The organism is Streptomyces sp. NPDC102462 (assembly GCF_044765425.1).
Classification (GTDB): Bacteria; Actinomycetota; Actinomycetes; order Streptomycetales; family Streptomycetaceae; genus Streptomyces.
In genome coordinates this window covers 1-54,193 of the sequence record NZ_JBIWKB010000028.1, presented here as the reverse complement: position 1 = coordinate 54,193, position 54,193 = coordinate 1, and the positions used below count along the sequence as shown (strand labels likewise).

Below are 54,193 nucleotides of genomic sequence, written 5' to 3'. Positions count from 1 at the left end.
GTGCAGCCACAGCGCCATCCCCTGGCCGGGCTGTGCGATCGCGTCCAGGTCGCCGCCCGCGACGACGTCGCGGACGGCGAACGCGATCGGCTTGGTGTCGAACACGACAGCGTGCGGCGGTCCCGCGGCAGAGCGCTTCAGCCCCAGGTACTGCTCGTAGAAAACGGCAGAGCGCTCCAGGTCGCGCACCTGCAGTGAAATGAAGTCGGGTCCGGTGACGGCCATGATTCCTCCTCCTAGCATGTCAGCCTTCTGACACGCCTCACCGTATGTCAGACTACTGACATGAGTCAAGGTGAGCCCGGAATCGAGCTGGACACATCGCTGGGGTACATGCTGAAGGCGGCCGCGAGCGCTCTGCACTCCGCCATGGAGGCCGTGCTGAGTCCGCTGGGCATGACGATCACCCACTACTCCTGCCTGGAGCTGCTTGCCCAGCGACCGGGCCTGTCGAACTCCGAGCTTGCCCGCGGCGCCTTCGTCACCCGGCAGTCGATGAATGTGCTCCTGCAGTCCCTCGAACGCCAGGGACTCGTCATCCGCCCGGCACGCGCCCCCGTGGGCAGGGCCCTGCCCACCGAGCTGACCGACCGCGGGCGCCGCCAGCTTGAGACGGCCAGCGCCGCGGTTCGCCGCGTCGAGCAGAACATGCTGGCCAGTCTGGATGCCGGCGAACAAGATCAGATGCGGCGCCTGCTCACTACGTGCATCGCCTCACTGACCGAACCGCCCGCATCGGCGACGTAACCGCTCCGCTCGGCAGGCGGTCCTGGGCGCTTCGGCTGGTCGCTCCCGTGAAGACGACCAGCGGCATCCGCCGCCGTGTCCTGGAGCCGCGTCTGCCCGGCAACCAAGCGGCAGGCCGCGTCGTTCTGGCGGGCCAGTGACACGGCGGGCGAACGCAAGGCCGCGCACATCGGGAAGATCTGGCTCGACGCCAAGGTGCGGGTCGAACTGGCCGACTCGGTACCGCAGATCGGCGCGCCCGAGGTGTGGAAGAGCGGATACGACGGCAAGGGCGTGAAGGTCGCCGTCCTCGACACCGGAGTCGACGCCACCCCCCACAAGTGCCCCCGGTACCGGCCTCGTTACCGGGGGCACTTGTCCCCACCACCGTCCATTTCAAGGTGACGGTCCTGAGGGAGACCGGCCGGCACCGTCAGCTCAGCTGGCCTGGAGCACAGCGCGGCAAAGGTGAGCTACGCACACATCTTGCGACGGCGGATGAAAGAGACGGTGGTCCCGGCCGTGAGAACGGCAGCCGCGGCGGCCGCGCCGACCGCGGGATCGACCAGCGGGGAGTCCCCGATGGGCACGGATGCGGCTCCGTTGTTGTCAGGGTTGCTGTCGGGCTCGTTCCCCGTGACGGTCGCATAATTGACGCGCGCGTCCGCGGAGGTGACTTCGATGACGGTGCTGGAGCCTGCGGCCAGCGGACCGCCCTTGCATTCCAGGTACCGTTGAGGGATACCCGCGTGAAGGGGACCGTCGACGACGGCGCAGCGCGGGTCGGAGGACCTGATGTCGTTCGGGGCCCCGGGGAAGGCGTGGCCCCCATGATGTCACGAACGGTCCAGCCGGAGGACGTGTCAGGCCCGTTGTTCTTGACGGCGATCTGGTAGTTGTACCTCCCATCCGGAGCAGGGGCCGGTCCGACCTTGGTGATGGACAGGTCAGCAGTCGCTTCTGCGGCAACGGCGTGCGGGGCTCCCAGCAACCCGAGCACTCCTGCAGCAGCACCCGCGGCCAGCACGAAGGTCAGCGGCCGATGCGAGCGGACACATGTCATGTTCTGCAACCCTTTCCATGCCTGAGGACCTCTCCATCCGCAGAAGAGGAATCACCCCTAGGAGTCCCGGAGTTCGTTCCCATGACGATCAGGTCGACCAAGCGGGCGAAACATGGCAAGGGCCTTGTGGAAGCCGCGTGGCACGCAGCCTGTGCGGACAACCAAGTGTTGGTCCTGACTGTCCTGATCGTTGTTTGATCCGGGCGTGCTCGCATCGCTTTGATGGCTCCGGTCAGCCTCCGGTTGATCGCCGTGTCCGACGGGTGTCATCCGACGGCTACGGTCCGAACGCCCCTCCTGAGGAAGCCTGATGCCTGATCAAGACCGTCTCTACGTCCGTACTCCCGAGTTCGCGCGGGTGGCCGAGCGGATCGAGCACGTGACCACGCTGACGTCACGGCTCAACGTCCTGCCCTTCGACGACAAGGCCGCCCGCGCGGCCCTGCTGTCCGAGATCGTCGGCAAGCCGGTCCCCGACTCCGTCACCGTCTATCCGCCCTTCTACACCGACCACGGGCTCGGCATCGACTTCGGCAAGCACGTCTTCGTCAACCAGGGCTGCACCTTCCTGGACCAGGGCGGCATCCACCTGGGCGACGGCGTCCTGATCGGTCCGAAGACCAATCTCATCTCGTCCGACCACCCCCTCCCGGCCTCCGAGCGAAGCGAATTCATCACCCGGGCAGCCATCACCATCGAAGCCGACGCATGGCTCGGCGCGGCAGTGACGGTCCTTCCCGGTGTCACGATCGGACGCGGTGCCGTGGTCGGCGCCGGAGCCGTCGTCACGAAGGACGTTCCGCCCAACACCCTGGTGACCGGATCGGCCGCGTTCGCACGCAAACAGTGGAACGACTGAGCCCGAAGGCCGACAGGCCCAGGGCTGATCGAATGTTCCAGGGCTCGTGGAGCCAACTCCGGTTGGCCGCGCGGTCATTCACTGCGGTGGCGGCGCCGGCCGGTCTCAGCGGAACGCGGCGACGTTGCGGGCGGCCCAGTCGGCGAAGGGGCGTGGCGCGCGGCCGAGGACCCGCTGGACGTCCGGGCTGACGCGCAGTTCGGCCAGGTTCGGGGAACCGAGGATGTCCAGAGTGTCGTCGGCGAGTTCCGCCGGCATGCTCTGGGTCATGGCGGCCTTGGCCTCGTCGCGGGAGAGCTCGTGGAACCTCACCGGCGAGCCCAGCGCGGCGGCGATGGCCTCCGTCTGCTGGCGCGGAGTGATCACCTCCGGTCCGGTCAGCTCGTACACGCCGCCGGTGTGCCGGTCTTCCAGCAGGCAGGCCGCCGCGACCGCGGCGATGTCCGCCGGGTCGATGATCGGCACCCCGACGTCGCCGAAGGGCGCGGCGACGAGCTGTTGTGTGCGGACGGACTCGGCCCACCACAGGGCGTTGGAGGCGAAGCCGCCCGGCCGCAGGACGGCCCACTCAAGGCCGGACTCCCGCAGCGTGTCCTCCAGCGCGCGCATCGCGATCCGTGTGGGGCCGAAGGGCCTGGTCACCACGCCCAGCGTGGAGAGCAGGACGACCCGGCGGACCCCGCTGGCCACGGCCTCGCCGATGATGTCGGCAGGACTGGCGCCCGTGGCGTGCAGATCGCCGGACAGCAGCAGGAACAGCGCCTTCGCCCCGTCCAGCGCGGGCCTGAGGCCGGCCGGCTCGGCCAGGTCGGCCACCACGTGGCGCGCGCCGTCCGGCACCGCCGCGGTGTGCCGTGACACCGCCGTCACCTGCCGGCCCGCCTCGGTCAGCGCCCGCGTCAGCGGCCGGCCGATGTTCCCGGTGGCCCCGGTCACCACGATCATGATCAGCTCCTTGTCGGATGTCCTCTGTGGCCTTCACGCTAGGAGCGGGGGCTAACTTTTGGTAAGGACATACCTTGGGGTAAGGTCATGGCATGACGGGAGGCGTGCAGCGCAGACAGGTCGAGTCGGGGAAGCGGTATGACGTGTTTCACACCGACTGTGTTGCGCGCGATGTGGTCGACCATGTGACCAGCAGATGGGGCATCTGGGTGCTGATCTCCTTGCGCAGCAATGACCTCCGGTTCTTCGAACTGCGCGAGAGCATCCACGGCATCAGTGAGAAGATGCTCGCCCAGACCCTGCGCGCGCTGGTCCAGGACGGCCTGGTCTGGCGGGAGGTCGAGCCGACGACGCCGCCCCAGGTCACCTACGGGCTGACCGAGTTCGGCCGGGACATCGGCGAGCCGCTGACGGAACTGTTCGACCGGATCACACAGCGGCTGTCGACGCGCGGCGCGGAATAGCGCGGTGCCGGCTGGTGCGCGTCCGCGACGCGTCGCCCAGTGTGTCGCAGCGGGCTGTGGAACCGATGAGGCCGACGGTCACACCTGCCCCGAGCCGAAGGCGCCGGCGGCGTAGACCTGGCGGAGGAAAACCCTCGCCGCAGGCTGTCGCCGAACTGCGGCAGGAGCACCGGCACCGGTTGCGAGTCACCTGGGCCCGCGGGTACCTCTGTGCACGGCCGAGACGGCGGCTTGCACTTCGCTGAGGGTTTGCCGGGCGATATCGCTGAACTCATCCGTGTTGCCGGGGTCGCTCCACCGTTCGTAGGCCGTCTTCAGGGTCAGTGCGCCCAGTTGCGCGCTCACCGCGGCGAGGAGTGCGGGTGCGCCGCGGCGCTCCATGGCCGCCGTCAGTGCGGCGGTGAGACTCATGCTCTTCAGGGCCTCGCGTTCCCTGAGGTCGGGATGGGCGTCGATCACCTCCCGTCTGCGGACGGTGAACGCGCGGCGATCGGGTGTGAAGACGTGGCGTCCGAGCGCGTCGAAGCCGTGTGCCATCGCTTCGAGCGGGGTGGCTCCGGCGGGCGTCGCGGCGATCGCCGCGGCGAGTGGCTCGATCAGCGCGTCCTCGCCGAAGAGCACTCCTCGTTTGTCCTGGAAGTGCCGGAAGAAGGTGCTCTTGGTGAGTCCGGCGCGTTTCGCGATGTCGAGCACGGTCGTGTTCTCGTACCCGCGCTCCGCGAAGAGTTCGAGGGCGGCGTCGGCGAGTCGTTGTGATGCGTTGGGTTCCCAGCGGGCCATGAGCACAGCTTACGGGACTTGGTCCCATCACCATGTACAGTGATAGGACCAAGTCCCATCACTGGCTGTGGAGGCACACTATGAGCCGAGCCGTTGTGCACGAGACGTTCGGCGGTCCCGAGGTACTGGAACTGCGCGAGGTCCCGGAACCGCACGCGAAGGCGGGCGAGGTCCGGGTGCGGGTGACCGCCGTCGGCCTCAATCCCATGGACTGGATCCTCACCTCGATGCCCGCGGTGGCGGAGCAGTTCGGCATCACCCTTCCGTCCGGCTTCGGCACCGACTTCGCCGGCGTCGTGGACGAGGTCGGTGCGGGCGTCTCCGGCTTCGCCGTGGGCGACCGTGTCTACGGCGGCGCGCTGAGCGGGGCCGCCGCCGACTTCACGGTCGTCGATCCCGCGACGGACTCGATCCTGCACACGCCGGACGGGATCGTTGACGAGGTCGCAGGCACGCTCTCGGTGGCGGGACTGACCGCCTCGGCGGCGCTCACGGCGATCGGTGTGAAGGCCGGCGACACCGTCCTGATCGGGGGAGCCGCCGGGGGTGTCGGCGTGCTCGCCGTCCAGCTCGCCAGGCTGGCCGGTGCGCGGGTGATCGGAACCGCGGCCGAAGGAACCTTCGACTTCCTCCGGCGGCTCGGGGTCGAACCCGTCACCTACGGTCCCGGCCTCGCGGACCGGGTGCGCGCGATCGCCCCCGACGGTGTGAGCGCGGCGACCGACCTCTTCGGCACGGAGACGGCCGAGGCGGCGCTCGCGCTCGGCGTTCCCGCGGAGAGGATCTCCACGATCGCCGCCGGCCCCAACCCGCCCGGGGGTGTGCGCCCGACCGGCGGCTTCAACGCGCGGCCCGAGGACCTGAAGCGGATCGCCGACGCCATCGCCGCCGGCGAGATCACCATGCCGATCGCCGCCACCTTCCCCATCGAGCAGATCCACGAAGCCGTACGGCTGCAAGCGGAACGCCACGTCCACGGAAAGATCGTGGTCACCCTCTGAACCGTTGAAGAAGGCCACCGTCCCAGGCCGATGCGATCGTGCACGGGTTCAAGGCCGGATCCCAGGTACGTGAAATAGGAAAAGACGGTACATCCTGGTACTCAGGGAAAACATCCTCCATCTGCTACGGCGTGTGGAGTCATGGTCCATTGATTGACGTGCTCCCTGGCCTAAAGTCCGGGGATTCCGGCCTGGGTCGTCTGAAAAACACCTGTGCGACACGGTGGTCTCGGCCCTGCTGCCCCAGCACGGCCAGACGATGGACGACGCGGTGCTGCTGATCGCCCGCACGCGGGCCATGAACGCCGGTGACGTCGCCACTTGCGTCCTTCCGGAGGATCCCCGCGCAGCCGGCCAGGCCCGCGCATTCGTCCGCGAACGACTGGACGCCTGGGGCCTGGACGAACTGACGATCACCACCGAACTGCTCGCCAGCGAGCTGATCGGCAACGTGATCCGGCACGCCGAGGGCCCCATCCGTCTGCGCCTGCTGAACAGCCGCTCCCTGACCTGCGAGGTCTACGACGGCAGCCTCAGTACCCCGCGCATCCGGCACGCCGCCTACACCGATGAGGGCGGCCGCGGCCTGCAACTCGTCTCCGCCCTCTCCAGACGCTGGGGCGCCCGCTATCTGCGCGACGGCAAATGCATCTGGACGGAGCAAGACATCCCGCACCGTGCCACGTGAGAACGGCCCCGGCCGCAGCTCGTGGACCGCACCGCTGATCGCCACACCGTCGACCAGGCTCAGCGGCTCCTATGACCCGCCCTGTTATCGGCGCTCACAAGTTTGCGTTGTCGGCGATCCGGGCTCGTGTTATCGTTGCTCACGCCCAGAGGGGATCGGTGATACCGCCGTAACCCGCGGGCACCGCTGATCCGGTACACGGCATCTCATCGAAGGACTGGTCATCATGACGGACACCACCACTCGCGTAGCACTGATCACGGGCGCCACCGGAGGCATCGGACGGGCCGTCACGGATCGTCTCGTCCGGGACGGGTTCGCCGTCGCCGTGCACTACGCGGGCAACAAGGCCAAGGCCGACGAGACGGTCGAGGCCATCAGGGCGGCGGGCGGCAAGGCCATCGCCGTGGGCGGTGACGTGGCCGACGAGGCGGCCATGGCCGCGGCCTTCGACGCCACCGAGGCGGAGTTCGGCGGGATCGACGTGCTCGTCAACACGGCGGGCATCATGCTCCTGGCGCCGATCGCCACGCTGAACCTCGACGACCTCGACCGCATGCACCGCACCAACATCCGCGGCACCTTCGTCGTCTCCCAGCAGGCGGCCCGGCGGATCCGCCGCGGCGGAGCGATCATCAACTTCTCCACCTCGGTCACCCGCCTCCAGTTCCCCACCTACGGCGCCTACGCGGCCAGCAAGGGCGCGGTCGAGGCGATGACCCTCGTCCTGGCCCGAGAGATGCGCGGCAAGGACATCACCGTCAACGCCGTCGCCCCGGGCCCCACCGCGACCCCGCTGTTCCTGGAGGGCAAGGACGAGGCGGCCCTCGACAACCTCGCCAAGGCGGCCCCGCTGGAGCGGATCGGCACCCCGGAGGACATCGCCGAGGCCGTGGCCTTCCTCGCCGGACCCGCGCGCTGGATCAACGGTCAGATCCTCTTCGCCAACGGCGGCATCGCCTGATCCCGGCGCACCGCCCGCCCGACACCCACGGAGACCTCATGAGCAACATCGTCCTCATCACCGGCGCTTCCAGCGGTTTCGGCGCCCTCACCGCCCGCGCCCTCGCCCGCACCGGCAACACCGTCTACGCCGGCATGCGCGAGACCACCGGCCGCAACGCTCCGCAGGTGCGGGCCGCCCTCGACTACGCCGAGGAACACGGTGTCGACCTGCGTGCCGTCGAACTCGACGTCAATTTCCAGGACTCCGTCGACGCCGCGGTCAACCAACTGATCGAGGAGCACGGCCGGATCGACGTCCTCGTCCACAACGCCGGTCACAAGGTCACCGGCCCTGCCGAGGCGTTCACCCCGCAGCAGCTCGCCCAGCTCTTCGACATCAACGTGCTGTCCACCCAGCGCGTCAACCGCGCGGCCCTGCCTCATCTGCGCGAGGCCGGCCGGGGACTGGTCGTCTGGGTGTCCAGCTCCAGCGTCAAGGGCGGCACCCCGCCCTACCTCGGCCCGTACTTCGCGGCCAAGGCCGCGATGGACTCCCTCGCCGTCAGCTACGCCGGCGAACTGGCCCGCTGGGGCGTGGAGACGTCGATCGTCGTCCCCGGCTCCTTCACCAGCGGCACCAACCACTTCGCGCACTCCGGCCACCCGGCCGACACCGCTGTCGAGGCGGAGTACGAGACCAGGTACGCGGGCCTGATGGAGCAGGTGTCCCAGAAGCTCGCGGCCCTGGCACCCGCGGGTGCCGAGGCGTCCCTGGTCTCCGACGAGATCGCCCGCATCGTGGCGCTGCCCGCGGGCGAGCGCCCCTACCGGGTGCACATCGACCCGGCCGACGACGGCTCCGAAGAGGTGTCGGACGTCGCCGACCGGATCCGCCGCGCATTCCTCACCCGCATCGAACTGGACGACCTGCTGACCGTCCACCCGGCCGGCGCGTGACCGGAGAACCCGTCAGCGCCGGCCCCGCCGGCCTCGCGGGTGTCAGAGCATCGAGAGCATCCCGCCGTCCACGTATGGTCCGAGGCCGGCACACATGCCCTTGGTGAGTGGGCGCCGGTGTTGTTGACCAGCACGTCGATCGGGCCCACCCGTTAGTGACCAGGGCGGTCCGGCCGGCGATGCCGAACACGGGGTGGCTCATGCGGGCGTTCCGGTGGCGCGGGCGGGGCGGCCGGGGACGGCGGAGGTGCCCGGCAGGGCCGTGCGCGCCGGGCGGTCCGCGAGGACGTCGAGGATGTTGTCCACCGCCAGGTCGACCATCGCGGCGCGGGTGGCGTGGGTGGCCGAACCGATGTGCGGAAGCATGACGACGTTCTCCTCCGCGGCCAGCGGGGAGACGTCCGTGCCCATCGGCTCGCGTTCGTGGACGTCGAGCCCCGCGGAGTGCAGCCGCCCCTCCCGTACGGCGTGCAGCAGGCCGTCCTCGTCCACGACCCCGCCCCGGGCGGTGCTGATCAGGGTGGCGGTCGGCTTCATGAGGGCGAGTTCCCGCACGGAGATCAGATGGCGGGTCGCGTCCGTGAGGGGGACGTGCAGCGACACGATGTCGGACTGCGCCAGCAGGGAGCGCAGGTCCGTCGCGGCGGACAGGGCGTCGTCGACCCTGGCATACGGGTCGTGGTGGACGACGCGCATGCCGAAGCCCTGTGCCCGCCGGGCGACCGCGCGGCCGATCTGCCCGTAGCCGATCAGACCGAGGGTGGCGCCGTGCACGTCGAGGCCGAGGTAGTCGTGCATCCGGAACACGTCCCAGCCGCCCCGGGCCAGATCGGCGCTCGCGGCACCCAGCCGGCGCCGGGCGGCGAGGATCAGGGCGAAGGCCAGGTCGGCGGTGGTCTCGGCCAGCACCCCCGGCGTATGGGTCACCACCACACCCCGCTCGGCCGCCGCGGCGGCATCGACGTTGTCGTACCCCATGCTGGCCAGCGCCACCACCCGCAGGGACGGACCGGCGGCGTCCAGCAGGGCGGCGTCCACCAGGTCGTTGCCCAGGGCCAGAACCGCGTCGGCCCCCGCGGCGAGGGCGGCGAGTTCCGCCGGTTCCGGCTTGCCGTCGCCCGTGTGGAACACCGGCTCCGCGACGGCGCCGAGCCGTTCCACACCCCGGCCCGGAAGCCCGTCCCGGGTGACGAGAACACGCATACTCATATTCGACTCCCAGTCACGCTGCACGATTTTCCGAGCACGCTAGCCAGGGAACTCGGCCGAGGGCAAATAAAAACTTCTTCTGACGCCATCTGGAATTCCGCTGGGTCGCGCATTAAGGGCTGCCGCATATTGCCGCGACCGCACCCGCACGCTTATGTTCCTCACGGTATTCCGAAAGTGAGGGGATCAACGGCATGCCTTTTTCCGACTACCGGACCGCCCTGGTGACCGGCGCCTCCACGGGCATCGGGGCCGTCGTCGTGGAACGTCTCGCCCGGTGTGGCCTTGAGGTGCACGCGGTCGCCCGCGACGCCGACCGCCTGGCGGACCTGGCCGCCAGGACCGGCTGTGCCGCGCACGCCGTCGACATCACCGACACCGACTCGCTGACCGAAGCGGTGGGCGGCCTGGAGATCGACGTACTCGTCAACAACGCCGGAGTGTCACGCCCCGGCAACATCCTCACGGCCGACGAGTGGGCCGTGGACGAACAGGTGGCCGTGAACGTCCGTGCGGTCCTGCACCTGCTGCGTCTGCTCATGCCCGGCATGGTGGAGCGCGACCTCGGCCACATCGTCAACATCAGCTCCATCGCCGGCGTCTACAACTTCGGCGGCAACACCATTTACCACGCCACCAAAGCGGCGGTGCACACGATCTCCCGGCAGCTTCGCGTGGACGGTTTCGGCCGGCGGGTGCGCGTGACCGAAATATGCCCTGGCCGCGTCGAGACGGAAATTTTCGGCCGACTGCTCGGGGATATGGAAGAGGCGCGGCGGCGGTACTACGACGGCTACGAATCACTCAAGCCGGAGGACATCGCCGACGCCATCGAGTTCGCCGTCGGATCGCCCCGGCACGTCAATATCGGGCACATCGAAATTCTGCCGACCTTCCAGGTGCCCGGTGGCCTCGCATTCGAGCGGCGCGCGGGCTGACGCCGTACGCTCACGCCGATCTGCGGTCCGAGACCGACGGGTCGAGCAGCAGCGTGCGCAGCAGGTCGGCCACGAGGGCGGCGGCGTGCGAGAGCGGCTGCACCTCGGGAGTGCACAGGGACATCGCGGTGCACAACCGGGCGTCGGCGAAGCGGTAGATGCGCACCTCCTCGGGGGCGAAGTGCGCTCGGGCGGCCGTGAGCGGCAGCACCGTGACGCCGAGTCCGTTGACCACCGCGTCCCGCAGCACCGTGTCCGGCTCGACCTCGGCGACGACGGAGCAGTGCAGTCTCGCGGCGTGGAAGGCGGCGTCGGTGATGCGCCGGACGGTGTGCAGCTCGTTCGGCATGATGAAGTCGAGACGGCTCGCCTCCTTCAGGGTGACCGTGTCCCCGCGGCTGGTCAGGCGCGGCATACGGGCGCTGGTGACCAGGTGGAACTCCTCCTCCAGCACATGGTCGAACACGACACCCTTCACATAGCCGGGGTCGTATATGAGCGCCATGTCCACCTGGCCGAGCAGCACCGCCTGGCTCATCACCACCGTCAGGTTCTGGATCAGCTGCAGATGGATGTTCGGGTACCGCTCCCGCACCGCCCGCAGCAGCGGTACGGCCAGACCCGGCGCCATGCTGTACGAGGCCAGGCCGACGGTCACCAGCCCCGCCGGGGTGTCGTTGCCGGCGCGCAGATCGATCCGCGCGGCCGTCTCAAGGCGCAGGATGCCCTGCGCGTAGCGGTACAGGGAGCGACCGGACGCCGTGACCTGGACACCCCGGCCGGTGCGCTCCAGCAGACGGGACTTGAAGTCGCTCTCCAGCGCGGAGATGTGCTGGCTGAGCGCCGACTGGGTGATGTGCAGCGAGTCCGCGGCCCGGGTGATGTTGCCGACGTCGACGACCCTGACGAAGTAACCGAGCCTGCGGGTGTCCATCGCACTCCTCCCTGATCGTTGCGGGTGAACGTATCCCGAGCGGGCCCGGCAGTGGAACAGCCGGGCGCGGATCACTCCTCGCCGGTCTCTTCGTGCGCCGAGACGACCTCGAACACAGCCGAGTGGTCCAGGTCCCCGAGGCCCCGGCGCAGCACCTCCTCGAAGAGGGCGCGGGTGCGCCGGGTCTGCGGCAGGCCGGCGCCGAGGGTGTCGGCGAGCGCGGTCGCGTACCGGAGGTCCTTGACCTGGTTGGCGCCGCTGCCGCCGAGGCGGTAGTCGCGGTCCAGGATCTTCGCCGCCTTGGCGTCGAGGACGGCGCCCGCGGCGAGGCCGCCGCGGAGCACGCGGACCAACTGCTCACCCGGCAGACCTGCCCGGCGGCCCAGGTCGAGGGCTTCGGCCACAGCCACCAGGGTGCCGGCGACGATCACCTGGTTGCACAGTTTGGCGGCGCTGCCCGCGCCGGGTGGGCCCATGTGCTCGACCGTGCCGGCGAAGGACCTCAGCACCGGTTCCACGGTCCGGTACGCCTCCGGGTCGGCGCCCACCATCAGGCTCAGCGTGCCGGCGCGGGCGCCGGCGTCACCGCCGCTCATCGGCGCGTCGAGCACGGCCAGGCCGTGCCGGCCGAGCCGGCCGGCGAGATCGCGCACCTTGCCGGGGGACGTGGTGCTCAGCACGGCCACGTGCGCGGTGCCCTGTGCGGCCCAGCGGCGTACCACCGGCTCGGGTGCGATCTCCCCGAGCTGGTCGATGTCCGGCAGGACCGACAGCACGATGCTCGCGCGCAGTGCTCCGGGTTCGGCGACGGCCCGGTGCCCGAACTCGTCCGCCTTGGCGCGGGTCCGGTTCCACACCTGGAGCGGGAAGCCCGCGCGGGCGATGTGCCGGGCCACCGGGGCGCCCATCGGGCCGAGGCCGAGCACGGCGACGCCGGGCCTGTTCACGGGCTCACTCACTCCTCGACGACCAGGCCCTTGGCCCTGAGTTTCTCGGTGAGTCCGTGCACCTCGATCAGCGTCCGGTCGCCGCGCCGGTGCTGTTCTCTGATCTCCGCCTCGTGGTCCTCGCGTTCCTGGCAGAGCCGGACGACCTCCTCGGCCTCCTGCGGGTCGATCACGACGACACCGTCGGCGTCGCCGCGCAGGATGTCGCCGGGCCGGACGATCTGTCCGCCGACGGAGACCGGACGGTTCACCTGGCCGAGGGTCTCCTTGACCGTCCCCTCGATACAGATGGAACCGGAGAAGACGGGGAAGCCGAGCCTGCGCAGGTCCGCGCTGTCGCGCACGCCGGAGTCGGTGACGAAGGCGGCCAGTCCCTTGCTCTGGCAGGCGGTGGCCAGCACGTCCCCGAAGGAGCCCGCCTGTTCGAACTCCGACCCCGCGACGATCACGACGTCACCGGGCCGGGCGTAGGAGATGGCGACCTGGACCATGATGTTGTCGCCCGCCTGCGCCTGGACCGTGAACGCCGGCCCGCAGAAGGACATGGCCGGGTCCACGGGCTTGAGCCGGTGCGCCAGCGCGCCCTTGCGGCCCTGCGCCTCGTGGATGGTCGCGGCGGAGAAGCGGCCGAGCGCGGCCACCACATCGACGGACGGACGGTCGATCCGGGTGCGTACATGAATCATGGGAGCATTCCCTCGCGTTGTCGTTCGGTCGTGTCGTGCGGGCTCAGGCGTCCGGGTCGGCACAGACCCGGAGCACCGTCTTGGCGGACCGGGAGGAGTCGGCGGCGCAGCGGAACGCCTGCGCGGCTTGATCGACGGCGAACTCGTGACTGAGTACGGCGTCCAGCGCGGGGTCCGCGGCCAGCAGGGCGATCGCGGTGTCCAGTTCGGTGTCGAAGCGCTGGGAGCCGTACAGCGTCAGCTCCTTGGCGATCAGCGTCGACATGGCGACGGGCACCGGTTCGCGCGGCAGCATGCCGAGTTGGAGCACGGCGCCGCCGGGTCGTACCGCGTCCAGCGCGGTGGCGAGTGAGGCGACGGCGCCCGCCGCTTCGACCGTCACGTCGAACGCCGACCGGTCGACCGTGCCGCCCGCGGACAGGTTCACGGTGGCGGTGGCGCCGACGGCGGCCGCGGTCCGCAGCGGGAAGTCGTTCAGGTCGACGGCGGTGATCTCGGCGGCGCCCGCGTGCCGGAGCGCCGCGACGGCCAGTGAACCGATCGGCCCGGCGCCGCTGACCAGCGTCTTCGCCCCCCGCACCCGCTCGCCCAGGCGGGCGGTGCCGTGCAGGACGACGGCCAGCGGTTCGGCGAGCACGGCCCTGCGCAGGGGCAGCGCGGCGGGCAGCGGACGGAGCTGGGAGCAACGCACCTCCAGCAGTTCCACGAAGCCGCCCTGGGTGTGCGGCTTCGTGGACGCGCTGCCGAAGTACGTGCCGTCCGGGTGCAGATGCAGGCCGGTGGGGGTGGTGGTGCCAGGCGGTGCGCAGGGGGTCGCGGGGTGCAGGGCGACCCGGGTTCCGACGGCCGGCGCGGCCGTTGCGTCCTGGCCCACCGCGGCGACGACGCCGACGACCTCGTGGCCGAGGGTCAGCGGTTCGGTGACGGTGTAGGGGCCGTTGCGGCCGTCCGCGGCGTAGTGCAGGTCGGAGCCGCAGATGCCTCCGTAGACGATGCGGACCAGGACCCGGTCCGGTGCCGCCTTCGGTTCGGGCAGCGTGTCCACGCGCAGGTCTCCCGGTCCGTGGACGACGACGGCTTTCATGGCAGCGGGTTCCTTCCGGTCAGCGGGCGAGGTAGCCGCCGTCGACGGGCAGCACGGTTCCGTGGATGAAGCGGGCGGCGTCGGACACCAGGAACAGCGCGGCGCCCGCGATGTCCTGCGCGGTGCCCCACCGCCCCGCCGGGATGCGTTCGAGGATCTGGCGGTTGCGGGTCTCGTCGGCGATCAGCGCGACGTTCATCTCGGTGTCGATGAAGCCCGGCGCGATGGCGTTGACCCGGACGCCCCTGGGCGCCCACTCGTTCGCCACCGACTTGGTGAACTGTCCGACGGCGCCCTTGGACGCGGCGTACGCGGAGGCGGTGAAGCCACCGGTGAAGGAGAGCATCGAGGCCAGGTTGATGATCGCGCCCGAGCCCCGTTCGAGCATCGGCCGGCCGAAGAGCTGGGTCAGTTCGACGACGGTGCGCACGTTGAGCTGCTGCACCCGGTCCCAGTCCTCGACCGGGAACTCCTCGAACCGGTGCCGGAGGTTGAGGCCCGCGTTGTTGACCAGGATGTCGACCCGGTGCTCCCGCAGAATCCCGGCGGCGGTGGCACGCACCTGCTCCGGGTCGCCCAGATCGGCACACACCGGAATGTACGCACCGGTGTGTGCGGCCTGCTCGCGTCGGTGAACGCCGATCACGGTCGCGCCGTTGCGCAGGTAGAGATCGGCGATGGCGTGGCCGATACCGGTGCTCGCCCCGGTGACCACGGCCGTCCTGCCGGTCAGGTCGGCGGAGAACGGAACGTCCACGGTGCTGTCGTCCTTCTTGTGTGAGGGCGGGTGCGGGTGCTGATGTGTCGTGTGCGGGTGTGTCATGCGATGTGCGATCCGCCGTTGACGTCGTAGGTGACGCCCGTGAGGTAGCCGGCGTCTTCGCCCAGCAGGAACGCGATGACCGCGGCCACGTCGTCCACGGTGCCGATGCGTCCGACGGGCAGGTCCTTCAGCAGGACGGCCTTGCGTTCGTCGGTGAGCCGGCCGCCCATGATGTCGGTGTCGATGGAGCCGGGGGCCACCGAGTTGGCGGTGATGCCCAACGGGCCGAGTTCCCGGGCGAGGGTGCGGGAGAGGCCGAGCAGCGCCGCCTTCGAGGCCGAGTAGGCGGCCCGCCCGTACACCCCGCCGCCGCGTTCGGCGGAGGTGGAGGAGACGTTGACGATGCGGCCGAGGCGGCGTTCGGCCATGCGCTTCGCCGCGGCGTGGGTGACGTGGAAGGTCCCGTGCAGGTTGACGTCGATCACCCGGTGCCACTCGGCGTCCGTGACGTCGAGGAACGGCACCGGCGAACTGACCCCGGCGTTGTTGACGAGCCCGACGAGCTGCGGCAGTTCGGTGTCGACGCGGCGCACGGCGGCGTCCACGGCGGCACGGTCGCGGAGGTCCACGCCGATGCCGAGGCAGGTCACACCGTGCTCGTCCGTCAGACGCGTCGCCACGTCCCGGCAGGCGGCCTCGTCCAGGTCGAGCACGGCGACCGACCAGCCCTCGGCGGCGAGCCGGGCTGCGGTCGACCGGCCGATGCCGCGCGGTGACGCGGCTCCGGTGACGATCGCGGTGCGTGCCGCGGGGAACGCGGCGGCGGGCGGGGGTGGAAGTGTCACGGCTCTCCAGTTCGTACGGTCGGCGGTCGTACGGTCGGCGGTCGTACGGTCAGTCGGTGCGGGGCAGGATGCGCCTGAGGTAGGCGGCGTTGGTGGCGCCCACGCTCAGGCCGTCGCCGCCGTAGTGCTCGACCACGAAGGTGCCGCCGAAACCGTGGGAGACCGCGTAGCGGACGGCGGCGCGGTAGTCGATCACGCCGAGTTCCAGGGACGTGGGGTGGGTGAGGACGGTGCCGGTGGCCGGGTCCTCCAGGCGGACGTAGTTCTTGACGTGCCAGTGGTTGGTGCGCGGCGCGGTGACCGAGACCAGGTACTCCCAGGTGTCCACCGGTCCCTGGACACGCAGCAGATTGCCCAGGTCGGGGTTGAGCCCGACCGCTTCGTGGCCGATGTCGTCCAGGAACCGGACCGCCTCGTCCCCGCTGCCCAGGCAGGTGTTCTCGTACAGCTCCAGGGAGAGTTCCACTCCGATGTCGGCGGCGTGGCGGGCGAGTTCCCGGAACCGGTGGACGGCGAGTGCACGCACCTGCGGATCACCGCGGGGCGGGACGTCGTCGCCCGGTACCGTCCAGAACCACCGGGCCCGTCGCTGCCGTGCGCTCAGCGCGTCGTGAAGTCCGAGGCAGACGACGTCCGCGCCGAGGGCGGCGGCCGCCTCCAGGGTCCGGTGGGAGAAGGCGAGGTTGTCCTCGCCGCGCTCCGGGTGGACGACACTGCGGCGGACGACGCCGACGCCGGGTACGCCGAGCCCGGCGTCGGCCAGGACCTCGCGCAGCGCCGTGAGACGTGCGGCGTCGAGGTCGCCCAGGGGCAGCCAGGCGGTCGCCAGTTCCAGGTGGGTGAAGCCCTCGTCCACGACGGGCTGGAGGAGCCGGCGCCACTCGTCGGGGTCGAGCTTCGCCACCGGGGTGCCGTCCGCCGCGTGCGGCGGGAACTGGAGCATGGCGGCGGCGATCGGCCAGTCCTGCGGTGTGTGCGGTACGGGGATGCGGGCCGGCGTGGCCAGGGACGGCCGTTCGGTGTGCGCGGGCGCGGGGGGAGTGTGGGGCGCCGGGGGCGCCGGGGCCTCAGCCAATGCGAAGACCCCCGTTGATGTTGTAGGTCGCGCCGGTGATGTAGCCGGCGTCCTCGCCGAGGAGGAATTCGATGAGCGCGGCGACATCGCGGGTGGTGCCCAGCCGCCCGACGGGGAGCTGGGACAGGAACGCGGGCTTGCGGTCGTCGGTGATCCGGCCGCCCATGATGTCGGTGTCGATGGTGGCGGGCGCGACCACGTTGACCGTCACCCCGCGGGGGGCCACCTCCAGTGCGAGGGCGCGGCTGAACGCCTCGATCGCGCCCTTGGACGCGGCGTAGGTGGACTTGCTGTACGTGCCGCCGCCGTTCTGCATCGCCGTCGAGCCGAGGCTCACCACGCGGCCGTGCCCGCGCTCGGCCATACCGGGCACGATGCGCTTGCTCACCACGAAGGTGCCGGTGGCGTTGATCCGCATGACGCGTTCCCAGGTGGCCAGGTCCACGTCGAGGAAGGACACCGGCGAACTGATGCCCGCGCTGTTGACCAGCCCGGTGACCGGCGGCAGTTCCGCTTCGAAGGCGGTGACGGCCGTGTCCACGGCGGCGGGGTCGGCGATGTCCGCGACCGCGCCGACCGCGCCGACACCGTGCGCGGCACGGATCTCGGCGGCGGCCTTCTCGACCTCCGGGTCGATGTCGAGCAGCCCGAGGTGCCAGCCGGCGGCGGCCAGCCGTTTGGCGAGCGCCCGGCCGATGCCCCGCTCGGACGCAGCTCCGGTGATGACCGCGGTGCGGCGGCCCGTGCTGTGCTCCGTCATGTCCGGTCCTTTTCGTTCGGCTGCGCATAACCTCGGGTGACCACTACCTGATAAACCACGGCGGCCCTTCTCGGAAAGGTCGGGAACTTGGGTGAGAGCGTAGTTCCGTGGCCTCCCGCTCAAGAGGCGAAGCGGCTATCCGTATGGCGGCATAAAAAATGCCGATGGGAAAGGAGACGGTAAAAGCGATGGGACAGCGCCCCGAAGGGGCGCGGGCGCGACCAGCCACGACGGTGCCGCACACGACCGACGGCATAGCGCGGCATTTCCAGCGGCGCGCTTAGCGCGCCGTCGCCACGGTCGACAGACCGTCGATCGCCTCGACGTCCGCCGGGGAGAGGGTGAGGCCGGCCGCGGCCAGATTGCGCTCCATGCGGTCACGGTGCGCGGACTTCACGGTGACCGCGACGTTGTGGTGCAGGTTCCACGCCAGCACGACGTCGCGCGGCGAACGGCCGTGCCGGCGGGCGACGTCGAGCAGCACCGGGTGGTCGAGGTCGGTGCTGCGCAGCGGGCTGTGCGCACTCAGCACCACACCACGTTCGCGCATCGCCTCGGCGAAGTGCGGGTCGTAGTCACCGGGGCCCCACTGCACCTGGTTGACGGCCGGGTAGACACCGGTCTCCCGGTGCAGTGCGTCGATGAGTTCGACCGAGTAGTTGCTGACGCCGACGGCCCGGACCAGGCCCTCGTCACGGGCCCGCACGAACGCGCGCCAGCTCGTGACGCCCGGGTGGCCGCCCGGCGGCCAGTGGATCAGCCACAGGTCGACGTGGTCGCAGCCCAGTGCGGTCAGGCTCTGTTCCAGGGTCAGCCGTTCCCGGCCGACCTGGTCGGGGGGCATCTTGGTGGTCACGAACAGGTCGGAGCGGGGCAGGCCGGTGGCGGCGAGGGCGGCGCCGACGGCGGCCTCGTTGCGGTAGCGGGTGGCGGTGTCGACGAGCCGGTATCCGACGGAGAAGGCGGTCAGTACGGCCTCGGTGGCCTGGTCGCCGCGCATCGGGTGGGTGCCGAAACCGACCAGCGGCATGGTGACGCCGGCCGCGTCGGCCGTGGGTATCCGGCCAGCTCCGGTCGGGTGGGTCGTGCCCATGATGGTTCTCCTTGTGCGTTCACGGGGGCGTAGGACGGTGGCGGGCCGGGGGTCAGTACAGCTCGACGAGGCGCAGGGGCGTGCCCGCCCGCGGTTCGGCGCCCTCGGCGGTCAGCGCGACGGTCTCCGCGAGTTCGACCGCGCCGCGGCCGGGCACCTGGACCTCGGTCCGCACGCCGAGCACCATGCCGGGCTCGGCGACCACCGTGCTGTCCGGCCGCAGCGGCAGCGAGGCCCCGCCGCCGCGCAACGCGACCAGCCGGCAGGCCGCCCGGTGCTCGCCGGCCTCCCGCTCGAACGCCGCGTACCCGTCGGTGAGCCGGGCGCCGGGGCGCAGGGCCGCCAGCAGCGCGGCCGTCGCGGCGGCGCACACGTCACCCGCGGTGCGCAGCGGGCCGTCGGCCTTGCTGAGCACGGCGGTCGCGGCGGCGTACCCGGCTGCCCCGTCCAGCAGCGGGTGCAGCACGTAGCGCACCGGGGTGGCCGCCGTCAGCCGGGCGGTGGCGGGGTCGTGGCCGCGGACCGTCACCAGGTCGGTGCCGGCCGCCCCGTCCGCGCCGTACGGGTCGTACCACCCGAGCAGACCGCCGGCCCGGCGGACCGACCGGTCGACGTTGCCGGACAGCTCCCGTACGTCCATGCCGACGCGCAGATGGTCCATGACGGCCGTGTAGCCGACGGCGGCGAGGTCGGCCGCGGCGGCGAACGCGGGCAGTTCGCCGGGCTCGCAGCAGGCCAGTTCCGCGAAGACCAGGTCGGCGGCGGGGCGCAGCCGCACGCCCGTGCCGTCGGCCGGCCCGAGGACGTCCGGCGGCAGATCGGCCTCGGTGGCGACCACGCCGTCCGCGACGCCGGTCGCGTGCAGCGCGGCGGCGGTCGCGGCGGACAGGCCGCCCATCGCGCTCGCCACCGTGCCGTCGGTCGTGAGCAGGACGGCGGTCGCGTCGGCGGAGCCGGGCGCGGTCGCGTACCGGCGCCCGGTGGGCGAGGTCAGCAACAGACCGGCGTAGCCCGCCTTGTCCAGTTGTCCGCGGAGCCTGTCGAGTCCGGCTGGGGCCTGGTGCGTGGCCGCTTTCGCCATGGGACCACCGTCCTTTCGCGAGGGTGTACGTACGGGGTGCGTCTGCCGGGTCCGGTTCAGCGCTTGAGCGGTTCGAAGGCCGTCTCCTTGATGCGCAGCGCGGTGAACCCGGCGACGACGGAGGTGAGGACAAGGTAGATCGCCGGGATCCAGGTGCTGCCGGTCGCGGCGATGAGCGCGGTGATCAACAGCGGGGCGGCGCCGCCGAAGACCGCGGTGCCGAGGTTGTAGCCGACGCCGTAGGCGACGGTGCGCACCCGGGTGGGGAAGAGTTCCGCGAGCGTCACCTGCATCACGCCGTTGGTGCCGGCGAAACAGACGGCCATCAGCACCGCGCCGGTCACCGCCGCGGCGAAGGAGCCCTGGGTCAGCAGCCAGTAGCAGGGGAAGCCGATGACGACCATGCCGAACGCCGAGCCGCTGAGCAGTTTCTTGCGGCCCAGCCGGTCCGAGAGGCGTCCGGCGTAGAGCACCGCGAAGGTGCCGACGGCCAGCATGATGGCGGTGACGAGCAGCCCTTCCAGGGCGGAGAAGTGCATCTCGTCCTTCATGAAGGACGGCATGTAGATGAACAGGACGAAGTAGCCGGAGCTGTTGAGCAGCGGAAGCACGATGGTCAGTCCCATCGCGCGGCGGATCTCGGGGGTGGTGAACGCCTCCTTCAGCGGGCTGCCGGTCACCTCGCCCTTCTGCTCCGCCGCGGCGAACTCCGGTGACTCCGCGGAGAGCCGGCGGACCACCAGGCCCACGATGCCGAGCGGCAGGGCGAGCAGGAAGGGCAGCCGCCAACCCCAGGCTTCCATCTGCCCGGTGCTGAGCACCGCGATCAGCAGGGCGGCGAACAGGGTGCCGAGCAGCATGGCGATGAACGTGGCGGCGTTGGCGTAGCTGACCACCCGTCCGCGGCGGCCGTCACCGGCGTGTTCGGCGAGGAAGGAGTTGCCGTTGCCGGGCTCACCGCCCATCGCGAAGCCCTGGACGAAGCGCAGCAGCACCAGGCCGATCGGCGCCCAGACGCCCGCCGTCGCATAGCTCGGCAGGGCGCCGACCAGTGCGGTGGACAGGCTCATCATGGTGATGAGCGCCAACAGGACGCGTTTGCGGCCTATTCGGTCGCCCCACGATCCGGCGACGGCCGCGCCCACGGGGCGGAAGAAGAACGGGATGGCGAAGGCCGTGAAGGTCAGCAGGACGCTGGTGTTCGGAGCGTCGCTGGGGAAGAACACGACCGCGAGGGTTCCGGCCACGAAGCCGTAGACGGCGTTGTCGTACAGCTCGATGAAGACACCGATGAGCCCCCCGACGATGGACACCTTCGTCGCTCTCGTGGTGGCCGCGGGTGGCTGCGCGTGCGGGCGAGCCACGGATACCTTGCTGTTCACGGGCACAACCTTTCACAAAGTGACGTCGTCGTCTGAACTTTGGCCCGTCATTATTTCCTCGGTATTGCCGATGGGTATACCCGGCGGCAGCTGAAATCCGGCTGGCGATACCGGCATAAGAGAAGTTGATTTCTGACGGATCGCCGGTCCTGCGCGGCGCGGAACGCTATATCAGCGACGCAGCGACTCGACCGAACGCGCGAGCCCGGCGACGGCTTCGCTGATTGTCTCGGAGGACAGTGCGAAGCTGGCGCGGAAATGGCCCGGGGCGCCATAGGCGTCGCCGGTGATGACCACGACGCCGCTGGTGTCCAGGAAGTGTTCGGCGAGATCCGCGTCGGTGGTCAGTTCGGTGCCCGAGGGAGTCACGGATCCCATCAGCGCGGAGGCGTCGACCCAGACGTAGAAGCCGCCCTCGGGGGCCGTCGGACGCAGTCCGTCGATCGCGGCGAGGCCGGAGACGAGCAGGTCCCGTCGCTCGGCGTAGACGCCGACGGTGCGGTCGATGAACTCGCGGCCGCCGTTGAGCGCGGCGACCGCCGCGGCCTGGCTCACGGAGGACGGGCAGGACGAACTCTGCGACTGGAGCGTGCCGATGGCCGCGCACAGCCGGGCCGCTCCCGCGCCGTAGCCGATCCGCCAGCCCGTCATGGCGTACGCCTTCGACACACCGTTGACGAGGAAGATGCGTTCGCGCAGGTCGGGTGCGACGGTCACGGCGCTGGGGACCGGCCGCGTGCCGTAGTTGATCTCGTCGTAGATCTCGTCGCAGAGGACCGAGACGTGCGGGTGGGCCCGGACGACGTCGGTGAGCCCGCGCAACTCGGCCTCGCTGTAGACCGCGCCCGTCGGGTTGTTGGGTGTGTTCAGCACGACCCATTTCGTCCGGTCGGTGATGGCCTCGCCGAGCCGGTCCGGGGTGAGCTTGTACCCGTCGGCCGCCGTGGTGGCGACGACCACGGGCTGCCCGCCGTTCACCGTGACCATGTCCGGATACGACACCCAGTACGGGGCCGGGACGATCACCTCGTCGCCCTCGTCCAGGGTGGCCATGAACGCCAGGAAGATGAGCTGTTTCGCGCCGCCGCCCACGCAGATCTCGCCGGTCGCGTAGGACTGCCCGGTCTTTCGCCGCAGCCGGGCGGTGATGGCCTGCCGTAGCGCGGGGGTGCCGTTGGCCGAGGTGTACTTCGTCTCCCCGGCGCGGATCGCCGCGACGGCCGCCTCCTTCACATGGTCGGGGGTGTCGAAATCGGGTTCGCCGATCGTCAGCGGCAGGACCTTGCGGCCCGCCGCCTGGAGGTCCCGCACCCGGTCGGCGACCCGGGAACTCGGTGACTCCTTGACGCGGGACATGCGTTCGGCCGGCGCGGGCGCCGGCAGCGTTCCGGGGTGAGTCATTCCCTGTCTCCTTCGGTGGACTCCGGTGGGCTTCGGTGGACTTGGTGGGCATCGATGGGGATCGGTGGGGATCGGTGGGCGCAGTCCGACGGGTCACACGAGCGCCGCGAAGGCCGTTCGCGCGCGCAGGGCGACGCGGTCCAGCAGGTGGCGCCGCTCCACATACGCGGCGGTGGCGGCGGAGGCGGTCGTGCGGTGGAAGCGGATGGTCTGCCCGGGTCTGAGCTGTGCCGCGTGGTCCAGCGCCCGGGAGGTGAGCACCGCGAGGACCGGGTATCCGGCGGTGATCCCCCGGCCGCGCATCAGGACCAGCAGTTCGTCGCCGGTCGGGGCCTCGATCGCCCCGACCGGCACCCCGCGGGAGAGCACTTCCCCGGCGACCGTCCGCCGGGGCACGTGTCCGGCGACCCGCATCCCGACGTGGTTGATGCGCGGGGTGACCGTGTACGGGGAGTCGTACAGCCGCTGGAGCCCCGGCCCGAACTCGGCGGCGTCCGGCCCGTCGATCACGTCCAGGACCGAGGACACGCGGCCGACGTCGCGGGGGATGCCGAAGTCGAACACGGTGGCGCCGAAGCGGCGGTTGACCAGCGGCGGATGGGAGCGGAACAGGGGCAGCACCGTGCCCGGGGTGACGTGGGTGCCGAACTCGATCATCGAGTCCGGTGCGCAGCTTCCCATCAGCCGGGGCACGTCGAAGGACCCGTGCACGGCGACATAGGCGCGCAGTCCGGCGTCGGAGATGCCGACCCGCACCGTTTCGCCCGCACGCACCGACAGCGGCGCCCACGCCGGGTAGGCCCGGCCGTCGACGGTGGGTTCGGCCGGCGCGCCGGTGACGGACATGAGGACGTCGTGGCTGGGGCGGAGGGTGAGACCGAAGGCGGTGGCCTCGATGAGCGGGGCCGTGGGCGCGTTGCCGACCAGGGCATTGGCGGCGCGGGCGGCGAACTGGTCGAGGGCGCCGTTGACGGCGAGTCCCCGTGCGGGGCCCGCGACCCGGCCGAGGTCGGTGACGACGCACACCGTGGCCGAGTCGACGTGCAGTTCGGGTCGGTCAGTCATCGTGGCGGTACCTCATCGGCGTGCCCAGCAGTTGCGCGTAGGCGCTCTCGTCGATCGGCAGGAACCGCACCCGGTCGCCCGGCCGGTACGGGACCACCGCGTCGGTGTCGGTCCGCAGGATGTCCAGCGGCGTGCGGCCGATCTGCCGCCAGCCGCTCGGCGCGGCGACGGGCCCGATGACCGTCTGCCGGCCGGCGACGGACACCGCGCCCGGCGGCACGCGCAGCCGGGGCGTGGCCAGCCGTGGGATCGGCAGGCCGAAGTCGGGTCCGTCCATCATGGCCGAGGCCGCCGGGCCGCCCAGGCAACGGATGCGGGGTTCCCCGGCACACACGAGGTCGATGACCTTGGGCACCGGGTGGCCGATCGTCTCGGCGACCCACTCCAGGTCGGGGCCCGCCTCGCCGCCGAACAGCACCGGCACGTCGATGACACCGCCGCCGGCCGCGCCGCCCTCGCCGGCCGTGGTGTCCCAGGAGCGGATGTGCGAGGCGATCTCCTCACCCGTGGTGTAGTACGGGTCGAACTCCACGAGCACCGCGTCGTAGGTGGGGACGGCCGTCACCGTGGGGTGGATCCCCCCGTCGTTGAGCCATCCCGCGAGCCGGTGCACGGCCGTCCACACCCGGTCGGTGTCGTCGCCGTCGACGGCGACGCGCACGGCGGCGTCTCCGCACGGCGAGATGGCCATCGTCGTCTCTGTCCGCGTCTGAGTCATGCGGCATGCGTGCCCAGCACCTCGTCCAGGGGCCGCAACCGGACACCGGCGGCCTGGAGTTCGTCACGGATACGGGTGGCGAGCTGCAGGGCGGCCGGGCCGTCGCCGTGCAGTTGCACGCAGTCCGTCCGCACCGGTATGTCCTTGCCGTTCCGGCTGGTGATCAGCCCCTCGGTGACCATCCGGACGGTGCGGCGGGTGACCTCGTCCGGGTCGTGCAGTACGGCTCCGGGCTCGGACCGCGACACCAGGGTGCCGTCGTCCTCGTAGGCGCGGTCGGCGATGCCGACCATGGCCATGCGCAGCCCGCGTTCGCGTGCCACGGCCGCCATCTGGCCCTCCTGCATCAGGATCACCAGTGACGGGTCGAAGGCCGCTACGGCGTCGGCGACGGCCTCGGCGTAGTCGCGCCGGGTGACCACGAGGTTGCCCAGACGGCCGTGCGGAGCCAGGTGCTCGATGCGGGTGCCGTGCGCGCGGGTGAACGCGGACAGCGCCCCGATCTGGTACAGCACGTCGGTGCGCACCTCGTCGGGGGTGAGGTCCATCGCCCGGCGGCCGAAGCCGACCAGGTCGGGGAAGCTGGGGTGCGCGCCGATGCGGACGCCGCGCTCCACGCAGGTCCGTACGGTGGCGTCCATCACCCTCGGGTCCCCCGCGTGGAAGCCGCAGGCGACGTTCGCGGACGTCAGCAGTTTCAGCAGTTCGGCGTCGTTGCCCATGGTGTAGGCCCCGAAGCTCTCTCCGAGATCGGCGACCAGATCGACAACAGGCACAGCGCTGCTCCCTCCCTTTGGAAAACCACGGGACCGTCTCTGGCCCAGACGCTAGAGCGGGCAGGGCGGGAGAAGAAGCGCACATCAGGAAGGCCCATGACCGCATAGCGGTTCGCGATGGGTGCGTGCACGGGGCGTGTGGATCAGGCCGGTACGCACGAGACTTGTGGCCCGGACGCCGTGGCGCGCGGCGCCGTCATCCCCTCACGAAAGGCCCGCCCCGCCGTGAAGATCACCCGCATCGAGACGTTCCGGCTGCCGCCCCGCTGGCTGTTCTGCCGCGTGGAGACCGACGACGGCATCGTCGGCTGGGGCGAGCCCGTGGTCGAGGGCCGGGCGGAGGTGGTGCGCACGGCCGTGGACGTTCTCGCCGAGTATCTGGTCGGCCGGGACCCGTTGCGCATCCAGGACCACTGGCAGGTCCTCACCAAGGGCGGCTTCTACCGGGGCGGTCCGGTCCTCTCCAGCGCCGTCGCCGGACTCGACCAGGCGCTGTGGGACATCGCAGGCAAGGCGTACGGCGCACCGGTGCACGCGCTCCTCGGCGGGCCGGTCCGCGACGCGGTGCGCGTCTACGCCTGGGTCGGCGGTGACGAGCCCGCGGAGCTTGCCGACGACATCGCCGCACAGGTGGCGGCCGGTTTCACCGCGGTGAAGATGAACGCCGCCGGGCGGGTCTCCCCGCTGCCCACGTCCGTCGAGACCGCCGCCGTGGTGGAGCGCGCGGCGACGGCCCGTGCGGCCCTGGGGCCGGACCGGGACATGGCGATCGACTTCCACGGGCGGTTCACCCCCGCGGGGGCGCGCCGGGTGCTGGAGCTGATCGCGCCCCTGCACCCGCTCTTCGCCGAGGAGCCGGTGCTGCCCGAGCAGACGCATCTGCTGCCGCGGCTCGTGGAGTCGACCGCCGTGCCGATCGCGACCGGTGAACGGCTCTTCTCGCGCGCCGAGTTCCTTCCCGCGCTGCAGGCCGGCATCGCCGTGGCCCAGCCCGACCTCTCGCACGCCGGGGGCATCTCCGAGGTGCACCGCATCGCCGCCCTCGCCGAGACGTTCGGCACGCTGCTCGCGCCGCACTGTCCGCTCGGCCCGCTCGCCCTCGCGGCCAGCCTCCAGGTCGCGTTCGCCACGCCGAACTTCCTCATCCAGGAGCAGAGTCTCGGCATCCACTACAACAAGACCGCCGACCTGCTGTCGTACGTGCTCGACCCGGCCCCGTTCCGCTTCACCGACGGCCACGCCCGCCGCACCACGCTGCCCGGACTCGGCATCACCGTGGACGAGGCCGCCGTACGGCAGGCCGATGCCTCGGCGGCGGCGTGGCGCAACCCGGTCTGGCGCCATCCCGACGGGAGCTTCGCCGAGTGGTGAGGACAGCGCGGGCGCGACGGCGCCAAAGCGCGCCCTAGCGGGTCTCCGGACCGGGCGGTGTGGACAGGCGGGTCAGCCATTCGTCCAGCAGCAGGTGCTCGCCGTGCGTGAACGACCGGGTGCCCTCGTCGTCCGTGCCGGCCTCGTCCAGCAGGGCCTTGAGCGCCACCGCGTGCCGGGCGCCGCGCGCGGCACGGCTGCCCTCGGCGCCGGCGCCCGGCTCCTCGTCGCTGATCAGGGCGGCGAACACCGCGTCCCGGGTGGCCTCCGACAGACCCTCGTGCGCGGTGCTCAGCCCCGCCGCATCGGCGCTGATCAGGGTGACCGTCACCCCGATGCCGGTGGCGTGGATCATCGCGGCGGCGGCCTCCACGCCCGTCCGCAGCCGGCCCGCCTCGGCGACCCGGGTGACCAGCCGCACCAGGATGTCGTAGGCCGCGCCCATGACGGCCGCGCCCTCGCCCGGGCGGGGGTCGGTGTACAGGAGCCGGTACAGGGCGGGGTGGGCGCGCCCGAAGGCGATGTGCAGGTTCCAGCCGCGGCGCAGCTGCTCGACCGGGTCGCCGGCGGTGAGGTTGGCCTGTTTGTCGGCGAGATAGGCGGCGTAGCCCTGTCGTGCGACCTCGTCGAGCAGTCCCTGCATGTCGCCGAACTGCCGGTAGATCGTCTGGGCCTGTACCCCGGCGGCGGCGCTGACGGCGCGGGTGGAGACCGCCTCGCGCCCGCCGGCCTCCAGCAGGTCGGCGGCGGCCCGCAGGATGCGCTCGCGCGGCTGCGGTGTCGTCTCGGTACTCGTCATGAATCAACGATAACGAACCGCTGTGATCGACGCTGACGTCGGTGTCGGTGCGGTGCCCGGGGTGTGCGGCGCAGCGTGCTGAACCGGCGCTTCCCCTGGTACGGCACCGGGGCCGCCCGGTGGTCCCGGGCGGCCCCGCTTCGTGTGCTCAGCCGCGGCGCAGCCGCAGCGTCACCAGCTCGAACGGGCGCAGGCGTACGGCGATGCGCGCGCCGTCCCGGTCGGGGGCGGCCGCATCGGGCAGCGGGCGCTCCAGAAGGTCGGTGACCGTGACGTCCGCGACCTCGAAGCCGGCCGTGAGCGTGGCACGGGCACGCCCGCCGTGCGCCTCGTGGAAGCGGACCACGACGTCACCGCTGCCGTCGTCGGCGAGCTTCACCGCCGTGACGACGACCGCGTCGTCGTCCACCGTGACCAGCGGCGCCACCTCTCCCGCGCCCTCGACGCGGCGCTCGGGAAGGTTGATCCGCCAGCCCTCGCGGACCGCGTCGCCGATGGCCGCGCCGGGCACCAGCGCATGCCGGAAGCGGTGGATGCCCTGGTCGGTCTCCGGGTCGGGGAAGCGCGGGGCGCGCAGCAGGGAGACACGCACCGTGGTGGTCGTACCGCCGTCGCCGTCGGTGCGGACGGTACGGGTCACGTCATGGCCGTACGTGGAGTCGTTGACGACCGCGACGCCCCAGCCCGGCTCGGCCAGGTGCACGAAGCGGTGGTTGCAGGCCTCGAACTTGGCCGCCTCCCAGGAGGTGTTGGTGTGGGTGGGGCGGTAGACGTGCCCGAACTGGGTCTCGGACGCGTACCGTTCGGCGTGCACGTCCAGCGGGAAGGCCAGCTTGAGGAACTTCTCCGTCTCGTGCCAGTCCACCTCCGTGTCCACGACCAGCCGCCGCTCCCCGGGCGGCAGGGACAGCACCTGGGTGACCTTCGAGACGCCGAAGGAGCGTACGACGCGCACCGAGACGCCGTCCTCGCCCGCCGTGACCGCGTCGGCTTCGGTGAGGTCGGTGACGGTGTTGCGGTAGAACTCGTCCACGTCCCAGGCGTCCCACATGTTCGGGAAGTCCGGGTGGATCTGGAGCAGGTTCGCGGCCCGGCCCGGGGCAAGGCTCTCCCGGTCGGCGTCGATGTCGTACGCGGACACCACCAGGCCGTCGGCGTCGATCTCGACACGCAGCAGCCCGTTGTCCAGGGTGAACCCGCCGGCCTCGCGCGCGCTCAGCGCCGTCGCGCCCTCGGCGGCCGGTGCGCCGGCGCCACCCGCCGGGACCCCGGCGCGGGCGTGCGGGGCCGCGTTGAAGACCAGCTCCGTGCCGCCGGCACCGGCCAGCGCCTGCTGGGCGGCGTCGATGATGCCGTTCAGCTCCCCGGCGAGGCGCGCATAGGTGGCGCGGGCCTCCCGGTGCACCCAGGCGATGGAGGAGCCGGGCAGGATGTCGTGGAACTGGTGCAGCAGGACCGTCTTCCAGATCCGGTCCAACTCCTCGTACGGATAAGGGAATCCGGTGCGCACCGCGGCCGTGGCCGCCCACAGTTCGGCCTCCCGCAGCAGGTGTTCGCTGCGCCGGTTGCCCTGCTTGGTCTGCGCCTGGCTGGTCAGGGTGGCCCGGTGCAGTTCCAGATACAGCTCGCCCACCCACACGGGCGCGTCGGGGTATTCGGCCTGCGCCTTCTCGAAGAACGCCTCGGGGGTCTCCCACACGACGCGCGCGGAGCCTTCGAGGTCGCGCAGCCGGGCCGCCTTGGCGACCATCTCACGAGTGGTGCCGCCGCCCCCGTCGCCCCAGCCGGTGGGCGCGAGGGAGTGCCGGGCGCGGCCCTTGTCCTTGAAGTTGCGGGCCGCGTGGGCGATCTCGCTGCCCTTCATGGCGCAGTTGTAGGTGTCCACCGGCGGGAAGTGGGTGAAGATCCGGGTGCCGTCGATGCCCTCCCAGTGGAAGGTGTGGTGCGGGAACTTGTTCGTCTGCGACCAGGAGATCTTCTGCGTGAGCAGCCACTTGGAGCCCGCCGCCTTGATGATCTGCGGCAGGCCGGCGGCGAAGCCGAAGGTGTCGGGCAGCCACGCCTCGTCGTTCTCGATGCCGAACTCGTCGAGGAAGAACCGTTTGCCGTGCACGAACTGACGGGCCATCGCCTCCGAGCCGGGCATGTTGGTGTCGGACTCCACCCACATCCCGCCGGCCGGCACGAACCGCCCCTCGGCCACCGCCTTCTTCACCCGCGCCCACACCTCGGGCCGGTGCTCCTTGACCCATGCCCACTGCTGGGCCTGGGACATGGCGAACACGAACTCGGGCTCGTCCTCGATCAGGGCGGTCATGTTCGACGTCGTACGGGCCACCTTGCGCACCGTCTCGCGCAGCGGCCACAGCCACGCCGAGTCGATGTGCGCGTGCCCGACCGCGCTGATCCGGTGCGCCGAGGGCACGGCGGGGGCGGCGAGGACACCGGCCAGCTCCTGCCGGGCGCGGGCCGCGGTGCCGCCCACGTCCTGGAGGTCGACCGCGTCGAGCGCCCGTTCCACGGCGCGCACGATGTCGTAGCGGCGGGCGGAGTCGGCCGGCAGCTCGGCCATCAGCTCGCCGAGCACTTCCAGGTCGATGACCAGCTGCCACACCGTCTCGTCGAACACGGCGAGGTCCATACGGGTCAGCGTGTACTGCGGCTCGCTGCCCGCGGTCTCCTTGTCGCCGAGCCGGGTGGGCAGGAAGGGGTGGTAGTCGAGGATGACGGGGTTGGAGGCGGCCTCGATGTGCAGCCGCACCTCCTCACCGCCCGCGACGGGGGCGCCGACGCGCACCCACTGGTTGCGCGGGTTGAGGCCCTTCACCGGGGTGCCGTCGGGCCGGTAGACCAGGCCCTCGCACTGGAAGCCGGGCATGTTCTCGTCGAAGCCGAGGTCCAGCAGGGCCTCGACGGTACGGCCGGCCCAGGACTCGGGCACGGTGCCGGTCACCCGGAACCAGCTGGTGCCCCACGGAGCACCCCAGCGGGCGCCCACCTCGATCGGCTCGGTCCCGGCCGCAAGGCCCTCGGCGACCGGCACGGGCTCGCCGGGCGCGTGCCACACCGCGACATCCAGCGGCACGGACTCGGGGTGGACGGCGGGACGGATGCGCTCGTCGAGGACACGCTTGAGACGGGCCTCGACCAGGCTGCGGTCGTCATGCATGCGGGCTGCTCCACAGGTCGTACGTCAGCGGGTGGTTACCAGGGTGGCCGGTGGGACCCGGTCGTGTCACTCCGGCCGTCCATGGAATGGTGGGTGGCCGGTGGGTCCGAGGTGTGTCACTCCGGCCTTCCGGAAGGGGCGGGCGGCCGGTGGGTCCAGGTCGTGTCACTCCGGCCGTCCAGGAATGGTGGGTGGCCGGTGGGTCCGAGGTGTGTCACTCCGCCCTTCCGGGACGGGCGGGTGGTCGGCGGGTCCCAGGTGTGTCACTCCCGGCCGTCCGGGAACGGTGGGCGGCCGGCGGGTCCAGGTCGTGTCACTCCCGGCCGTCCGGGGCCGGTGCGTGCAGCACCTGCTCGGCCGTGACGACCTCGGTGATGCCGCGGGAGCGCAGATGGCCGGCGTCCTCGGCGCGGACGTCGAGGACGGCCGCGGGCCGGGCGCCGTCGGCGGTCAGCCGGAAGAAGGCGTCGTACACCGCGCCGCCCGGGGCCAGCGCGGAGCGGCGGGCCGGGTCGGCGGGTACGGCCAGCGCGGTGGTGCGCGGGGCCGGGGCGTACGTGCTGTCGCGGGCGGCGCCGGCCAGCGCGTGCGCCAGGTCCTTGGGCCTGCGGTCGTTGGTCATCAGGCCAAGGCCGTACTCCAGCTCGGGGAAGTCGGCGAGGTCGCGGGAGACGTCGTGGGAGCACCACCAGGTCACGCCCCACAGGTCCGGGCAGTCCAGGACGTTCGCGACGGTCGCCTCGGTGAAGGCGGCGGCGTGCTCGGCCGGGATCAGCGGTGCGGGCGCCCCGACCTCCTGCAGCCACACCGGCCGGTGCGGCGCGTCGGCCCAGGCCTTGCTCAGCTCGACCAGATACGCGGCGTGGTGCTCGGTGGGCACCGAGGTCCGGCCGTGGCGCTGGGCGGTGCCGTTGAACACCCAGGAGTGCACGGCGGTGACCTCGCCCAGACGGGCCGCCTGGGCCGGGGTGAAGGGCTGGTCGTGCTGGTACCAGGTGGCGTCGTACTCGGCGTGCAGGTGCAGCCGGCCGGGGGCGCCCTCCTCGCAGGCGGCGAGCATGCGCTCCAGCCAGGCGTCGATCTGCTCCGGTGCGGCCCGGTCGGGGTCGGGGTGCGGGCCGGCGGAGAACTGGTTGACCTCGTTGCCGACGGTCATGCCGATGAAGTTGGGCCGGTCCGCGAGGGCCGCGGCGAGGGTGCGCAGATAGGCGGCCTGGCCGTCGACGACGTCCGGGTCGGTGAAGAGGTTGCGGCGGTGCCAGGTGCGGGTCCAGGCGGGCAGGAAGTCGAAGCTGCTCAGGTGTCCCTGGAGCCCGTCGACGTTGACGTCCAGGCCGCGTTCCGCCGCCGCGTCGGCGAGGGCGACGAGCTGTTCGACGGCGCGCGGCCGGATCAGGGTGCGGTTGGGCTGGAAGTAGGGCCACAGCGGGAACACCCGGATGTGGTCGAGGCCGAGCGCGGCGATCGAGTCGAGGTCGGCGCGCACGGAGTCCAGGTCGAAGTCGAGCCAGTGGTGGAACCATCCCTCGCTGGGCGTGTAGTTGACGCCGAAGCGCACGGATGAAGGCATGCGGATTCCTAGCTGGTGCGGGTGTGTGAGGGGTGCAGGAGTGCGGGGCTGCGAGGGTGGGGGTGCAGAGGTGTGGGCAGGTGTGCCGGGGCGGGCCGGGGGTCAGCCCTTGACGGCGCCCTCCCCGACCCCGCGGAAGAAGTAGCGCTGGAGGCAGGCGAAGAGCACGATCAGCGGCGCCACGGCGATCACGGTGCCGGCGGCGACCAGCCGCTGGTCGTTGGCGAAGGTGCCGTGCAGATAGTTGAGGCCGACGGTCAGGGTGAACCTGGAGGAGTCGCTGAGCACGATGAGCGGCCACAGGAAGTCGTCCCAGGCGCCCATGAACGCGAAGATCGCCACCACCGCGAGGGTGCCCTTGACCGACGGCAGCGAGATCCGCAGGAACCGCTGCCAGACGTTGGCGCCGTCGACGTAGGCCGCCTCCTCCACCTCGTGCGGCAGGTTGAGGAAGGCGTTGCGCATGAGCAGGACGTTCAACGAGCTGATCGACGCGGGCAGGAGCACACCGATGAGCGTGTTGTTCAGCCCGAGCGAGCGCATGGTCGTGAACTGGGCGATGATGATGCTCTCCGCCGGCACCAGCATGGCCAGGATGAAGACCAGCGTGGCGACGCCGCGGCCCCGGTAGCGCAGCCGGGCCAGCGCGTAGCCGGCCAGGGCCGCGCCGACGCAGTTGGTGACGACGTTGCCGACCGCCACCTTCAGCGAGTTCAGCGCGTAGTCCCACACCGGGACGATGTCGGCGACCCGGCCGTAGTTGCGCAGCGTGGGGTGCTCGGGCAGGAAGGACGGCGGGGAGGAGTAGATGTCGTCGGCCGGGCCCTTCAGCGAGGTGGACAGCTGCCACAGGAACGGGCCGACCGTCAGGGCCAGTACGACGAGCAACAGCGCATAGCGCAGGACGAGTTCCCAGGTACGCAGGCGCCGGCCGTGCTCGTCGGTGCGCCACGAGGCGCGGCGCGGGATACGGGTCTTCTCGCTCATGCTCGTGCCTCGTCCTTCCGGTCGGCGCGCAGAACCAGCAGCATCAGGACGACGGTGACGACGAAGACCACCACCGAGATCGCCGAGGAGTAGCCGACCCGGCCGGACAGGCCGGTGCCGGTGCGCTGGACGAGCATCACCAAGGTGGTGTCCTCGCCGGCCGGGCCGCCGTTGGGGCCCGCCATCAGGTACACCTCGGAGAACACCTTGAACGCCGAGACCGACGCCAGCGCGGCGACCAGGACCATGGTGGAGCGTACGGCGGGGACCGTGACCGACAGGAAGCGGCGCACCGCCCCCGCGCCGTCCACCGCGGCGGCCTCGTGCAGCTCGCGCGGCACGTTCGCGAGCGCCGCCAGATAAATGATCATGTAGTAGCCGAGGCCCTTCCACACCGTCACCGTCATGGCGCTGACCAGCAGCAGCCACTGGTCGCTGAGGAAGCCGACCGGCCCCGCGCCGAGCATGTCCAGCAGCGAGTTGACCAGTCCGCGCTCGTCCAGCAGCCACACCCAGATCAGTCCGACGACGACGATCGAGGCGACGACGGGGGTGTAGAAGGCGGAGCGGAAGAACGCGATGCCGGGGATGTTCTTCTGCACCAGCAGGGCGAGCAGCAGCGGCAGGAGCACCAGCGCCGGCACCACCCCGAGCACATACAGGGTGCTGTTGCGCAGGGCGATCCAGAACATGTCGTCGTGCAGCAGCTCGCGGTAGTTGGCGAGACCGACGAACCGGCCCGGGATGAGGGTGCGGCGGTCGGTGAAGGAGTTCACCACCGTCGACACGAACGGGTACAGCACAAGGGCGCCCGTGATCAGCAGCCCGGGAGCGGCGAACAGCCAGGGACTGGTGGGCAGTTGGCGCCGGATGCGGGAACGTGCGGTCATCGGCGCGGACGGGGAGTCGGCCATGCTGGATCAGCCCTGCTGGAGAAGCCGGTCACACGCCTTGACAGCGTTGTCGAGCGCTGCCTTGGGGCTCTGCTTGCCCTGCAGGGCCTTGGCGACCTCGTTGCGCAGCGCGGTCTTCATCTGCTCGCTGAACAGCACCGGCGTGTAGTTCACCGCCGTCTTCAGGGACTTGGCGGAGGCGACCCGCACCCTGGTCTCGTCGGTGCCGTCCTCCTTGGTGAAGTACGGGTCGTCGAGGGAGCCCGCGGTGCTCGGGAAGATGGCGACCTTCTTCGCGAACGACATCTGGTTCTCGGCGTCCGTGATGAAGTGCGCGAACGCCACCGCGGCGGGCTTTTGCTGGGACTGCGCGTTCACCAGCAGGCCCATGACGTACATGTTGACGTGGCCGGTGCTGGTGATCTGGTCGGTGATGCCGATGTTCTTGTACAGGCTCGGGGCCTGGGACTTGAAGTTCTTCAGGTCCAGCGCGCTGCCCGGGTTCATGGCGACCGCCCCGGTGAGGAACTTCTGGCCCGACGACTCCGGGGTGGCGGTCAGCGCCTGTGAGTCCAGCGCCTTGGCGTCGTACAACTCCTTGTACTTGGTGAGCAGTTCCACGCCCTTGGCGTCGTTGAAGGCGAACGCGGTGCCCTGCTTGTTCATCAGCTCGACGCCGTAGCGGCCGAAGTCCTCGATGGTGGGCACGTTGGCGAGGGTGGCGACCTTGCCGCCGGTCTTCTTCGCGATCTCCAGGCCGTCCTCGAACAGTTCGTCGTACGTCTTCGGCGGCTGGTCGGGGTCGAGCCCGGCCTCCTTGAACAGGGCCTTGTTGTAGAACAGCGGCCCGGTGTTGAGGTACCAGGGGAAGGCGTACGTGCCCGACAGGCCGGGGACCTCGGTGCCGGCCCACGCGCCGGGCAGGTACTCGCTCTTGAACTTCGCCGCCGCCTTGTCCTTGTCCAGGTCGAGGGCGAGGCCCGCCTTGGCGAGCGGGGCGGCGAGGTCGGGGGAGACGTTGACGACGTCGGGCAGGGTGCCGGCGGCGGCGTCCGCGCTGATCTTGTCGGCGTAGCCCTCGGCGGGCTGGTCGATCCACTTCACATGGGTGCCGGGGTACTTCTTCTCGAAGTCGGCGATCAGGCCCTCGAAGTAGGACTTGAAGTTGGCGCGCAGGTTCCAGGTCTGGAAGGAGATGTTCCCTTCGATCTTGCCCGAGCCGCCGCCGGACGAACTGCCGCCGCTTCCGGAGCCGCAGGCGGTCAGCGGCAGCAGGGCCGCGGTGACGGCAGCGGTGGCGAGGACTCTTCGGGATATGCGCACGGCTGGGTCTCCTTCACACGACGGGCTACGGCGACGATGCCGGCCACGGGGTACAGCCGCAGACCTTGCATCGTCCCGGCAGGAAAAGTCAATGGATTCCCGCCGTGAAATTGGCCCCGCTTCCTGAACGTGCAGGTCAGATGGATCTGTCGGGCATCTTGCCAGCGATCGCTAATGCGCTTTAGGGTGGGGTGACTCAAGCGCATTAGTGTCGAGGGGGATGGGAAGTCAGTGGTGGCAGGCAAGCGTTCGCCGGCACGCCGGCCGACGATGAAGGACATCGCGCGGCGCGCCGGGGTCTCCGAGAGCGCGGTCTCCTTCGCCCTCAACGACCGGCCGGGAGTCTCGGAGGTCACCCGCGCCCGGGTCCGCCGGGTGGCCGAGCAACTGGGCTGGCGGCCGAGCACCGCCGCCCGCCAGCTGTCCGGAGAGGGCGCCGCCACGGTCGGCTTCGTGCTGGCCCGTCCCGCGCACACCCTCGGCGTCGACTCGTTCTTCCTGCAACTGGTCGCCGGAATCCAGGAGGTGCTGGCCGAGCGGCATCTGGGGCTGCTCTTCCAGGTGGTCGAGGACATCGTCGACGAATGCGGCGTCTACCGCGCCTGGTGGGCGGAGCACCGGGTGGACGGCGTCCTGATGGTGGACCCCCGCACCGACGATCCGCGGCCCGGGCTGCTGACGGAACTCGGCCTGCCCGCCGTGGTGATCGGCGGCGGCCCCGACGAGCCGTCCTCCGGGCTTTCGGCGGTGTGGGCGGACGACGCCGGCGCGATGGCCGCGATCGTGGACACCCTGTACACGCTCGGCCACCGCCGGATCGCGCACATCGCGGGACTGCCCCATCTCGCCCACACCCAGCGGCGGGTGCGCAGCCTGCGGGCCGAGACGCGGCGCCGGGGACTGACCGAGGTCCGCTCGCTGACCACGGACTACTCGGACGCCGAGGGCGCGGCCGTCACCCGGCGGGTGCTGGCCGCCGACACGCCGCCCACGGCGCTGATCTACGACAACGACGTGATGGCGGTGGCCGGTATCGCCGCCGCGGCCGAACTGGGTTTCGCCGTGCCGCGGGATCTGTCGGTGGTGGCCTGGGAGGACTCCGCGCTGTGCCGGATGGTCACACCGTGGCTGTCCGCGCTGTCCCGGGACAGCATGGCGTTCGGGCGCACCGCCGCCCGGGAACTGCTCGCCCTGCTCGACGGATCGGCACCGCGCACCGTGCAGGTCCCCCTACCCGAACTGATCACCCGCGACAGCACGGCCACCCCACCGGGCTGACCCCCGCCCACACCGCGCGCGTCAGCCGCCCGCACCCGTCCCCGTCCGACCCGTCCGCCGGGGCCCGCCCCACGGCGGGCGGCCCTGACCACGGCGAGAGCCCGAACCTCGGACTCAGCTCGCCCCTCGCCCTCCCACGGGCCGCGAACCCGGCCCGGTCGTCGGGCAGTTCCGCCGTAGTGCGTCCGGTGCCCGCCGCGGCGGGTGCGGTGTCAGGTTCGTACGCGGCGGGCGAAGCGGCGTAGGGCGAGGTGGCTCAGAGCTGCGGTGCCGAGGGTGAGGGCGGTGAGGTAGGCCCAGGTGGGCATGTGACCGGTGGAGGGGGTGAGGTTGGCGCGCAGGCCCTCGCTCATGTAGACGAGCGGGTTGGCGAGGGTCAGGACCTGGACCCAGCGGATCGGGTGCAGAGCGGTCCACGGGTAGTAGACGCAGCCCAGCATGGTGGCCGCGGCCAGGAACAGGCCGAGCAGCGCCCCGAAGGCGGAGGCGTCGATCGCGGTGCCGAGCAGCAGCCCGAGCGCGGAGGCGAGCAGCGCGCTGAGCATCAGCGTGACCAGCAGCAGCGGCCAGTTGTCGACGTGTGCTCGGGGCGCGTTGCCGGGGGCGTGCACGAGCCAGACAATCGGGACGACGACCAGGGTCGACACGAGGCCGAACACCGCGGACGAGGTGATCTTCTGCAGGCCGAGGGCCCAGACGGGCAGGGGCGCCAGGGCGCGGTCGGTGATCTCCCGGCCGGGGCCCAGTTCGGCGGCCAGGGGCCCGGTGACGGACATGATGCTCTGCAGCGTGAGGGTGCTGGCGATCAGTCCGGGCAGCAGGATCGTGGAGAACGAGGTGGCGCCGCCCAGTCCGCTGCCGATGCTGGGCATCACGTAGGCGAAGGCGAACGTGAACAGCAGCGGTTGCAGGCCGACCTGGAGGAGGAGCGCGGGCAGGTTGCGGCCCAGGACGTGGAGGTCGCGCGTGGTCAGCGCGAGGTAGGCGTGCCAGGCGGCCCGGCGGGACGACAGCGGGCGAGGGGCGGTGGCGAGGGGGTTCGCGGTGGTCATGGCGTGTAGTCACGTCCGGTCAGAGTGAGGAAGGCGGTCTGCAGACTGGGGGGTGTGGTGGTGGCGTCGCGTACGGTGAGGCCGGCCGCGCCGCCGACGCGCAGCAGGTGGCCCAGAACGCCGTCGGGGCGCGTGGTGCGGACCCGTACCGTCGGGCCGTCGACGGCCACGTCGTGGGGGCCGCCGGGGATGCCGTGGAGGGCGTCGGCGGCGGGGGCGGCGTCGCCGTCGTAGTGGACGGTGATGACCGTCCGCGCCCCGCTGGTCGCCTTGATCGCCTCGGGGGTGTCGCAGGCGAGCAGGCGCCCGTGGTCGATGACGGCCAGGCGCCGGCACAGGGCCTCGGCCTCGTCCAGGTGATGGGTGGTCAGCACCACGGTCTGGCCGGTCTCGTGCAGGCCCGCGATGATCTGCCAGAGGTCGTCGCGTGCCTGCGGGTCGACGCCCGCGGTGGGTTCGTCCAGGAAGAGCACGTCCGGCAGATGCATCAGGGCCCGGCCGATCATGACGCGGCGGGCCTGACCGCCGGAGAGCTGGTGGGCTCTGGCACCGGCCTTGTCGGCGAGGCCGAACTGCTCCAGCAGTTCCAGCGCGCGGCGGCGGGCAGCGGCGGCGGGCATGCCGAAGTAGCGGCCCCGGAAGGCGAGGTTGTCCGCCACGCTGAGCGCGCGGTCCAGGGTGTTGGCCTGGGAGACCACACCGATGCGGGACTTCACGCCGACCGGGTCGGCACTCACCTCGCGCCCGGCGACCCATGCCGTTCCGGCGCTGGGCGCGACCAGGGTGGTGAGCATGCCGATGGTGGTGGACTTGCCGGCGCCGTTGGTGCCGAGCAGGCCGAAGAACTCGCCCCGGTGGACGGTCAGGTCCAGGCCGTGCACGGCGACGAGGCCGCCCTGCGCGCGCGGATAGACCTTGCGCAGGCCCTCGGTGCGGATGGCCGCCGGGGCATGGGCCGTGGTGGCGGCCGGCGGTGCGGGGGCAGGGGTGGGACTCATGGGGGTGCTCCAGGGTGCGGATGCGGCATCCGTCGCAAGACGTACGGGAGTTACGGGGTCACGGGGCGGGGGTGTGCCCGGGCAGGCCGGTGCCGCCGAGACGGGTCAGCAGGACGGACAGCCGGCCGATGTCCTCCTTGCTCCACAGCGGCGCGGCGAAGATCTCGGCGGCGATCTGCTCGGCCGTGGCGAGCATGTCCGTCAGGCGTGCGCGGCCGGTGTCGGTCAGTGCCGCGTACGCCACCCGGCCGTCACGGGCGTCCGTCTCGCGGGTCACCAGTCCGATCCGCTCCAGCGGCGCCAGCCCCCGGGTCACCCCTGAGGCCGTCAGACCCAGCGCATCGGCCAGATCCACCCGGCGCATCCGGCCGCCGGGCGCCTGCCCCAGACGCAGCAGCGTCGTGAAGTCGGCCAGGCTCACTCCGTGCAGTCCTCCCAGGCTCGCGTCGAACCGCTTCACCAGGGCCGTCTGGGCCCTCACAAGACGCAGCGACGCGTCCAGCGCATCACTCATTGCCACCTCCTTGACCACTCAAGCTTAACAGGTGCTTGAGTGGTCAAGGATTTCGGCTGAGGGTGCGGCTGAAGGATCAGGCGTTCTTCTGGGCTGCTGCGCGGCGCTGCCGTTTGCCCAGCGGCGCCTGGGACAGGTCCTCGGCCTGGGACCGCAGGTTCTTGTAGCCGTAGCCGCGCTCGGTCAGCCACGCCTTCGCCGCCTCCTCGGCGCGTTCGGACGCCTCCAGGATGTCCTCCTCTTCCTCCCCGGAATCCAGGAACCGGAAGGTGAAGGCGGAGCGCGCCGCCAGGTCGTAACTGAGGTGCCCCTCGGGCGTGAAGGCCGCGCGCAGGACGTCGTGCTCGGCGGCGTGGGCCAGCAGTTCGCTCCGCTGTTCGGCGCTGAGGCTGTCGAAGACACCGCGGACGGTGATCCGGAAAGTACGGGTACTCATCCCGCGACCCTAACCAGCGAGATCGGCGGACTCCACCGTGTTTCCGGTGGGAACGAGGCGTTTCCGCGGGAACGAGGCGGCACCGGCGGGCGGGGCCCGCCCGGAGCCATGTGTGCCCCTGTGCGGCAGCGGGCCACCGACACTACCCGCCGCTCCTCGCACGCGACGTACGCGGCGAGCCAGGGGGCCCGCATGCCCGCGCGGACTCCCCGTCGTCGCCCGGTACTTCGAACCGGCCCGGGAAAACCCCGGCCGCGGTGACGGCGTACCGTCGCCCGGGGAATCAGATGCCGGTGGAGAGCGCTACGTGTCGCCATGTGTCGAGTTCACGTCGCACCAGGTCCAGCTTCGCCTCGACGCGCTCGACCGCGTCCGCACCCAACTGCAGACGCAGCGGGGGCTCGGCGACCTCGGTGACGTCCACGACGGCCTTGGCCGCCTTCGCCGGATCTCCCGGCTGGCGGCCGTCGTTCCCGGCCAGCGCCTCGCGCACCGGTCCCGCGCCGGCGCCGTAGTCCACTATGGAGGCCGGTTCGACCCGGATGCTGGAGCCGTTGAGGAAGTCGGTGCGAAACCCGCCCGGTTCCACGATCGTGACGCGGACGCCGAGCGGCGCCAACTCGCCGTGCAGCGCCTCGGAGATGCCCTCAAGGGCGAACTTCGACGCGCCGTACAGGCCCACGGCAGGAGCGGTGGCGAAGCCGCCCACGGAGCCGATGTTCACGACGTGTCCGGAGCGCTGGGCACGCAGCGTCGGCAGGGTCGCCCGCAATGTGTTGAGCACGCCGAACACGTTGACGTCGAACAGGTCCCGGGCGGCCTTGTCGGACACCTCCTCGACCGCGCCCACCAGGCCGTAACCGGCGTTGTTGACCACGATGTCGATCCGGCCGAACTTCGCAAGACCGGCCTCCACGGCGGCCGTCAACTGCGCCGGTTCGGTCACGTCCGCCTCCACCGCCAGCAACCCGTCCGGCTGTTCCGGGTGTGCCCGGAGCACCGCCGACACGTTTCTCGCCGTGGCGATCACACTGTGCCCTCGGTCCAGCGCCTCGCGAGTGATCTCCGCGCCGAGCCCACGCGATGCACCGGTGACAAACCAAACGCTCATGTTCTCCCACATTCCGTTTCCGTCGCCCGATCGGCAACGGCTCGACGTTAGGACTTGGAGTCCACTCCAGATCAAGGGCTGGGTAGCGGGGGCCCACCGCCGTCGCGCTCACGGCGGCCCGCTCACCGGCCACCGGTCGGCAGGCCGGCGAAACCGCCCGTGCCCCGATGCGGCCGTGCTGCGGATCCCGCGCCGGGCCAGGCCCATGACCGCCGTGACCGCGCGACCGCGGCCTCCGACCGGCCTGTCGGTCGGGCATTAGGGCGGCCTCGGTGGAGGCGCGGCACGGCACCCAGGGCGTGCCCGAGACGGTGAAGCGCAGGGAAGGGCTCCCGCAAGTGATGGGACAAGAGTCCCGTCACCTATGATGGCGGCCATGGGCCGATGGGAACCAGGAGCACGGGAACGCCTCGTCGTGGCGGCCGTCGACCTGTTCACCGAGCAGGGGTACGACGCCACGACGGTCGCGCAGATCGCCGAGCGCGCCGGGGTCACCAAGAGCACCTTCTTCCGGCACTTCCCCGACAAGCGCGAGCTGCTGGTGGCCGGGCAGGAGACGCTGGGCCGGCTGCTGGCCGAGGGGATCGCCGAGGCGCCCGGCGACGCAGGTCCGATGGAGGCGGTCGCCGCCGGCCTTGAGCGTGCCTCGACCGCGATGGGCCCCGTGAGCCGCGAGCTCGCCCCTCGCCTGAAGGCGGCCGTCGCCGCCAGTACCGAACTTCAGGAGCGCGACGCGCTCAAGAGCGTCAGCCTGGCTGCCGCGATGACAACCGCCCTCGTCGCCCGCGGCGTGCCCGATCCCCTCGCGGCGCTCGCGGGCGAGCTGGGCGTCCTCGCCTTCAAACGGGGGTACGCCGCATGGTCCGAGGGCGACCGTGACGCCAAGGACGAACTCGCCGGGCACGTCCTGGCAGCCCTGGACGAGCTGCGGGCGGCGAGCGCATCGCTGGGCTGACCGGACCGTTACCGGCAGGGCCTGCTGCTGCGGCCTGTCACCCGCCGCCGTCGCACTGCGGCCGGGCCGGACCACCGCGGAGGTGCCCGCAGGCCGCCCGACGGGCCGGGGCACCGGCCTGCGCGGCCGGGGGGCCACCTGCGCCCCCGCCGACTCCGGCACCGTACTCCCGGGCCGGCCGCCTGCGCGGCTCCGCACCCACCCGTCCCCGGCCACGCGTCGGACGCCTCCGTGATCGGCCCGGGAGGGCGGGCGCATCCGGTGGGCCCTCGGGCCGTCCGCGCCGCGTACAGCGCGCGCACGGCACCCGTTCGGCGTAGCGTGTGGGACCGCGGCGCGCGCACGGCGTACGGTCCGCCGCCGGACGACGGCTCGCCGGTCCACCACGGTCAGCACCCTCCATGAGTCAGGAGCGCACCATGGCCATACCCGTCCGACAGCGCACCGGTGGCCGTGCCACCGCCCGGCGCACCGGCGTGGGGCTCGTCACCACCCTGCTCGCCGCGAGCGTGTGCACCACGTCGGCGGCGGCCGAGGGCGCAGGGCACACGTCCGGCTCCGCCGCCCCGGCCATCTCGGCGGCCACCACCTGCGCCGACCGGGTCTACACGGCGATGACCCAGGCGCAGCGCGTGGGGCAACTGTTCATGGGCGGCGTCGATGCCACCCGCCCCAGCGCCACGGACCTGCGCACCCTGCGCACCTACCACGTGGGGTCCGTCATGCTGACCGGGCGCAGCACCGCCGGGACCGTGGCCACGAAGAAGGTGGTCGACGGGGTGCGCGGGCAGGCGGACACGGTCGCCGGGCGACGGGTCGGGATGATCGTGTCGACCGACCAGGAAGGCGGCCAGGTCCAGGTGCTCAACGGCCCCGGCTTCTCGGCCATGCCCGCCGCCCTCACCCAGGGCACCTGGAGCACCACGACGCTGCGCGACCGCGCCGCGGGATGGGCGCGGCAGCTCAAGGCGGCCGGTCTCGACCTGAATCTCGCCCCGGTCGCCGACGTGGTGCCCGCGAGCCTCGGCACCCGCAACGCCCCCATCGGCCGCTACCACCGCGAGTACGGCCACACGCCCGCCACCGTGACCTCGCACAGCGGCGCCTTCGCCGCCGGGTTCCGCAAGGCCGGGGTCATGACCTCCGTCAAGCACTTCCCCGGTCTCGGCCAGGTGATCGGCAACACGGACACCACGGCGAACGTCGTCGACTCGGTGACGACCGCCTCCAGTTCGAGCCTCACGCCGTTCCGCAGCGGGATCGAGGCCGGGTCGCCGTTCGTGATGGTCTCCCTGGCGAAGTACACCAAGATCGACGCGAGGCATCTGGCGGTGTTCTCCCCGACGGTCATCGGTTCGCTGCTGCGCGGCCGGTTCGGTTTCCAGGGCGTGGTCATCTCCGACGACCTCGGCAGGGCCGTCGCGGTCCGTTCCTACACCCCGGCCCAGCGGGCGGTGGATTTCCTCAACGCCGGCGGTGACATGATCCTCACGGTCCAGCCGTCCACCGTGCCGGCGATGGCGCGGGCGATCCAGTCCCGGATGACGACGGACGCCGCCTTCCGCGCCAAGGTGTCCGCCTCCGTGCACCGGATCCTCACGGCCAAGGCCGCCGCCGGCCGCCTCAGCTGCGGCTGAGCGGGCCGCAGGCGTCGCCATGGAGCGCTATTGCGGGCTGTCGATCTTCTCGTAGAAGGCGAGGAGGGCGTCCGCGAGGCGGTCGGGTGCCTCGATGGCCGCGTAGTGCCCGATGCCGTCGAGTGACACGTCGGTCACGTCCGTGGCGACCTGTCGCAATGTCGCGGACGTGAACGCTCCTGAGCCGCCCCCGACGGCGAGCACTGGCATGCCGAGCTTCCGGGCCGCCAGTTCGTGGATCTCGTCGCCTTCCGTGAGCATCGAGCGGTAGAGCCCGGAGGCGCCCCTGAAGGCGTCCGGCCGCGTGTAGCAGCGGGTGAACTCGTCGATGTCGTCCTCCGTGAACGCGTCAGGGGCGGCGCTGAGGGAGGGCAGCGCGTACTCGGCGATGAAGGCGCGCTCCCGTCCCGTGAGAAGCATCTCCGGGATCCCGGGGGCGGCGAGGACGCCGATGTGCCAGGCCCCGCCATGGGTCACGTCGGCGAGCGTTTCGAGACCGAATCCGGGCAGGCCCGTCTCGATCGCCACGTAGCTTCGGACGAGTTCGGGGTGGGTGGCCGCCACGCGGAACGTCGTGGGGCCGCTGATGTCCTGGCCCGTCAGATGGACGGGGCCCAGGTCCCAGCGCGCGATGAGTTCGCTCAGGTCCCGCGCCGCGGTCGCGCTGTCGTGCTCCGCCCCGGCGGTGGCGGAGTCGCCGAAGCCGCGGAGGTCGACGGCGAACACGCGGTGCCGCACGCTCAGCAGGGGGATCAGCTTGTGGAACACCCACCAGGTCTCCGGGAAGCCGTGCACCAGCAGCACGGGGGGTCCGGCTGTTCCCGCGGAGACGTAGTGAAGCTCGGTGCCGTTCGCGCTGACGCGGTGGTGGTCGACGCCGGGGACGGTGGCTCCGCCGGGACTGACGTTCATGGCTCTTCTCCGCTCATTGGACAACCTGGTTGTCCAACCTACGACTAGACAACCATGTTGTCCATCTCGTCACTCCCGTATGATCCGCCCATGGCCCACTCTCCAGGAGCCGAGCTGGCACTGCTCCTGCTCGGCGGCTTCCACTCGATGGCGGACGAGGTGATCGCCGAACTGGCGAACCGCGGCCACGAAGGCGTCCGCCCGGTCCATGAGTTCGCCCTGCGGACCATTGACGCGGGAGCGGACACCGCCTCGGAGCTGGGCCGCCGGCTGTCGGTCTCCAAACAGGCCGCCGCGAAGACGATCGCCGCGCTGCAGCAGCTCGGATACGTCGTCCGGGAAACCGACCCGGAGGACGCACGCCGCAAACGGGTGCGGGTGACACCGCGTGGCCACGACATGATGACCCTCGGCGGGGCGCTCTTCGACGAGGTGCGCGACCGCTGGGCCGCGCAGATCGGGGACCGGCAACTCGACGCCCTGCAAGCCCAGTTGGCCCGGCTCGCCGAGCGCCGGCCCGTGCGCGCCGACGATCTGACGCGATTCGACGACAGCCTCCCCGAGGACAACCGGGTGTCCGCAGCCGATCAGAACGCACACTGATCAGATCGACCGAGCGTCGCATGACCGGTTTCAGGACCAGGCGATCTCGCCATGGCGGGAGACGAAGCGTCCGCTGCCGGCGCCGGGCTTCTCGGTGGCGAGGGCGACGATCGCGTCCGTGCCCTCGGTGACGGTCTGCGGGCCGCTGTGACCGTTGAGGTCGGTCGCGGTGTAACCGGGGTCGGCAGCGTTGACGCGGATGTCCTTGAGCCCCTTCGCGTACTGCGTGGTCAACATCGTCAGCGCCGCCTTCGAGGAGGTGTACAACGGCGCGATCACACGTGACTCGGGCCGGGTGGGGTCGTGGGTGAGGGCGAGGGACCCCATGCCGCTGCTGACATTGACGATCACGGGATCGTCCGAGCGGCGCAGCAGCGGCAGGAACGCGGTGGTGGTGCGGACGACGCCGATGACATTGGTGTCGAAGACGGCGCGGGCGTCCGCGGCGGTGAGACCGCTGGGATCGCCGGCGGGACCGTGCACACCGGCGTTGTTGATCAGGACGTCGATCCTGCCCTCGTGTTCGGCGACGTCCGCGGCCGCGGCGGCCACGGACGCGTCGTCGGTCACGTCGATCGGGACGTAGCGTGCGCCGAGGGCGACGGCGGCCTCCTCGCCCTGCTCGCGGTTGCGTGCCCCGACGAGTACGGTGTGGCCGCACTCGATCAGACGGCGGGCGGTCTCGCGGCCGAGCCCCTTGTTGGCTCCGGTGATGAAGGTGATCGTCATGCCTTCGATACTGGTCCCGGCCGGGGAGGCGGACCAGGGAAGCTGTGACGGTAGGAAGACCAGTACCACCCTCGCGCCCGCACGTGTGACCGGGGATGCGGGAGGATGGAGATCATGTCGACGACTCCCGGCACCGGACTGGGCGCGATGATCCGCACATGGCGGGACCGGCTGCCCCCGGCGGCCGCCGCGCTGCCGGTGGCCCGCGGGCGCCGGGCGGCCGGGCTGCGGCGGGAAGAACTGGCCGACCTGGCCGGGGTGTCGGTGGACTACATCGTGCGCCTGGAACAGGGGCGGGCCACGACACCCTCGGCGTCGGTGGTGGCGTCCCTGGCGCGCGCCCTGCAACTGTCCACGGCCGAGCGGGACCACCTGTACCGGCTGGCCCGGCTCGTACCGCCGGCGGACGGCACGGTCCCCGACCATCTGCCGCCCGGCGTCCAGCGGGTGCTCGCCCGCCTCGGGGACGTGGCGGTCGCCGTGTTCGCGGCGGACTGGCAACTGGTGTGGTGGAACCGTGGGTGGGCCGCCCTGCTGGGCGACCCCTCCGCCTCGCCACCACGGCTGCGCAACTTCGCCCGCGACAGGTTCCCGGTCGGCGCCGGCCCCGCCCGCCTCGCACTGTGGCCGGTGACCGAAGCGGACCGCGACGCCACCGACGCCGCCGTCGTCTCCGACCTGCGCCGCGCCACCGGCCGCTTCACCCAGGACCGCCGCCTGACCGCACTGATCCGCGATCTGACCGCGGGCAACCAGAGGTTCGCCGAGCTGTGGGCGACCGGGGAGGTGGCCGCGCACCGCGAGGACCACAAGACGATCGACCATCCGTCGGTGGGCCCGGTCACGGTGGACTGCGACGTCCTGACCGACCTCGACAGCGAACTGAAGATCGTCATCATGACGGCCGCGCCCGGCAGCGAGGACGAGACCAAACTCCGACTCACCACCCTCACCGCCCCACCGACCCCCACACCCAACTGACCCGGTCGGCGGCACAGATCGGGCCCGACAACTGGACGCCTTCCAGGTCGATTTGGCCCAGCTCGCCGAGTGCCGGCCCGTGCGGGTCGGCGATCTGGCACGCTTCGACGACGGTCTCGGCGGGGAGGGCCGGGTCGCCCCACTCGACCAGAACACACAGTGACCAGAGCGCCCCGAGCCGTGCGCCGACCGTCAAACCAGTGGCGTACCCGTGGGCGAGACTCATAGCTTGTGCGCTTGTGACTGATGATCCCCAGATGCGCCCGAACCGACGTGACCTTGGTCAGGTGTTCAACGAGGTGCCGGAGCTCTACGACCGGGTCCGGCCGGGATACCCCGACGAGTTGTTCACGGACCTTGTCACCGTCACCGGCATGCACGAAGGGTCGTCGGTGCTGGAGGCGGGCTGCGGTACCGGTCAGGCGACGCGCTCGCTGGCAGCGCTGGGATGCTCAGTGACCGCCGTCGAGCCGGGCGTGGACATGGCCGCACTCGCTCGCCGGCGGCTCGCCGGCTTCGGCAACGTCGAAGTCGAGACGTCGACGTTCGAGGAGTGGGACGACCGCGGTCGACGCTTCGATGTCCTCGTGGCTGCGTCGTCGTGGCACTGGGTCGACCCGTCGATCGGCTGGCGACGAGCACACGACGTGCTCCGCCGCGGAGGCTGGATGGCGCTGCTCGGCAACGTCGTTGTCCGCCGACAGGGAGAGCCGGAGGTGTACGCCGAGACCGCCGATCTCCACGAGCGATTCTGCCCCGGGAACCCCGATTGGGGTCATCCTCCCCTGGAGGACGACGTGCGCACCACCGACGAGGGCTGGGGACTGGTCGACGACCCCGGAGGACTGTTCGGCCCGACGATCGTGCGCTGGTACCCGACCGTCCAGTGGTTCAGCGGGGACGGCTTTGCCGATCACCTTCGCTCGTTGTCGCTGTACCGGAGGCTCGACCGCGACGTCCGTGAGCCTCTGCTCGACGCCGTCGCCGAGCGCATCCGTACGCGGATGGGCGACCGGGCATCCCGCCGTTACCGGGTTCCTTGCAGAAAGGCCCGGCGTTCACGCCGGGGATGAATGCATCTCAAGATTGCTCTGACGTGCTCTTTTGGAGCGGACGTTTTGCTGCTCGATGTATTGGCGGACGATCGCCAACGGTGCTCCGCCGCACGATGCGGAGAAAGACGAGGGCGACCACAGGTGCCGGTGCATGATGGCGCGGTTGATCCGGCCGGTGAACTCTCCCCCAGCCTTCGGCCGGGTGGTGTCCCCAGCCGTATCCGGCGGGCGGAAACGCCCTTGAGGCTGTTGACCAGCTTCGAGACGGCGACCTTGGGCGGGTAGTGCACCAGGAGGTGGACGTGATCGCGTTCGCCGTTGAACTCCTTCAGCTCCGCTTCGAAGTCCTCGCAGACCTTGCGCATGATCTCTTCGCAGCGCGTGAGCATCTCGTCGTTGAACACCCCGCGCCGGTACTTCGTCACGAAGACCAAGTGCACATGCATCGCTGAAACAACGTGTCTGCCACGCCTGTAGTCATTCTCTCCATCCATGAGACCAATCGTAGTAGGATCTTGGTGTGCAGCTCCGCTACAACTACCGGGCCTACCCGGACGCCTCCCAGCGCCGTGCGCTGGCGAGTGCGTTCGGGTGCGCCCGGGTGGTGTGGAACGACTGCCTGCGCGACCGGAAGGAAGCACACGCGGCGGGGCTGCCGTACGTGACGTCGGCCGAGCTGTCCCGGCTGCGTATCACCCAGGCCAAGCGCACCGAGGAACGCGCCTGGCTCGCCGACGTGTCGGCGGTTGTCCTGCAGCAGTCCCTGCGGGACCTGGATGCCGCCTACAAGAACTTCTTCGACAGTCTCAAGGGCAAGCGGCAGGGCCGCAGGGCGGGCCCTCCCCGGTTCAAGTCGAAGAAGGACACCCGGCAGTCCATCCGCCTCAACACCAACGCCTTCCGCATCCAGGACGACGGCACGGTGTACGTGGCCAAGGTCGGCAACCTCAAGGTCACGTGGTCCCGCCGGCTTCCGGCAGCCCCGACTTCTCTCACCGTCGTCAAAGACAGCTCCGGCCGGTACTTCCTCAGCTTCGTCGTGGACACCGAGCCTGACATCCTCCCCGAGGCGGAGACCGAAGCCGGGATCGACCTCGGCCTGTCCGCCTTCGCCGTCCTGTCCGACGGCAGCAAGATCGACAGCCCCCGCTTCCTGCGCCGGGCCGAGAAGAAGCTCAGGCGCCTTCAGCGGGAGCTGTCCCGCAAGCAGAAGGGGTCGAAGAACCGGGCCAAGGCCTGCATCAAGGTCGCACTCCAGCACGCCAAGGTCGCCGACCGGCGCCGGGACTGGCACCACAAGGCATCCACACAGATCATTCGCGACAGCCAAGCGGTGTACGTGGAAGACCTCGCGGTGTCCGGTCTCGGCCGTACCCGGCTCGCCAAGTCCGTGCATGACGCGGGATGGTCCGCGTTCGTCCGGATGCTGGAGTACAAGGCGATCAAGCACGGCCGCACCTTCGCCAAGGTGGACCGGGCCTTCCCGTCCTCCCAGGTCTGCTCCGCCTGCGGTTTCCGGGACGGTCCCAAGCCCCTGCACGTCCGGCAGTGGACGTGCGGCGCGTGCGGCACAGTGCACGACCGCGACCACAACGCAGCCCGCAACGTCCTCTTCGAAGGACGCCGTATCGTCGCCGCCGGACGGGCGGAGACGCCAAACGCCTGTGGAGCGCCGGTAAGACGGGCACACGTGCCCGCACAGCGCGGTGAAGCAGGAAGCCCCCGGAAGGGTCAGACGACCCAGGCCGGAATCCCCGGACTTTAGGCCAGGGAGCACGTCAACTGAGCGTCCTCCGCGTGGCCGTGGCCGGCGCGCCGGGTGAGCCCAATGGTGAAGGACCTCCGACGTGGCGGAGGCGCATGCCCGCTCGCGCGACTACGCGAAGACGGTCGAGGTCTTGCAGGGCATTCGCGCGGACGCTCCGCAGTGGCTGCCGAATCAGCGCTACGCGCGCGACATCTTCAGCCGCGTGATCGAACGTCGGCGAACGCTCACGCCTGAGATGCGGGACCTCGCCAACGCGCTCGGAAGCCCGCGTGACCTTGAGAGACAGCCGTCCCTGAGCGCGGAGAACTGGTCTACGACTCGGTGAAGCGCAAGGTCGGGGAGTACCAGGACACGGTCGGCCGGCCCTTGTCCGCCCGGCCACTCCTGCCGAGCGGCTCAGCGCGGGTGTGAAGCGTGTCAACGCGCGCAGCAGGGGTGAGGCGCTGTGAGCGCGCCGGTTCGCCGTGCGGAAGCCCTTGAGGCGAGGGAGGCAATGAGGTCTTCGTACCGGCCTGCGTGTCCCGTGGCGTGTCCGTCAGTTCGGTGTGCGGCGGCCGGTATTCGGAGGGTTGGCCGCCGTGAGCCGGTTCAGAAGGCCGCGGCGGTCTGGACGCCCGGGCGTCGTCGAGCGGCGCCCTCGGCGCGGGGCCGGGCACGCGGTCCCCGGCCCCGGGTGCCCGGTCGTCGGCGTACGTCCGTGTGCGGGTCAGCCTTCGGGGTAGGTGTCCGGGTCGCCGACCACATGCATGGCGGCCTCCTCGGCCGACGCTCCGGCGCCGTCCAGGCCCACGTCGGAGGCGACCAGGTCGGACAGGGTGTTCTCCCGGGTCCCCTCGTCCGGCGCGAGGAGCCGTCCTGCGCGTTCGTCGCCGACCTCGGCGTCGATGAGTTCGCCGTCCGTGTCCCAGGCGTCCCCGACCCCGTCCCCGGGCGGGACCGCGATGTCCGGGACCTCTTCGGCCAGGCGCTCGTCCAGGCTCTCGCCGTGCAGCCGCTCGGCCGCCGTGACGCCGCTGTGCTGCACGCCCCACGGCCGCTCCGGAGGGGAGTAGCCCTCATCGAGGGCGTCCTCGCCGGCCCGGTAGTCCAGGGTGTCCGAGGCGTCCAGCAGCCCGGCATCGTCCTGCACCTCGGAACCGTCCGGCTGGTAGACGTCGTCGCCCATCGCCTCGTTGCTCAACTGCCCTCCCGGTACCCGTCGAGAACCGCGCACCGCTGTGGCCGCCCGCCCCCGTCTCCTCGAAGCCGCCGGCCTCCGTGGGCGACGGCGAGGCCCACAGCCTAACCGGGGCACCGGCCGTCCGCTCCACAGGCCCGTATCGCGCAGGCGCGGATCGGCCCGTCCGTGGGGTCGAACGCATCCGGCGTTCTCCGCTGGTCACCACCCCGTACGACCTCGACGGCCCCCTCCCGCAGCACCCGGTACGGTCCCGCGACGGCCCCGACGCCCGGCATCGCTCGTACGGCATGCGCATACGGGAACGGCCTTTCTGCGCCGGGGTTTTCACGCACCGGGGCCGGGGTCTGCGCAAGCGGCTCCGGCCTCGCCACGAGGATCATGGCGAGGCCGGAGCGGGCACCCGGTCAGCGAGTGGCCGGTCGGCGAGTGGCCGGTCAGCGGGCGCCCGGGCGGCGGCGGGCCAGCAGGGCGACGGCGGTGAGCAGGACGAGCAGGATGCCGGCGAACCAGGTCATGACCGTGACGGCGGAGAAGCCGAGGGTGGCCACGCCGATGCCGATCGCCGGAAGGGTCAGCCCGAGGTAGGCGATCAGGAACAGACCGGCCAGGGCCTCGCCGCGCTTGTCCGGCGCCGAGAGGGCGGCCACGGTGCCGAGGGCGGCCTTGAAGAGCACGCCCGCCCCGATGCCGGCGACCACACCGCCGACGAGGAAGGCGGCCAGGTTCGCGGTGTGCATGCCGGTGACCAGGGTCACCACGCCGACCGCCTGGGCCAGCAGCCCGAGCCGGCGCTTGGCCGGGGTGGACAGCCGGGCGGTCAGGCCCTGCGCGGTGGCGGCGCCGCCGAACACCACGAAGACGATCACTCCGGCCAGTGCGCGGGAGGGGTGGTGCAGGGCGCCGGCCACGAACCCCGGGGCGACGGAGGTGAACAGGCCGAAGACCGCGAAGGAGGCGAACGCGCCCGCGGCGGCGGCGAGGTAGCCGGTCCGGTCGCCGTGGTCGATGCTGATGCGCTGCGGGCGGTAGGCGGGCCGGGCGAACCGCTCCTCGACCGTCTCCGGGGTCAGGGCGACGGCGACCAGGCCGAGCACCAGCAGCGCGGCGAAGACGAGGTACGGGGTGCGCAGCGGTACGGCGACCCACTGGGCGAGGAACCCGGCGACGAGGGGCCCGACGCCGAGGCCGCCGATGTTCGCGCCGGTCGACACCAGCTCGAAGCGGTGCATCGACGCGCCCGGCCGGTGTGCGGCGTGCAGTTCCTGGAGGTGCGCCGTGGCCGTGGCGGTGATCATGCCGACGCCCAGGCCGGTGATGAACCGGGCGATCAGCAGCACCGGCAGCGAGGTGCCGGTGAGGAAGAGGACCGCGGCGACCAGTTCCAGCGAGATCGCCGGTACGAGGACCTTCTTGCGGCCGACCCAGTCCGAGATGTGGCCGGCCAGCAGCAGGCTGACCACCACGCCGACGGCGTAGGCGGCGAAGACGACGGTGACCATGAAGGTGGAGAACCCGTCGCGGGCCATGTAGAGCGGGTACAGCGGGGTGGGGACGGTGGAGAAGGCCATCGCCGTCAGGAAGGCGTAGGCGATGAGGACGAAGCCGACGCCGTGCCGCCGGGTGCCGACGGTGTGCCGGGCGCCGGTGCGGTGCCGCATGGCCGTGCGCCGGCCCGCGGTGGCGGGTGCGTGCGTGGCGGACGCTGTGGGTGCCATGGGAACCTCCGAGACGAAGGAGTAGATGAACGTTTAACAGTGTCGCGGTCTCGGATCATCGCGTCCAACGAAACTTCGTGACAGTGACCATCTCGCTGGGAGATAGTTGGTCCATGGAACTGCGCCAGCTCGAATACTTCGTCGCCGTCGCCGAGGAGAAGAACTTCACCCGCGCCGCCGCCCGGCTGCACATCGTCCAGTCCGCCGTCTCCGCCACCGTCAAGGCCCTGGAACGCGAACTGGGCACCCCCCTGCTGGACCGCAACTCCAAGCGGGTGCTGCTCACCGACGCCGGTGCCGCCCTGCTGCCGCGCGCCCGCGCCACCCTGGACGCCGCCCGCGACGCCGCCGACGCGGTCGCCGAGGTCCGCGGCGGACTGCGCGGCACACTCAGGGTGGGCACGATGACCTCGATCCGGCTCATCGACCTCCCCGCGCTGCTCGGCGAGTTCCACCGGCGCCACCCCGGCGTACTGCTCCAGACCACCGCCGGGCCCTCCGGCTCCCAGGGCCTGGTCGACGCCCTGCTGGAACGGCGCCTGGACCTCGCCTTCGTCTCCCTGCCCGGCCCCCGTCCCCCCGGCCTCACCCTGATCGACCTGGCCTCCTCGGTGCTCGACCTCGTCGTCCCCACCGGCCATCCGCTGGCGCGGCGGGAGAGCGTGCGGATCGCCGAACTGGCCGGCCTGGACTTCGTCGACTCCCCGGTGGGCTACGGCAACCGGGCGGTCGTGGACCGCGCGTTCGCCGTCGCCTCCGTGCCCCGCCGTGTCGCCGTGGAGATCACCGATGTCGGCACCGGCGTGGACTACGTACGCAACGGACTGGGCGTGGCCCTGCTGCCCCGCTTCTTCCTGGCCGACGCGCCCGGCGTCGTCACCCTGACCCGTCGAGGACGCGGACCTGCGCTGGCCGCTGTCACTTGCCGTACCGGCCGACCGCGGTCCCGGCGCCGCGGCCCGCGCCATGATCGCCCTGGCCCGCGAATTCCTTTCCTGACCGGCGCCGATACCCCGCCGGGGAGTGCGCTGCCGAGCGGCCACCACGGCACCCTTCCGGTCGGGCTGCGCCTCTGCCCGGGGTCAGCCGGATCGCGCCGGGCTTCCGCTCGGCGAAGTCCTGGGGCAGGTCGTCGTCCGGGTTGCGTCACCTGTCGGCCCCGACGGCCCAGATCTCCTTGCATTTGAGCTGGTCGCGCAGGGCCTGGAAGGCGACGACCTCGTAGACCATGCGCACCACCCGGCATCGGCCCCGCTTGTCGGTGCGGTAGACGACCTCGGCCCGGTCCCCGGCCATGGCCTTGTGCGCCGGTACCGTCTCATTCAGCGGTGATACGTGGTGTTGCCCGCCGCCGCGTACCGGCCCAGCAGGGCCCGTCCGGCGGATCATGGGCCGAGCCAGGGCCGGACCGAGGCGAGGGTCGGTCAGTGCCCTAATTGTGTTGACCGCCCCGGGCAGGCAGTGCTGGAGTCGGCACGTGGACAGCATCCCCGCCAACCGGCGGCTCTGGAACCGGATCAGCAGCGCCTACCAGCACGAGCACGACCCGCAGATCGGCGCCGCACCCCGGCTGTGGGGCATGTACTCCATCCCCGACGCGCACCTGCACGCCCTGGGCGATGTCACCGGCAAGCGCGTCCTCGAACTCGGCTGCGGCGCCGGCCAGTGGTCCAGGGCGCTCGCCGCCGAGGGCGCCACCGTGGTCGGGCTCGACCTGTCCGAAGCCCAGCTCGCCGCAGCGGCCCGCGCGATGGGAGCGGCCCGCTATCCGCTGGTGCAGGGCGCCGCCGAACAGCTTCCCTTCGCCGCCGACAGCTTCGACCTGGTGTTCTGCGACTTCGGTGGGCTCAGCTGGGCGCCCCCGCACCTGGCCGTCCCGCAGGCCGCACGCGTCCTGGGCCGGGGCGGGCGCCTGGTGTTCAACGTCGCCAGCCCATGGTTCGAAGCCTGCTACGACGAAGCCGCCGCCCGC

56 protein-coding genes and 2 pseudogenes (1 of these 58 cut by a window edge) are annotated in these 54,193 nt (G+C 71.3%); 20 read left to right on the top strand and 38 right to left on the bottom strand.

Going from position 1 to position 54,193, the window contains the following annotated elements; all coding sequences use genetic code 11:
• On the bottom strand, nt 1-225 hold the 5' portion of the coding sequence (locus ACIRFL_RS23810; RefSeq protein ID WP_404031715.1) for a VOC family protein. The gene continues 144 nt to the left of window position 1, outside the view; 225 of the gene's 369 nt are visible here — the first part of the coding sequence; the start codon lies at nt 223-225; its stop codon lies off the left edge, out of view.
• Between the two features lie 60 nt (nt 226-285).
• Between ACIRFL_RS23810 and ACIRFL_RS23805 the strand changes: the two genes are divergently transcribed.
• Both ACIRFL_RS23805 and ACIRFL_RS23800 read left to right on the top strand, forming a co-directional pair.
• Nucleotides 286-747 carry a MarR family winged helix-turn-helix transcriptional regulator gene (locus ACIRFL_RS23805; RefSeq protein ID WP_404031712.1) on the top strand — a complete coding sequence of 154 codons (462 nt, stop codon included), beginning with the start codon at nt 286-288 and terminating at the stop codon, nt 745-747.
• A gap of 75 nt (nt 748-822) precedes the next feature.
• Nucleotides 823-1,131: a hypothetical protein gene (locus ACIRFL_RS23800; RefSeq protein ID WP_404031709.1), complete on the top strand. Its 309-nt coding sequence runs from the start codon at nt 823-825 to the stop codon at nt 1,129-1,131.
• 28 nt (nt 1,132-1,159) lie between these two features.
• On the opposite strand, the gene ACIRFL_RS23795 is transcribed toward ACIRFL_RS23800, so the two are convergent.
• Nucleotides 1,160-1,789, bottom strand: coding sequence for a hypothetical protein (locus ACIRFL_RS23795; RefSeq protein ID WP_404031888.1), 630 nt, complete (start codon nt 1,787-1,789; stop codon nt 1,160-1,162).
• Nucleotides 1,790-2,099: 310 nt separating this feature from the next.
• On the opposite strand from ACIRFL_RS23795, the gene ACIRFL_RS23790 reads away from it, so the two are divergent.
• On the top strand, nt 2,100-2,648 hold the full coding sequence (locus ACIRFL_RS23790; RefSeq protein ID WP_404031706.1) for a DapH/DapD/GlmU-related protein: 549 nt from the start codon (nt 2,100-2,102) through the stop codon (nt 2,646-2,648).
• Nucleotides 2,649-2,753: 105 nt separating this feature from the next.
• Here ACIRFL_RS23790 and ACIRFL_RS23785 read toward each other — a convergent pair whose 3' ends face one another.
• The gene (locus ACIRFL_RS23785) at nt 2,754-3,593 is read right to left on the bottom strand and encodes an SDR family oxidoreductase (RefSeq protein WP_404031704.1); all 840 of its coding nucleotides are present in this window, start codon (nt 3,591-3,593) and stop codon (nt 2,754-2,756) included.
• 92 nt (nt 3,594-3,685) lie between these two features.
• On the opposite strand from ACIRFL_RS23785, the gene ACIRFL_RS23780 reads away from it, so the two are divergent.
• Nucleotides 3,686-4,057 carry a winged helix-turn-helix transcriptional regulator gene (locus tag ACIRFL_RS23780; RefSeq protein WP_404031701.1) on the top strand — a complete coding sequence of 124 codons (372 nt, stop codon included), beginning with the start codon at nt 3,686-3,688 and terminating at the stop codon, nt 4,055-4,057.
• Between the two features lie 186 nt (nt 4,058-4,243).
• Here the strand turns inward: ACIRFL_RS23780 and ACIRFL_RS23775 are convergent, their stop codons facing one another.
• The gene (locus ACIRFL_RS23775) at nt 4,244-4,837 is read right to left on the bottom strand and encodes a helix-turn-helix domain-containing protein (protein WP_404031698.1); all 594 of its coding nucleotides are present in this window, start codon (nt 4,835-4,837) and stop codon (nt 4,244-4,246) included.
• An 80-nt stretch (nt 4,838-4,917) separates the two neighbouring features.
• On the opposite strand from ACIRFL_RS23775, the gene ACIRFL_RS23770 reads away from it, so the two are divergent.
• The 4 genes and pseudogenes from ACIRFL_RS23770 to ACIRFL_RS23755 all read left to right on the top strand — a co-directional run bounded on the left by ACIRFL_RS23770 (nt 4,918) and on the right by ACIRFL_RS23755 (nt 8,428).
• Entirely contained in the window at nt 4,918-5,838 is a 921-nt protein-coding gene (locus ACIRFL_RS23770) for an NADP-dependent oxidoreductase (RefSeq protein WP_404031695.1), read from the top strand.
• A 205-nt stretch (nt 5,839-6,043) separates the two neighbouring features.
• A pseudogene (locus tag ACIRFL_RS23765) lies at nt 6,044-6,526 on the top strand (ATP-binding protein); the annotation flags it as partial.
• Between the two features lie 226 nt (nt 6,527-6,752).
• Nucleotides 6,753-7,490, top strand: a complete 738-nt coding sequence (locus tag ACIRFL_RS23760) for an SDR family oxidoreductase (RefSeq protein ID WP_404031692.1) — start codon at nt 6,753-6,755, stop codon at nt 7,488-7,490.
• 38 nt (nt 7,491-7,528) lie between these two features.
• Nucleotides 7,529-8,428 (top strand): SDR family oxidoreductase, encoded by a 900-nt coding sequence (locus ACIRFL_RS23755; protein WP_404031690.1) that lies wholly within the window; start codon nt 7,529-7,531, stop codon nt 8,426-8,428.
• A 198-nt stretch (nt 8,429-8,626) separates the two neighbouring features.
• On the opposite strand, the gene ACIRFL_RS23750 is transcribed toward ACIRFL_RS23755, so the two are convergent.
• Nucleotides 8,627-9,637, bottom strand: a complete 1,011-nt coding sequence (locus ACIRFL_RS23750; RefSeq protein WP_404031687.1) for a 2-hydroxyacid dehydrogenase — start codon at nt 9,635-9,637, stop codon at nt 8,627-8,629.
• A 194-nt stretch (nt 9,638-9,831) separates the two neighbouring features.
• Here ACIRFL_RS23750 and ACIRFL_RS23745 point away from each other — a divergent pair, with 194 nt between their 5' ends.
• Entirely contained in the window at nt 9,832-10,575 is a 744-nt protein-coding gene (locus ACIRFL_RS23745; RefSeq protein WP_404031685.1) for an SDR family oxidoreductase, read from the top strand.
• Between the two features lie 10 nt (nt 10,576-10,585).
• Here ACIRFL_RS23745 and ACIRFL_RS23740 read toward each other — a convergent pair whose 3' ends face one another.
• From ACIRFL_RS23740 to ACIRFL_RS23670, 15 genes are all read right to left on the bottom strand, one after another.
• Nucleotides 10,586-11,509 (bottom strand): LysR substrate-binding domain-containing protein, encoded by a 924-nt coding sequence (locus ACIRFL_RS23740; protein ID WP_388717119.1) that lies wholly within the window; start codon nt 11,507-11,509, stop codon nt 10,586-10,588.
• A 71-nt stretch (nt 11,510-11,580) separates the two neighbouring features.
• Nucleotides 11,581-12,456 (bottom strand): NAD(P)-dependent oxidoreductase, encoded by an 876-nt coding sequence (locus ACIRFL_RS23735; RefSeq protein WP_404031681.1) that lies wholly within the window; start codon nt 12,454-12,456, stop codon nt 11,581-11,583.
• Nucleotides 12,457-12,464: 8 nt separating this feature from the next.
• Entirely contained in the window at nt 12,465-13,142 is a 678-nt protein-coding gene (locus ACIRFL_RS23730) for a 4-carboxy-4-hydroxy-2-oxoadipate aldolase/oxaloacetate decarboxylase (protein WP_404031678.1), read from the bottom strand.
• Between the two features lie 43 nt (nt 13,143-13,185).
• On the bottom strand, nt 13,186-14,226 hold the full coding sequence (locus ACIRFL_RS23725; RefSeq protein ID WP_404031675.1) for a zinc-binding dehydrogenase: 1,041 nt from the start codon (nt 14,224-14,226) through the stop codon (nt 13,186-13,188).
• A 19-nt stretch (nt 14,227-14,245) separates the two neighbouring features.
• The gene (locus tag ACIRFL_RS23720; RefSeq protein ID WP_404031672.1) at nt 14,246-15,049 is read right to left on the bottom strand and encodes an SDR family NAD(P)-dependent oxidoreductase; all 804 of its coding nucleotides are present in this window, start codon (nt 15,047-15,049) and stop codon (nt 14,246-14,248) included.
• On the bottom strand, nt 15,046-15,834 hold the full coding sequence (locus tag ACIRFL_RS23715) for an SDR family NAD(P)-dependent oxidoreductase (protein ID WP_404031670.1): 789 nt from the start codon (nt 15,832-15,834) through the stop codon (nt 15,046-15,048). Before ACIRFL_RS23715 ends, ACIRFL_RS23720 begins: the two co-directional genes overlap by 4 nt.
• A gap of 49 nt (nt 15,835-15,883) precedes the next feature.
• Nucleotides 15,884-16,909, bottom strand: a complete 1,026-nt coding sequence (locus ACIRFL_RS23710; protein ID WP_404031668.1) for a sugar phosphate isomerase/epimerase family protein — start codon at nt 16,907-16,909, stop codon at nt 15,884-15,886.
• The gene (locus ACIRFL_RS23705; protein ID WP_404031665.1) at nt 16,902-17,669 is read right to left on the bottom strand and encodes an SDR family NAD(P)-dependent oxidoreductase; all 768 of its coding nucleotides are present in this window, start codon (nt 17,667-17,669) and stop codon (nt 16,902-16,904) included. The genes ACIRFL_RS23710 and ACIRFL_RS23705 overlap by 8 nt, the downstream gene beginning before the upstream one ends.
• Nucleotides 17,670-17,949: 280 nt before the next feature.
• A complete protein-coding gene (locus tag ACIRFL_RS23700; protein ID WP_404031663.1) occupies nt 17,950-18,762 on the bottom strand; it encodes an aldo/keto reductase in 813 nt (270 codons plus the stop codon).
• 52 nt (nt 18,763-18,814) lie between these two features.
• Entirely contained in the window at nt 18,815-19,843 is a 1,029-nt protein-coding gene (locus ACIRFL_RS23695; protein WP_404031660.1) for a M24 family metallopeptidase, read from the bottom strand.
• Nucleotides 19,844-19,899: 56 nt separating this feature from the next.
• Nucleotides 19,900-21,225, bottom strand: a complete 1,326-nt coding sequence (locus ACIRFL_RS23690; RefSeq protein ID WP_388717089.1) for an MFS transporter — start codon at nt 21,223-21,225, stop codon at nt 19,900-19,902.
• A 171-nt stretch (nt 21,226-21,396) separates the two neighbouring features.
• Entirely contained in the window at nt 21,397-22,626 is a 1,230-nt protein-coding gene (locus tag ACIRFL_RS23685; protein ID WP_404031657.1) for an aminotransferase class I/II-fold pyridoxal phosphate-dependent enzyme, read from the bottom strand.
• A 93-nt stretch (nt 22,627-22,719) separates the two neighbouring features.
• Entirely contained in the window at nt 22,720-23,691 is a 972-nt protein-coding gene (locus ACIRFL_RS23680) for a biotin-dependent carboxyltransferase family protein (protein WP_404031654.1), read from the bottom strand.
• Nucleotides 23,684-24,409, bottom strand: coding sequence for an allophanate hydrolase subunit 1 (locus tag ACIRFL_RS23675; RefSeq protein ID WP_404031652.1), 726 nt, complete (start codon nt 24,407-24,409; stop codon nt 23,684-23,686). The genes ACIRFL_RS23680 and ACIRFL_RS23675 overlap by 8 nt, the downstream gene beginning before the upstream one ends.
• Entirely contained in the window at nt 24,406-25,185 is a 780-nt protein-coding gene (locus ACIRFL_RS23670; protein ID WP_388717077.1) for a LamB/YcsF family protein, read from the bottom strand. Before ACIRFL_RS23670 ends, ACIRFL_RS23675 begins: the two co-directional genes overlap by 4 nt.
• Before the next feature lie 225 nt (nt 25,186-25,410).
• Here ACIRFL_RS23670 and dgoD point away from each other — a divergent pair, with 225 nt between their 5' ends.
• On the top strand, nt 25,411-26,556 hold the full coding sequence (gene dgoD / locus ACIRFL_RS23665) for a galactonate dehydratase (protein ID WP_404031648.1): 1,146 nt from the start codon (nt 25,411-25,413) through the stop codon (nt 26,554-26,556).
• Between the two features lie 34 nt (nt 26,557-26,590).
• Here the strand turns inward: dgoD and ACIRFL_RS23660 are convergent, their stop codons facing one another.
• From ACIRFL_RS23660 to ACIRFL_RS23635, 6 genes are all read right to left on the bottom strand, one after another.
• Entirely contained in the window at nt 26,591-27,355 is a 765-nt protein-coding gene (locus ACIRFL_RS23660; RefSeq protein ID WP_404031645.1) for a TetR/AcrR family transcriptional regulator, read from the bottom strand.
• A gap of 148 nt (nt 27,356-27,503) precedes the next feature.
• On the bottom strand, nt 27,504-30,524 hold the full coding sequence (locus ACIRFL_RS23655; protein ID WP_404031642.1) for an alpha-mannosidase: 3,021 nt from the start codon (nt 30,522-30,524) through the stop codon (nt 27,504-27,506).
• 313 nt (nt 30,525-30,837) lie between these two features.
• Entirely contained in the window at nt 30,838-32,094 is a 1,257-nt protein-coding gene (locus ACIRFL_RS23650) for a glycosyl hydrolase (protein WP_404031639.1), read from the bottom strand.
• A gap of 102 nt (nt 32,095-32,196) precedes the next feature.
• On the bottom strand, nt 32,197-33,081 hold the full coding sequence (locus tag ACIRFL_RS23645; protein ID WP_404031636.1) for a carbohydrate ABC transporter permease: 885 nt from the start codon (nt 33,079-33,081) through the stop codon (nt 32,197-32,199).
• Nucleotides 33,078-33,995, bottom strand: a complete 918-nt coding sequence (locus ACIRFL_RS23640) for a carbohydrate ABC transporter permease (RefSeq protein ID WP_404031633.1) — start codon at nt 33,993-33,995, stop codon at nt 33,078-33,080. The genes ACIRFL_RS23645 and ACIRFL_RS23640 overlap by 4 nt, the downstream gene beginning before the upstream one ends.
• Before the next feature lie 6 nt (nt 33,996-34,001).
• The gene (locus ACIRFL_RS23635) at nt 34,002-35,297 is read right to left on the bottom strand and encodes an ABC transporter substrate-binding protein (RefSeq protein ID WP_404031630.1); all 1,296 of its coding nucleotides are present in this window, start codon (nt 35,295-35,297) and stop codon (nt 34,002-34,004) included.
• 234 nt (nt 35,298-35,531) lie between these two features.
• Here ACIRFL_RS23635 and ACIRFL_RS23630 point away from each other — a divergent pair, with 234 nt between their 5' ends.
• Nucleotides 35,532-36,575: a LacI family DNA-binding transcriptional regulator gene (locus tag ACIRFL_RS23630; protein ID WP_404031627.1), complete on the top strand. Its 1,044-nt coding sequence runs from the start codon at nt 35,532-35,534 to the stop codon at nt 36,573-36,575.
• Nucleotides 36,576-36,787: 212 nt separating this feature from the next.
• Here the strand turns inward: ACIRFL_RS23630 and ACIRFL_RS23625 are convergent, their stop codons facing one another.
• The 5 genes from ACIRFL_RS23625 to ACIRFL_RS23605 all read right to left on the bottom strand — a co-directional run bounded on the left by ACIRFL_RS23625 (nt 36,788) and on the right by ACIRFL_RS23605 (nt 40,686).
• Nucleotides 36,788-37,627: an ABC transporter permease gene (locus tag ACIRFL_RS23625; RefSeq protein ID WP_404031624.1), complete on the bottom strand. Its 840-nt coding sequence runs from the start codon at nt 37,625-37,627 to the stop codon at nt 36,788-36,790.
• Nucleotides 37,624-38,625: an ABC transporter ATP-binding protein gene (locus tag ACIRFL_RS23620; RefSeq protein ID WP_404031621.1), complete on the bottom strand. Its 1,002-nt coding sequence runs from the start codon at nt 38,623-38,625 to the stop codon at nt 37,624-37,626. Before ACIRFL_RS23620 ends, ACIRFL_RS23625 begins: the two co-directional genes overlap by 4 nt.
• Nucleotides 38,626-38,683: 58 nt before the next feature.
• Nucleotides 38,684-39,139, bottom strand: a complete 456-nt coding sequence (locus ACIRFL_RS23615) for a MarR family winged helix-turn-helix transcriptional regulator (RefSeq protein ID WP_404031618.1) — start codon at nt 39,137-39,139, stop codon at nt 38,684-38,686.
• Nucleotides 39,140-39,215: 76 nt separating this feature from the next.
• On the bottom strand, nt 39,216-39,575 hold the full coding sequence (locus ACIRFL_RS23610; RefSeq protein ID WP_404031615.1) for a DUF6204 family protein: 360 nt from the start codon (nt 39,573-39,575) through the stop codon (nt 39,216-39,218).
• A gap of 283 nt (nt 39,576-39,858) precedes the next feature.
• Nucleotides 39,859-40,686, bottom strand: coding sequence for an oxidoreductase (locus ACIRFL_RS23605; RefSeq protein WP_404031612.1), 828 nt, complete (start codon nt 40,684-40,686; stop codon nt 39,859-39,861).
• 376 nt (nt 40,687-41,062) lie between these two features.
• Between ACIRFL_RS23605 and ACIRFL_RS23600 the strand changes: the two genes are divergently transcribed.
• On the top strand, nt 41,063-41,641 hold the full coding sequence (locus ACIRFL_RS23600; protein ID WP_404031609.1) for a TetR/AcrR family transcriptional regulator: 579 nt from the start codon (nt 41,063-41,065) through the stop codon (nt 41,639-41,641).
• A 419-nt stretch (nt 41,642-42,060) separates the two neighbouring features.
• Nucleotides 42,061-43,278, top strand: a complete 1,218-nt coding sequence (locus ACIRFL_RS23595; protein WP_404031605.1) for a glycoside hydrolase family 3 N-terminal domain-containing protein — start codon at nt 42,061-42,063, stop codon at nt 43,276-43,278.
• A 27-nt stretch (nt 43,279-43,305) separates the two neighbouring features.
• Here the strand turns inward: ACIRFL_RS23595 and ACIRFL_RS23590 are convergent, their stop codons facing one another.
• Nucleotides 43,306-44,190: an alpha/beta fold hydrolase gene (locus tag ACIRFL_RS23590; RefSeq protein WP_404031602.1), complete on the bottom strand. Its 885-nt coding sequence runs from the start codon at nt 44,188-44,190 to the stop codon at nt 43,306-43,308.
• A gap of 90 nt (nt 44,191-44,280) precedes the next feature.
• Between ACIRFL_RS23590 and ACIRFL_RS23585 the strand changes: the two genes are divergently transcribed.
• Nucleotides 44,281-44,793: a MarR family winged helix-turn-helix transcriptional regulator gene (locus ACIRFL_RS23585; RefSeq protein WP_404031600.1), complete on the top strand. Its 513-nt coding sequence runs from the start codon at nt 44,281-44,283 to the stop codon at nt 44,791-44,793.
• A gap of 30 nt (nt 44,794-44,823) precedes the next feature.
• Here ACIRFL_RS23585 and ACIRFL_RS23580 read toward each other — a convergent pair whose 3' ends face one another.
• A complete protein-coding gene (locus ACIRFL_RS23580; RefSeq protein ID WP_404031597.1) occupies nt 44,824-45,522 on the bottom strand; it encodes an SDR family NAD(P)-dependent oxidoreductase in 699 nt (232 codons plus the stop codon).
• A gap of 114 nt (nt 45,523-45,636) precedes the next feature.
• Here ACIRFL_RS23580 and ACIRFL_RS23575 point away from each other — a divergent pair, with 114 nt between their 5' ends.
• The gene (locus ACIRFL_RS23575; RefSeq protein WP_404031595.1) at nt 45,637-46,503 is read left to right on the top strand and encodes a helix-turn-helix domain-containing protein; all 867 of its coding nucleotides are present in this window, start codon (nt 45,637-45,639) and stop codon (nt 46,501-46,503) included.
• On the opposite strand, the gene ACIRFL_RS23570 is transcribed toward ACIRFL_RS23575, so the two are convergent.
• Nucleotides 46,472-46,699 carry a hypothetical protein gene (locus ACIRFL_RS23570; RefSeq protein ID WP_404031593.1) on the bottom strand — a complete coding sequence of 76 codons (228 nt, stop codon included), beginning with the start codon at nt 46,697-46,699 and terminating at the stop codon, nt 46,472-46,474. The genes ACIRFL_RS23575 and ACIRFL_RS23570 overlap by 32 nt on opposite strands.
• Nucleotides 46,700-46,790: 91 nt before the next feature.
• On the opposite strand from ACIRFL_RS23570, the gene ACIRFL_RS23565 reads away from it, so the two are divergent.
• The gene (locus tag ACIRFL_RS23565; protein ID WP_404031590.1) at nt 46,791-47,576 is read left to right on the top strand and encodes a class I SAM-dependent methyltransferase; all 786 of its coding nucleotides are present in this window, start codon (nt 46,791-46,793) and stop codon (nt 47,574-47,576) included.
• On the opposite strand, the pseudogene tnpA reads toward ACIRFL_RS23565, so the two are convergent.
• A pseudogene (tnpA, locus tag ACIRFL_RS23560) lies at nt 47,562-48,052 on the bottom strand (IS200/IS605 family transposase). The gene ACIRFL_RS23565 and the pseudogene tnpA sit on opposite strands and share 15 nt — an antisense overlap.
• Nucleotides 48,053-48,078: 26 nt before the next feature.
• On the opposite strand from tnpA, the gene ACIRFL_RS23555 reads away from it, so the two are divergent.
• Nucleotides 48,079-49,323 carry an RNA-guided endonuclease InsQ/TnpB family protein gene (locus ACIRFL_RS23555; RefSeq protein WP_404031587.1) on the top strand — a complete coding sequence of 415 codons (1,245 nt, stop codon included), beginning with the start codon at nt 48,079-48,081 and terminating at the stop codon, nt 49,321-49,323.
• An 82-nt stretch (nt 49,324-49,405) separates the two neighbouring features.
• The gene (locus ACIRFL_RS23550; protein WP_404031585.1) at nt 49,406-49,651 is read left to right on the top strand and encodes a hypothetical protein; all 246 of its coding nucleotides are present in this window, start codon (nt 49,406-49,408) and stop codon (nt 49,649-49,651) included.
• A 381-nt stretch (nt 49,652-50,032) separates the two neighbouring features.
• Here ACIRFL_RS23550 and ACIRFL_RS23545 read toward each other — a convergent pair whose 3' ends face one another.
• Nucleotides 50,033-50,491, bottom strand: coding sequence for a DUF5709 domain-containing protein (locus tag ACIRFL_RS23545; protein WP_404031885.1), 459 nt, complete (start codon nt 50,489-50,491; stop codon nt 50,033-50,035).
• 449 nt (nt 50,492-50,940) lie between these two features.
• A complete protein-coding gene (locus ACIRFL_RS23540; RefSeq protein ID WP_404031582.1) occupies nt 50,941-52,221 on the bottom strand; it encodes an MFS transporter in 1,281 nt (426 codons plus the stop codon).
• Between the two features lie 77 nt (nt 52,222-52,298).
• Between ACIRFL_RS23540 and ACIRFL_RS23535 the strand changes: the two genes are divergently transcribed.
• Nucleotides 52,299-53,408: a LysR family transcriptional regulator gene (locus tag ACIRFL_RS23535; RefSeq protein WP_404031579.1), complete on the top strand. Its 1,110-nt coding sequence runs from the start codon at nt 52,299-52,301 to the stop codon at nt 53,406-53,408.
• Here ACIRFL_RS23535 and ACIRFL_RS23530 read toward each other — a convergent pair.
• Nucleotides 53,368-53,517: a hypothetical protein gene (locus ACIRFL_RS23530; protein ID WP_404031576.1), complete on the bottom strand. Its 150-nt coding sequence runs from the start codon at nt 53,515-53,517 to the stop codon at nt 53,368-53,370. The two genes, ACIRFL_RS23535 and ACIRFL_RS23530, sit on opposite strands and share 41 nt — an antisense overlap.
• 181 nt (nt 53,518-53,698) lie before the next feature.
• Between ACIRFL_RS23530 and ACIRFL_RS23525 the strand changes: the two genes are divergently transcribed.
• Nucleotides 53,699-54,193 (top strand): class I SAM-dependent methyltransferase (locus ACIRFL_RS23525; RefSeq protein ID WP_404031574.1); only part of this gene is annotated, 495 nt, incomplete at its 3' end.

Coding starts and splice junctions, on each gene's coding strand:
- ACIRFL_RS23730 (WP_404031678.1), bottom strand. CDS start 13,142: ATGATTCATGTACGCACCCGGATCGACCGTCCGTCCGTCGATGTGGTG.
- ACIRFL_RS23620 (WP_404031621.1), bottom strand. CDS start 38,625: ATGAGTCCCACCCCTGCCCCCGCACCGCCGGCCGCCACCACGGCCCAT.
- ACIRFL_RS23780 (WP_404031701.1), top strand. CDS start 3,686: ATGACGGGAGGCGTGCAGCGCAGACAGGTCGAGTCGGGGAAGCGGTAT.
- ACIRFL_RS23530 (WP_404031576.1), bottom strand. CDS start 53,517: ATGGCCGGGGACCGGGCCGAGGTCGTCTACCGCACCGACAAGCGGGGC.
- ACIRFL_RS23755 (WP_404031690.1), top strand. CDS start 7,529: ATGAGCAACATCGTCCTCATCACCGGCGCTTCCAGCGGTTTCGGCGCC.
- ACIRFL_RS23610 (WP_404031615.1), bottom strand. CDS start 39,575: ATGAGTACCCGTACTTTCCGGATCACCGTCCGCGGTGTCTTCGACAGC.
- ACIRFL_RS23640 (WP_404031633.1), bottom strand. CDS start 33,995: ATGGCCGACTCCCCGTCCGCGCCGATGACCGCACGTTCCCGCATCCGG.
- ACIRFL_RS23545 (WP_404031885.1), bottom strand. CDS start 50,491: ATGGGCGACGACGTCTACCAGCCGGACGGTTCCGAGGTGCAGGACGAT.
- ACIRFL_RS23650 (WP_404031639.1), bottom strand. CDS start 32,094: ATGCCTTCATCCGTGCGCTTCGGCGTCAACTACACGCCCAGCGAGGGA.
- ACIRFL_RS23590 (WP_404031602.1), bottom strand. CDS start 44,190: ATGAACGTCAGTCCCGGCGGAGCCACCGTCCCCGGCGTCGACCACCAC.
- ACIRFL_RS23760 (WP_404031692.1), top strand. CDS start 6,753: ATGACGGACACCACCACTCGCGTAGCACTGATCACGGGCGCCACCGGA.
- ACIRFL_RS23790 (WP_404031706.1), top strand. CDS start 2,100: ATGCCTGATCAAGACCGTCTCTACGTCCGTACTCCCGAGTTCGCGCGG.
- ACIRFL_RS23585 (WP_404031600.1), top strand. CDS start 44,281: ATGGCCCACTCTCCAGGAGCCGAGCTGGCACTGCTCCTGCTCGGCGGC.
- ACIRFL_RS23605 (WP_404031612.1), bottom strand. CDS start 40,686: ATGAGCGTTTGGTTTGTCACCGGTGCATCGCGTGGGCTCGGCGCGGAG.
- ACIRFL_RS23705 (WP_404031665.1), bottom strand. CDS start 17,669: ATGACGGAGCACAGCACGGGCCGCCGCACCGCGGTCATCACCGGAGCT.
- ACIRFL_RS23695 (WP_404031660.1), bottom strand. CDS start 19,843: ATGGCGAAAGCGGCCACGCACCAGGCCCCAGCCGGACTCGACAGGCTC.
- ACIRFL_RS23775 (WP_404031698.1), bottom strand. CDS start 4,837: ATGGCCCGCTGGGAACCCAACGCATCACAACGACTCGCCGACGCCGCC.
- ACIRFL_RS23795 (WP_404031888.1), bottom strand. CDS start 1,789: ATGACATGTGTCCGCTCGCATCGGCCGCTGACCTTCGTGCTGGCCGCG.
- ACIRFL_RS23805 (WP_404031712.1), top strand. CDS start 286: ATGAGTCAAGGTGAGCCCGGAATCGAGCTGGACACATCGCTGGGGTAC.
- ACIRFL_RS23680 (WP_404031654.1), bottom strand. CDS start 23,691: ATGACTGACCGACCCGAACTGCACGTCGACTCGGCCACGGTGTGCGTC.
- ACIRFL_RS23540 (WP_404031582.1), bottom strand. CDS start 52,221: ATGGCACCCACAGCGTCCGCCACGCACGCACCCGCCACCGCGGGCCGG.
- ACIRFL_RS23615 (WP_404031618.1), bottom strand. CDS start 39,139: ATGAGTGATGCGCTGGACGCGTCGCTGCGTCTTGTGAGGGCCCAGACG.
- ACIRFL_RS23745 (WP_404031685.1), top strand. CDS start 9,832: ATGCCTTTTTCCGACTACCGGACCGCCCTGGTGACCGGCGCCTCCACG.
- ACIRFL_RS23595 (WP_404031605.1), top strand. CDS start 42,061: ATGGCCATACCCGTCCGACAGCGCACCGGTGGCCGTGCCACCGCCCGG.
- ACIRFL_RS23660 (WP_404031645.1), bottom strand. CDS start 27,355: ATGACGAGTACCGAGACGACACCGCAGCCGCGCGAGCGCATCCTGCGG.
- ACIRFL_RS23720 (WP_404031672.1), bottom strand. CDS start 15,049: ATGACACACCCGCACACGACACATCAGCACCCGCACCCGCCCTCACAC.
- ACIRFL_RS23700 (WP_404031663.1), bottom strand. CDS start 18,762: ATGGGCACGACCCACCCGACCGGAGCTGGCCGGATACCCACGGCCGAC.
- ACIRFL_RS23725 (WP_404031675.1), bottom strand. CDS start 14,226: ATGAAAGCCGTCGTCGTCCACGGACCGGGAGACCTGCGCGTGGACACG.
- ACIRFL_RS23625 (WP_404031624.1), bottom strand. CDS start 37,627: ATGACCACCGCGAACCCCCTCGCCACCGCCCCTCGCCCGCTGTCGTCC.
- ACIRFL_RS23740 (WP_388717119.1), bottom strand. CDS start 11,509: ATGGACACCCGCAGGCTCGGTTACTTCGTCAGGGTCGTCGACGTCGGC.
- ACIRFL_RS23770 (WP_404031695.1), top strand. CDS start 4,918: ATGAGCCGAGCCGTTGTGCACGAGACGTTCGGCGGTCCCGAGGTACTG.
- ACIRFL_RS23645 (WP_404031636.1), bottom strand. CDS start 33,081: ATGAGCGAGAAGACCCGTATCCCGCGCCGCGCCTCGTGGCGCACCGAC.
- ACIRFL_RS23785 (WP_404031704.1), bottom strand. CDS start 3,593: ATGATCGTGGTGACCGGGGCCACCGGGAACATCGGCCGGCCGCTGACG.
- ACIRFL_RS23580 (WP_404031597.1), bottom strand. CDS start 45,522: ATGACGATCACCTTCATCACCGGAGCCAACAAGGGGCTCGGCCGCGAG.
- ACIRFL_RS23655 (WP_404031642.1), bottom strand. CDS start 30,524: ATGCATGACGACCGCAGCCTGGTCGAGGCCCGTCTCAAGCGTGTCCTC.
- ACIRFL_RS23750 (WP_404031687.1), bottom strand. CDS start 9,637: ATGAGTATGCGTGTTCTCGTCACCCGGGACGGGCTTCCGGGCCGGGGT.
- ACIRFL_RS23600 (WP_404031609.1), top strand. CDS start 41,063: ATGGGCCGATGGGAACCAGGAGCACGGGAACGCCTCGTCGTGGCGGCC.
- ACIRFL_RS23675 (WP_404031652.1), bottom strand. CDS start 24,409: ATGACTCAGACGCGGACAGAGACGACGATGGCCATCTCGCCGTGCGGA.
- ACIRFL_RS23685 (WP_404031657.1), bottom strand. CDS start 22,626: ATGACTCACCCCGGAACGCTGCCGGCGCCCGCGCCGGCCGAACGCATG.
- ACIRFL_RS23575 (WP_404031595.1), top strand. CDS start 45,637: ATGTCGACGACTCCCGGCACCGGACTGGGCGCGATGATCCGCACATGG.